Source organism: Actinomadura physcomitrii, from assembly GCF_008923205.2.
Taxonomy (GTDB): domain Bacteria; phylum Actinomycetota; class Actinomycetes; order Streptosporangiales; family Streptosporangiaceae; genus Spirillospora; species Spirillospora physcomitrii.
The window spans coordinates 27,842-79,568 of record NZ_WBMS02000029.1 but is presented as its reverse complement, the minus strand read 5'-3'; the positions used below and the strand labels follow the sequence as shown (position 1 = coordinate 79,568).

Below are 51,727 nucleotides of genomic sequence, written 5' to 3'. Positions count from 1 at the left end.
CCCCCCCACGCTTTTGGGCGGGTCTGTCGTCTAATACCTCTTACAAACAACGACGACTCGCCGCAAGTCGACGCTGGCGGTCAGCCGGCGAGGTGGGCTTCGACCTCGTCGTCGGACATCGCGTCGATCTTCAGGCGGATGGCGGCGGCGGCCTCCAGGCGGCCGGGCGCGTCCTCCAGCTCGGTGAAGCGGCGGGCGATGCGCGCGATCGTCCGCTCGGCGAACAGGACCCGGACCGGCAGCACGGAGGTGTCCAGCGCCTCGCGCAGCCGCGCGACCACGGTCGTGGCGAGGACGGAGTCGCCGCCGAGGGCGAAGAAGTCGGCGTCCGCGCCGACGCGCTCCCTCCCCAGGACCTCGGCGGCGATCCGGGCCAGCACCTTCTCCAGGGACGTCGCGGGCTCGGCGTAGGGGGCGGCGTCCTCGCCGGCCTCGGCGGCGGCGAGCGCGGCGAGCGCCTTGCGGTCCACCTTGCCGTTCGCGGTGAGCGGCAGCTCGGCGACGGGGACGAGCACCTCCGGCACCATGTGCGGCGGCACGAGGCCGCGGGCGTGCGCCAGCACCGCGTCGGCGGGGACGCCGCCGGGGGTGACGGCGGCGCACAGCCGGTTCCCGGCGAGCAGCGCGACGGCGCGCCCGACGGCCGGGTGGTCGGCCAGCGCCGCCTCGACCTCGCCGAGCTCGACGCGGAAGCCGCGGACCTTCACCTGTTGGTCGCGGCGGCCGAGGAACTCCAGCGTGCCGTCCGGGCGGTAGCGGGCGAGGTCGCCGGTCCGGTACCAGCGGACGCCGTCGCGGACGACGAACCGGTCGGCGGTGCGCTCCGGGTCGCCGGTGTAGCCGTCGGCGACGCCCGCGCCGCCGATCCACAGCTCCCCCGCGACCCAGTCGGGGCGGTCGCGGCCCAGGTCGTCGGCGACGCGGCAGGCGACGCCGCCGAGCGGCACCCCGTACGGGACGGCGCGCCAGTCGGCCGGGACCTCGCCCGCGACCTCCTGCACCGTGGAGTGGATCGCGGTCTCGGTGGTGCCGCCGAGCGCGACGAACCGGGCGCCCGGCGCGCGCTCGGCGAGCAGCCCGGGCAGGTGCGTGCCGACCCAGTCGCCGCCGAGCAGCACCAGCCGCAGCGACGGGACGGGCCCGGACCGCAGCAGCATCTCCAGCACGGACGGGACGCTGTTCAGCACCGTCACCGACCACCGGGCGGCGAGGGCGTGCCAGCGGGCGGCGTCGCGCCGCTCGTCCTCGTCCGGGACGACCACGGCGCCGCCCGCCGTCCAGGGGGCGAACAGGTCGAACACCGACAGGTCGAAGTCGAGCGCGGAGACGCCGAGGGCGACGTCGTCCGGGCCGAGGGCGAAGCGCCCGACGAGGTCGCCGATGGTGTTCATCGCGGCGCCGTGCGAGACCTCGACCCCCTTCGGCTCGCCCGTCGAACCGGACGTGAACAGCACGTAGGCGATCTGGCCTGGCTGGACCGCGACCGGTTCCGGCAGCGGCTCGGCGGCGGGCTCGAAGGCCGGGGTGATGGACGCGGCGACGGCGGCGCCCGCGCGGATCCGCTCGCGGCGGGCCGCCGGCTGCTCGGGTCCGATGGGCACGTAGGCGGCGCCCGCGGCGAGGACGCCGAGCGCGGCGGCGGCCTGCCCGTGGCCCTTGGGAAGCTCGATCGACACCCGGTCCCCCGGGCGGACGCCTTGCGCGGCCAGTGCGGCGGCGATGCGCAGCGCCCGGTCGGCGAGTTCGGCATAGGTGAGGGTGCCGCCGTCGCCCCAGTGCAGCGCGGGGGCGTCAGGGGTGCGGCGGGCGTGCTCGAAGAAGCCCCTGGTCAGGGTCGAGGGCGGCGGTGCCTCGGTGGCGTTGAGGCGGCGCCGGACGCGCATCTGCTCCGGCGTCGCGCCGATGCGCAGCGGCACGTCCCAGTCGGCGCCGTCCGCGCCGAGCCGGGCGATCGCGGCGGTGTAGGCGGCGAACATCGCCTCGGCGACGCCGTCGGGGAACGCGGGGCGGCGGACGTCCCAGTTCAGCAGCAGGCCGCCGGACACCTCGGTGACCTGCGCGTCCAGCAGCACCTGCGGGCCCTGCGAGATGATCCAGGCGGGCTCGCCGAACCGCTCGCGGACCGCGTCGCCGAACAGCTCGCCGAGGTTCAGCGCGCTGGTGTAGACGATCGGCGCGAGGACCTGCTCGCCGCGCAGCCGCGACAGGTCGCGCAGCACCTCGAGGCCGGAGTAGTCGCTGTGCGCGCCGGCGGTGTGCAGGTTCGCCTGCAGCGCGCGGGCGCGCGCGGCGAACGGCAGCTCCTCGGTGAGGTCGGCCTCCAGCATGATCGAGCCGGTGAAGTCACCGACGACGGAGTCCACGTCCGGGTGGACGGGCTCGCGGTGGAAGAGCGGCAGGTTCAGCAGGAACCGCGGCGTCGCCGACCACGCGCCGATGACCTCGGCGAACACCGCGGCGAGCGCCATCGCGGGGGTGACGCCCGCGGCGTGCGCGCGGGCGATCAGCCGGGCCCTGCCCTCCGGCGGCAGCCAGTGGTGCAGCCGCTCCACCTCGTCGCCCGGTTCGGGGACGACCGGCAGCTCGGGCGGGCCGGGCAGGTCGGCGAGGCGCTCGGCCCACCACCGCCGGTCCTGCTCGCGGGCGGCGGCGCGCGGGTCGTCGGCGAGGTAGCGGGCGTAGCCGTAGCGGATCGGGGGGAGGGTCTCGCCCGCGTAGAGCGCGGCGAGGTCGGCCAGCATGACGCGGTAGCTCATCGCGTCGGCGGCGACCATGTCGACGTCCAGGTGGAGCCGGGCGGTGCCCTCGGGGAGCAGGCTGAGGCGGGCGTCGAAGACGCGGCCGTCCTCGATGGGCAGCCGCTGCCGCGACATCTCGGCTCGGATCCGGTCCAGTTCGGGGCCCGGGTCGGCGGCGCCGCGCAGGTCGTGGACGGTCACGGCGGGCCCGGGCCGCTCGGGCAGGATCCGCTGCGTCCCGTCGTCGCCGAACGCGGCGCGCAGCATCGGGTGCCGTCCGGCGAGCGCGCGCACGGCCGCCTCGAACCGGTCCGGGTCGATGGCGCGGCCGTCCAGCTCGACGTAGAGGTGCGCGGCGACCGAGCCGAGCGACTGGCCGGAGTCGCGGCCGATCCAGTACGCGTGCTGCATGAGGGCGAGCGGGAACGGGCCGTCGGGTTCGCCCTCGCCGGGTGCGCCCTCGTCGGGCTCGGGCGCGGGTCCGGGCGGGCGGGCCTCCATCTGGCCCCGCTCGGCGAGCAGATCCCACCAGCCGGCGAGGGTGGGCCGTTCGGCCAGCTCGGCGAAGCGCACCTCGACGCCGCGGCGGCGGAGCCGGCCGGTCAGCTGCATGAGCCGGATCGAGTCCATCCCGAGCTCGATGAGGTTGTCGCCCGGTCCCGCCTCCTCGCCCAGCACCTCGGTCAATGCGGCGTGCAGCTCTTCTCGCGTCAGCACGGAACCCCCTCAACTTAGGTAAGGCTAACCTAATTTGATTGCCGGTCCGGCGTCAACGCGGGGCGGTCAGGCGGCCGTCCGGCGCCCGGCCGCGAGCAGCAGCCAGGCCAGGTAGGCGCCGCCGAGCACGCCGGTCACCACCCCGACCGGCATCGCCACCGGCAGGTGCAGCGAGATCAGGTCGCCGCAGGCCAGCAGCGCGGCGCCGGTCAGCCCGGCGGGCAGCGGCTGCACACCGGGACGCCGCGTCAGCCGCCGCGCGAGCTGCGGCGCCGCGAGCGCGACGAACGGGACGGGCCCGGCGGCCGCGGTCGCCGCCGCGACGAGGCCGACGCCCACGACCGTCAGCAGCGCCCGCGTCCGCTGGACGGGCACGCCGAGCGCGCGCGCCGCGTCGTCGCCCATCTCCCCCATGCCGAGCGGGCGGGACAGCAGCAGCGCCGCGGGTACGAGCACCGCGAGCGCGGCGGCGAGCGGCGTCGCCTGCGCCCAGCCGCGCCCGTTCAGGCTCCCGGTCAGCCAGAACGCGGCCTCGTACGCCTCGCGCAGTTCGGCGCGGGTGATGAGGTAGGAGTTCGCCGCCTCCAGCATCGCGGCGGCGGCCACGCCGACCAGCACCAGCCGGACGCCGTGCACGCCGCCGCCCCGCCGGTAGGCGACCAGGTAGACGCCCGCCCCGGTGAGGAAGGCGCCCGCGACCGAGCTGACGGTGATCGCGACCGCGCCGCCGCCGAACACCAGGATCTGCAGCAGCGCGCCGGTCGCCGATCCGGTGGTGAAGCCGATGAGGTCGGGGCTGCCGAGCGGGTTGCGGGACATGCTCTGGAAGATCGCGCCGCTCATGCCGAGCGCCAGCCCGGCCAGCAGCCCGGTGACGGCGCGCGGCAGCCGCAGCGTCCGGACGATGAAGTCGGTCGCCGCGTCGCCCTGCCCGATGAGCGAGCGCACCACGTCGGCGGGCGGGACGGGGAACTCGCCGGAGCCGACGACGAGCACCGCGGCACCCGCCGCGACCAGCGCCACCAGCCCGCACACCAGCGCCGCCCGCGGCTCCCACCGCACCGACACCCCGCCGGCCCGCACCACGCGGCTCACAGCTCACGCGTCCTTCCCCGCCGGACGATCAGCATGAACAGCGGCGCGCCGAGGAACGCGGTGACGATCCCGGTCTGCAGCTCGCCCGGCGCGGCGACGCGTCCGGCGATGTCGGCGGCGAGCAGCACGACGGGCGCGAGCAGCATCGAGTACGGCAGCACCCAGCGCTGGTCGGGCCCGACGAGCGCGCGGACCGCGTACGGGACGGCGAGGCCGAGGAACGTGATCGGCCCGACGGCCGCGGTCGCCGACCCGCACAGCAGCACGACCGCGAGGGCGCCGAGCCCCCGCGTCCGCCCGGGGTGCGCGCCGAGCGCGCGGCCCGCCTCGTCGCCGAGGCCGAGGGCGTTCAGCGGCCGGGCGAGCAGCAGCGCGAGGACCGTCCCGGCGGCGATGAACGGCAGGACGCGGACGAACACCGCGGTGTCCCGCCCGGCGAGGGTGCCGACCTGCCAGAACCGGAAGCCGTTGAAGGCGCGCGGGCTGAGCAGCATCAGGCCGGCCGTCAGCGCGCTGAACACGGCGTTCACGGCGGCGCCGGCGAGCACCAGCCGGGCGGGCGAGGCACCGCCGCGCCCGCGCGCGCCGATCGTGTGGACGAGCACCGCGGCGCCGGCGGCGCCGATGAACGCGGCCCACACGTAGACCAGGACGTCGTCGGCGCGCAGCGCCCCGATGACGATGACGACCGCGAGCGCGGCGCCGCCGTTCACGCCGAGCAGGCCGGGCTCGGCGAGGGGGTTGCGGGTGAGCGCCTGCATCACCGCGCCGGCCAGGCCGAGCGCGACGCCGGCGCCGATCCCGAGCAGGGTGCGCGGGAGCCGCAGCTCGTGCACGATCAGCGCGTCCCGCGACCCGTCCGGCGCGAGCACGGCCGGCGCGACCTTCCCGAGCGGGACGTGCTCGGCGCCGACGGCGAGGCTCGCCGCGGCCGCCAGCAGCAGGAGGACGGCGAGGGCGCCGAGCCCGGCCCAGCGGCCCGCCGGACGCCGGGCGGGAGGCGCGGCGGCCTCCTCCGCCGGGGGTGTGCGGGGGGTTCTCCGCGCGAGGGACAGCACAGTTAATAAGGCTAGCCTAAGCTAACTCACCGCTTCCACCCCTCCCATCTTCCGACCCGGAGCCCGCACCAATACACGCGTATGGTATACATGCGTATTGGAGACTGAACGTTTGTATGGGAGGTGGAGCGTGACGGAGCCGGGCCCCGCGGCGGAGGATCTGACGGCGCGGGCGCGGATCAGGGACGCCGCGCTGGAGATGTTCGCCGAGCACGGCATGAAGGGCGCCACGTTCCGCGGCATCGCCGAGGCCGCCGGCGTCTCGGTCGGGCTCGTCCAGCACCATTTCGGCTCCAAGCAGGAGCTCCGCGAGGCGTGCGACGCCTACGCGCTCGACACGATCCGCCGGCTCAGCGCCGAGAAGATCGACGGGATCGGCGACCCGGGGTTCCTGGCGAAGGCGATGCGGATCGACCTGCCGGTGCGCCGCTACCTCGCCCGCGCGCTCGTCGACGGCTCCCCCGCCGCCGCGCGGGTGTTCGACGACCTGGTCGACACCACCGAGGCCTACTTCGCCGCCGACCTGCCACCCGGGGTGAACGCGCCCGCCACCACCGACGTGCACGCCTACTCCGCCGCCCTCGTCGCGATGACGATCGGGATGGAGGTGCTGCACGAGCACCTGTCGCGGGTGCTCGGCGTCGACACCTTCACCCCCGAGGGCTCGCTGCGGCTGCGCCACGCCCTCTTCGAGATCATCGACGACCGCCTGCTCAGCCGGGACCTCGCGGCGCGCGCCCGCGCCGCGATGCGGGCGTACGAGAGCGAAGGTTTCGGGCGCACCGCCCGCGCCGGGAACGGCGCTCCCACCGAGGAAGGCCCATGAAAGAAGGCTGGGATGACTGACGCTGTACGGGCCGACGGCCTGGTCAAGACGTTCGGCCGGACGCGCGCGCTCGACGGGCTCGACCTGCGCGTGGCGTCCGGGGAGGTGCACGGCTTCCTCGGCCCGAACGGCGCCGGGAAGTCCACCGCCGTCCGCGTCCTGCTCGGGCTGATGCGCGCCGACGCCGGGACCGCCGCGCTGCTCGGCGGGGACCCCTGGCGGGAGGCGACCGCCCTGCACCGGCGCCTCGCCTACGTCCCCGGCGACGTCACGCTGTGGCCGAACCTGTCCGGCGGCGAGGTCATCGACCTGCTCGGGCGGCTGCGCGGCGGGCTGGACGACCGCCGCCGCGCCGACCTCCTCGACCGCTTCGAGCTGGACCCGAGGAAGCGGGGCCGCGCCTACTCCAAGGGCAACCGGCAGAAGGTCGCGCTCGTCGCGGCGTTCGCGTCGGACGCCGAGCTGCTCATCCTCGACGAGCCCACGTCCGGCCTGGACCCGCTCATGGAGGAGGCGTTCCAGGAGTGCGTGCGGGAGGAGCGGCGCGCCGGCCGGACGGTCCTGCTGTCCAGCCACATCCTCAGCGAGGTGGAGGCCCTCTGCGACCGCGTCACCATCATCCGCAAGGGCCGCACGGTGGAGACCGGCACGCTCGCCGAGCTGCGCCACCTGACCCGCACGTCGATCCGCGCGGAGCTCGCCGGGCCGCCCGACGGCGTCCCGCTGCCCGGCGCGCACGACGTGCGCATCGACGGCGACACCATCTCCTTCGAGGTCGAGACGGCCGAGCTGGACGCCGCGCTCCGGCAGCTCACCGAGATCGGCGTCCGGTCCCTCACCAGCCGGCCGCCCACGCTCGAGGAGCTGTTCCTGCGGCACTACGAGGACGACCACGGCGGGCGGGCGCTCCGGGAAGACGGTGCGGCCCTGCAGGAAGGCGGCGTGGCATGACCGCCACGACGCTGCGGCCCCGGGCGCGGGCCGCCCGCGGGGACGGCGGCCTCGCGGGCGCGGGCACGCTGCTGAAGATGTGGCTGCGCCGCGACCGCGTGATGGTGCCGTCCTGGCTCTACCTGCTGACCGCGCTGGTGGCAAGCACCGTCTACAGCTTCAAGAACGGGTACGACACGCCCGCCTCGCTGGAGGGCTTCGCGCGCGGCATCAACGGCAACCCGTCCATGCGGGCGCTGTACGGGCCGGTGCTGAACGGCCACACGGCCGCGGGCGTCAGCGCGTGGCGCGTCGGCACGACCGGCGCCGCGCTCACCGCCGTGATGTGCGTGCTGCTCGTCGTCCGGCACACGCGCGCCGAGGAGGAGACGGGCCGGCTGGAGCTGGTCGGCGCCGCCGCCGTCGGGCGCCGCGCCCCGCTGACCGCCGCGCTCGCCGCCGCCGTGACGGCCGCCGCGACGGCGGCGGCCCTGGCCGCGATCGTCATGCTGCTGTTCGGGCTGCCGGCCGCCGGGTCGGTCGCGTTCGGGCTGTCCTGGTTCGGAGCGGGCCTGGTGTTCGCCGGGGTCGCCGCCGTCACCGCGCAGCTCGGCGAGACGTCCCGGCTGGCCAACGGGCTGGCGTTCGGCGTGCTCGCCGCCGCGTACCTGGTCCGGGGCGTGGCGGACGCCGGTTCCGCGCACTGGCTGTCCTGGCTGTCCCCGATCGGCTGGGCCCAGCGGGTGCGCCCGCACGCCGGCGAGCAGTGGGCCGTGCTGCTGCTCTCGCTCCTGGCGTTCGCGGTCCTGGCCGCCGCCGCGTACGCGCTGGCCGGACGGCGCGACCTCGGCGCCGGGATCATCTCCCCGTCGGCGGGCCCCGCCAGGGCGGCGGCGTCGCTGCGCGGCCCGCTCTCGCTGGCGTGGCGGCTGCAGCGCGGCACGCTGCTCGGCTGGTCCACCGCGTTCCTGGTGTACGGGCTCGCCATCGGCGGCGTCGCCGACGGCGTCGGCGACCTGGTCAACGGCAGCGACGCCGTCCTCGACGACATCCGCGAGATGGGCGGGCAGCAGGACCTCGCCGACGCGTTCCTCGCCACCGCCATGGGCCTGATGGCCCTGTTCGCGTCGGCCTTCACGGTGCAGGGCGTGCTGCGGATGCGGGCGGAGGAGAGCGGCGGGCGCCTCGAGCCGGTGCTCGCGGCCGCCGTCGGCCGGACCCGCTGGGCCGCTGCGAACCTCGCCGTCACCGTCGCGGGCACGGCGGTGCTGCTCGGCCTCAGCGGGCTCGCCGTCGGGCTGGTGCACGGCGCCCGCACGCACGACCTGGGCGGCCAGCTCCCCCGGCAGCTCGGCGCCGCGCTCGTGCAGCTGCCGGCGGTGTGGGTCGTCGCCGCGGTCACCGCGCTGGTCTTCGGCCTGCTCCCCCGCGCGACGGCCGCCGGCTGGGGCGTGCTCGCCGCCTGCCTGCTGCTCGGGCAGGTCGGGCCGCTGCTGAAGCTGCCGCAGGCGGTCATGGACGTCTCGCCGTTCACGCACACGCCGAAGCTGCCCGGCGGCGGGTTCGGCGTCCTGCCGGTCGCCGCCCTGACCGCCGTCGCGGTCGCGGTCGCCGCGGCGGCGCTGCTCGGCTTCCGGCGCCGCGACATCGGCTGAGCCGGGGTACCGGGCCGGTCCCGGTACCCCGGCTTATGAGGCGTCGTGGTCGGGGTGGGACAGCAGCCACGCCCAGATCGCCGCCGGGTCCTCCGCGGTGCGCCGGGCGCCGCAGTGGCAGATGCCGGTGAGCCGGTCCGAGCCCGGCGACCACTCCACCCGCAGGCGGCCCGCGCTCATCGCGCGCCCGTGATCCGCTGCAGGACGCGCCGGGCCGCCAGCCCGCCGGTGTCGATGTTGATGGACAGCTCCTGGTAGCCCTCGGGCTCGGCGGCGATCACCGTCTCCAGGACGTTCAGGGCATCGACGTCCTGGAGGACGACGGTCCGGTTGCTGTCGCGCAGGAACCGCGAGACCTCCGCGTCGTCCAGCGCGAAGTCGCGGGCGACCCACCAGAAGTCGTGGGTGGTCGTGCCGGTCTCCGGGACGATCGCGTACCCGACCTCCACGTGGAAGGCGCGCGGGTCGTCGCCGTCCGGTCCGGGCTCCACGCCGGCCGGCGCGATCCGGCTGTGCAGCAGGTAGAAGCACGGCGGGTGGTACTCGATGTCCTGCCACCGGTCGATGCGGCCCTCGATGCCGGTCGACGTCGCGTAGAACGGCGGGCACTCGACGTCCTTCATGCGGCGGCTCACGTAGACGATCCCGGCCTCGTCGTCGACCTCCGTCGTGATCGGGGTCTGCGCGACCTCGGGCGTGCCGATGTACCCGGCGTGCAGGTACGTCTCGTGGGACAGGTCGAGCAGGTTGTCGACGAGCAGCTCGTACCGCGCGGCGAGCGGCTCCATGCCGCGGACGGTCACATAGTCCGGCGAGGTCAGCCAGGGGGCGCGCGGGATCGCGGCGGCGTCGCCCGTCCCGTCGCCGATCCACACCCAGACCAGGGAGTCCTGCTCGACGACCTGGTAGGCGGGGACGCGGGCGGTGCGCGGGATCCGGGTCTGCCCCGGCACCGCGACGCATGCCCCGTCGGGCGCGTAGGTGAAGCCGTGGTAGCCGCAGACGATCCGGTCGCCGTCGCGGTTGCTCCGCGAGAGCGGGAAGCGCCGGTGCACGCAGCGGTCGGCGAGCGCGACGGCCCGGCCCGCCCCCGTCCGGTACATGACGAGCGGCTCCCCGCAGATCGTCCGGGCGAGCAGTCCCTCGCCCACCTCCTCGCTGTAGGCGGCGACGTACCACTGGTCGCGTGCGACGGCCATGGGCTGCTCCATTTCGGGGTGGGCGAAGGATCGTGGGGACGACCCTCGCCGCCGCCCGTGAGCCCGGGCCACCCCGATTCCGTCCAGCGGAAGAACCCGCGGGCGGGCCGCCCGGACGTGGGTCAGACCTCGCGCATCGCCGATTCCGGCGGCCGCAGGGCGCGCGGCGCGCCGAGCGCGCGGGAGATGCCCCGGGCGCCGGCCCGCACGACCGGGACGAGCGAGCGCGCCTCCCAGCCGGACGCCGGGACGACGACCGCGACGGCCGCCACCACCGCGTCGTCCGGGCCGAACACCGGCGCGCCGACCGACATCGCGAACGTCTCCACCTGCCCGTCGCTGACCGCGGCCCCGGTCCGCCGGACCTCGGCGAGGGCGCGGCGCAGCTCGGGCCCGGTGGCGATGGTCCGTCGCGTGAAGCGGCGCAGCGGCCCGGCGATCGCCCGTTCCTGCAGGTCCCGGTCGGAGTGCGCGAGCATGGCGAGGCCGACGCCGGTCGCGTGCGCGGGCCAGCGGCCCCCGACGCGGGAGAACACGTGCACGGCGTCGCGGGCGGAGATCCGCTCGATGTAGACGACGTCCAGGCCGTCCAGGACGGCGAGGTGGACGTTCTCGTGGGTGGCCTCGTACAGGTCCTCCAGGAACGGCATCGCCGCCTCGCGGAGCGCCGGCCCGCGCGCGAGCGCGCCGACCTCCCACAGCCGCAGCCCGACGCGGTAGAGGCCCGCGTCGTCGCGTTCGAGCGCGCCCCAGGAGGCCAGCTCGCCGACGAGCCGGTGGGCGGTGGACAGCGGCAGCCCGGCGCGGCGCGCGAGCTGCGTGATGGTCAGCGCCGGGCGCTCGGGGGTGAACGCGCCGAGGATGCCGAGGACCCGGCTGGTCACGGTGGGGCGCCGACCGGGCACGGCGCGGCCGGCGGGCACGGCGCCGTGCTCCTGCGACGCCGCGCCGGAGGCGTCGTCGGGCATGCGGGCCGTCCTCTCGGGCATCAGGCCTGAAGTTAGGCGTAGGCTTCACAGCGGTCAAGCTTGTGCCGAACATCGAGGTCCCGGGCCTCCGGGGCCGCGCTGCGCGGCGGGACGACGGGAGCCGGGCGGATGGGACGACAGGGCGACGCGGCGGCGGACGCCCTGGACGGCGAGCAGGCGCCGCCCCGGCTCCGGCCCCGGACGCTGATGCTCACCTACCTCGGCAACTACGTGCTCGGCCGCCGGGTCGCGGTGTTCTCCGGCAGCTTCATCGACGCCTTCGCCCGGCTCGGCGTCGGCGAGCACGCCGTCCGCTCGACGCTGGCCCGCATGGTCGGCCGCGGGCTGCTGGCGCGGCACCGCGCGGGCCGCCGCATGCACTTCGGCCTCACTCCGCGCTGCGAGGCGATCCTGCTCGACGGCGAGGACCGGGTCTGGCGGCGCGGCGTGCTGAACACCGACTGGGACGGAACGTGGACGGTGCTGGCGTTCTCGCTGCCGGAGTCCTGGCGCCGCGTCCGGCACGACCTGCGCGCCCGGCTGGCCTGGGCGGGGTTCGGGTCGCTCGGCAACGGCACCTGGATCGCGCCGTCGGCGGTCGACGTCCCCGCGCTCGTCGGCGGGCTCGGCCTGGACGGGCGCCTCAAGGTGTTCACCGGCCCGGCGCGGCCGCCGACCGACGTCCCGGCGATGCTCCGCGAGGCGTTCGACCTCGGCCCCCTCGCCGCCGGCCACCGGGCCTTCCTGCGCCGCTGGGACCGCCCCGACCCGCTGCCGGACGCGCCCGACGCCCTGGCCCGCTACCTGTGGATGTCGGCCGAGTGGCTGGAGCTCGTCCGCGCCGACCCGCGGCTTCCGGTGGAGCACCTGCCGGAGGGCTGGCCCGCCGTCCGCGGCCAGCGGGTGCTGATGGAGCTGCGCCGCCGCTGGGAGGCGCCGGCCCGCCGCATCGCCGACGCGTCGATGGAGTGCGTCGAGCTCTGACCGCCGCCCCGGCCGCTCAGGCCGGTTCAGACTCGCGCCGTCATCTTCGGCACGGTCTCGCCGATCAGGTGCATGAGCGTCTCTTCGAGCAGCAGGTGCACCTGCGGCCGGGTGAGCCGGCCGTGCCGCAGCCACTCGCGGGTGGCGGCCTCCGCCATCCCGCTGAACCCGCGCAGCGCCGAGCGCACCTCCGGGTGCTCGGCGGCGAGCCGCGCCAGCCCCACCACCTCGGTGATGTGGTCGACCGCGCCCTCCCGCGCCGCGTCCACCAGCCGGGCGAGGTCGTCGTCGCCCGCCGTCCCGGCGGCCATGTCCAGCGCGACGAGCCAGGTGCCGGCGTTGCGCTCCAGCAGCTCCAGCCAGCCGGTGATGCTCTCGGTGACGCGCTCGCGGACGCTCGCGCCGGGCTCGTAGGCGGGCACCGGCACCGGCGGGATGTCCAGCATCCGCTCCACGACCGCGAGGTACAGCTCCCGCTTGGTGCCGAAGTAGTGGTTCAGCAAACCCCGGCTGACGCCCGCCACCGCCGCGATCTCGGTGTTGGAGACCTCCTCGTACGGCCGTTCGCTGAACAGCTCCCGCGCGCACACCAGGATCTGCTCGCGCCGCTCGTCACGGTCCTTGCGCACCCGTACCCGCTCGCCCATGTCTCCCTGTCCGCACCTCTTCGCCCGCCGCCGCCCGGCGGTCCGGGTCGCGGCGGCGCGTTCCAGTGTCCCAGAAGCACGGACCCCCACGTCACGTCCGCGGCGAGGCCGGAGCGGGCGGGCGGCCGCGCCCGCCGGTCACCGGGGCGCCGGGAGGGTGATCCGGACGGTGGTGCCCGCGCCGCGGGGGCTGTCGACGTCGACCCGGCCGCGCAGCGCGCGGACCCGGTCGGTGAGGCCGGCGAGACCGCCGCCGGGGACGGCGCCCGCGCCGCCCGCGCCGTCGTCGCGGACCTCGGCGACCACGCGGCCGTCCTCGTCCCGCACCGCCACCCGGATCTCCGCGGCGCCGGCGTGCTTGGCCGCGTTCGCCAGCGCCTCGCAGAGCGCGAAGTACAGCGTCGACTCGATCTCCGGCGGGTACCGGCGGTCGGGCAGGTCGAGCCGGACGGGCGCCGCGGACCGCGCGGCGACGAGCCGCATCGCGGCGGCCAGCCCCGCGTCGGTGAGGATCGCCGGGTGCACGCCGCGGGCCAGGCCGTCCAGTTCGGCGGCCGCCTCCGCCAACTCCCGGCGGCACACGCGCGCCTGCTCGCGGGCCCGCGGGCCGGCCGCCTCCTCCAGCCCTTCGAGCAGGTCCTCCAGCGCGCGCAGCCGCTGCTGGGCACTGCGCTGCAGCTCGCCGGCGAGGCGCTCGCGCTCCGCCGCCTGGACGCGGACGAGCCGCTCCCGCGCGTCGCGCGCCCGCTCCAGGTTCGCCCGCGCCGCGGCCTGCAGCCGGACGGTCTCCAGCGCCCGCCCGCCCGCGATGAGCGCCGCGTCGACGAGCGGCGCGTGCCGGCGCAGCCGGTCGTCGGCGTCCACCGCCGCGAGCGGCTCCCCCGCGGACGTGCGCACCTCGTGCCGCCACCGGCCCGGCGCCCGCCCGGCACCGCCCGCGACCCGGCGCCCGGCGACGTCGACGTACCCGTCCTCCGCCCACAGCCACAGGTCGAGGGTGCCGTCGCGCAGGACGCGGCGCAGCGCGTCCCGCACCTTCTCCACCGAGACCGGGTCGGTGAGGCGCTGCATCCGCTCGGCGGCGGTCAGCTCGGCCAGCCGGGCGCGCAGCGCCGCGGCGAGGAACGCCAGCGGCAGCACCGTCGCGAACACGCCCTGGACGAGGTACACCTCCATGACGTCGTCCAGGGTCACGTGGCGGCCGATGAGCGAGTTCTGCACCGCGAGCGCCCCGGCGACGCCGACCGTGACGGCGGCGGCGACCGGCACCGTGTACCGGCGGTCGAGCCGGCCTGTCCCCGGCAGCCGCAGCAGCAGGATGATGACGAGCACCCCGGCCAGCACCGCCTCCAGGGTCGTGACGGCCCGGTACGTGCAGTCGAACGCCTCCCGGTGGGGGGTGACGGACGGCCATGCGACCGCGCCGCCGAACCCGTTCCAGGCGGGCCGCGACAGCGCGCACAGCGCGGCCTGGCCGCCGATCATGACGACCGCGGTGGCACCGGTCCACAGCCGGACGACGGCGCCGTCGAGCCGGCCGCCGGGGTAGAGCAGCACGCCCACCCCGATCGCGACGAAGAACACCGACTGCGCGAACACCGACACCACCGGGCCGGCGCCCGCGTTCCAGCTCCCCGTCCAGGTCAGCGCCCACGCCGCCGCGCCGGCGGTGAACGCCGCGCCGGTCCGGCGGCCGAGCGGCCCGGCCGCCAGCAGCCCGCCCGCGACGGCGAACCCGCCGCAGCACGCCAGGGTGACCGCCGCGGCGGCGGGATGACCGCGCCAGTACGGCCAGCCCGCGGCGAGCGCTCCCGCCGCCACCGCCGCGCCCCCCGCGGCGGCGCGGCGCAGCGGGGCGCCGAACCACGACGGCGCCCGCACGCGCACCGACCTCAACAGCCGTCCCTTTCCTCGTCGGGGCCCTGCGGGCCCGCGCCGCGACCGCGCACACGGCGAGCCGGCGGCCGCGATCCGGGAAACCACCGGGCGGGCCTCGGGTTTCCCCGGATGCGCCCGGGGCGCGGCGGCGGGAGGATGGGTACGCCGGACGGCCACGGGCACGGCCCGCGGCGCGGCACGGTGGCGTGCGGGGGCCACCACCGGCATCACGTTCCGCGACCGGACTCGTACGCCGAATTCTCTCCGGCGCGGCGCCGTGCGCGAAAGGCCGTTACCCGATCGATGCGCGGGACGGCCGGGTCACCGGGCCCCCGGGATCACCGGGTCTCGGCGGCGCGCAGCCAGGTGAGCACCGCCAGCACCCGCTTGTTGCTGTCCTGCGGGCCGGGCGGGCCGCCCGACGAGGTGATCTTGAGCTTGGTGAAGATGGCCCGGACGTGGTCCTCCACGGTGCGGGCGGACAGGTGCAGCCGCTTGCCGATCCCGGCGTTGGAGTGCCCCTCGGCCATCAGGCCCAGCACCTCCCGCTCGCGGCCGGACAGCCGGGCCAGCTCCCGCTCCCGGTGCCGGGCCTCGACCAGCCGGCTCACCACGTCCGGGTCGATGACGACCTCGCCGCGCACCACCCGCTCCAGCGCGCCGCGCAGGTTGTCGACGTCGGTGACGTGGTCCTTCAGCAGGTACCCGACGCGGCGCGGCTGGTCGCGGAACAGCTCCATCGCCTGCGGCGTCTCGTTGTAGGCCGACAGGACCAGCACGCCGATCCCCGGGTGGCGCCGCATCAGCTCGCGCGCCGCGACCACGCCCTCGTTGGTGTGCGTCGGCGGCATGTGCAGGTCGACGACCGCGACGTCCGGCGGGTCCTCGGCGACGCGGGCGAGCAGCTCCTCGCCCGAGGCCGCGGACACCGTCACCTCGACGCCGACCGTGGTGAGCAGGGTGACCAGGGCCTGCCGGAAGATCCCGCTGTCCTCCGCCACGGCTACTCGCATGGCAAGACCATCCTTACCGTCGTGCCCCGGGTGGGCTCGCCGTCGATTTCCACGTGTCCGCGCAGCGCCCTGATCCGCCCGGCCAGCCCGCCGGGCACCGCGCCGGACTCCCCGCCCGGGCGTTCCCCGTCGTCGCTGACCTCGGCCACCAGCAGGTGACCGTCCGGGCGCACCCGGACGGTCACGCGGGTCGCACGCGCGCGCTCGACAGCGTACGACAATGCCTCGCAAAGCACCGAGTAAAGCGTGGACTCGATCTCGCGGGAGTAGCGCTCGGCGGTCACGTCCAGCAGCACCCGGGTGCCGAGCCGTTCGGCGACGACCTCCAGCGCCGGGCCGAGGCCGTCCTGGACGAGCAGCGCCGGCTGCACCTCGCGGGCGAGCGCGCGCAGCTCGGCCAGCGCCGCCATCAGCTCCGCGCGGCACGTGCGCGCCCGCTCCTTGACGTCCGGGTCCTCGGCGAGGGCCTCCAGGGTGCCGAGCATCGCGCCGAGCGCGAGCAGCCGCTGCTGCGCGCCGTCGTGCAGGTCGCGGGCCAGCCGCTCGCGCTCCACGGCCTCGGCGCGCACGAGCCGCTCGTACGCCTGGCGCACCTGCTCCAGGCCGGCCTGGACGTTGGACTGCAGCCGCGCCGTCTCCAGCGCCCGGCCGCCGGCCTCCAGCGCCGCCTCGACCAGCGACCCGTGGTCGCGCAGCGCCGCGCCCAGCTCCACGATCGCGAGGGGCTCGCCCGCGGCGGTCTCGACGCGGCGGCGCCACCGGCCCCCGTCCCCCACGGCCGGGTCGCCGGCGTCCTCGCCCGCCGGCACCTCGTCCTCGGCGTCCATCGCGACGGGGCGTCCGGAGATGTCGACGTAGACCTGCTCGGCGGGCGCCCAGAACCACAACTGCAGCGAGGGGTCGTGCAGGACGTCGCGCAGCGCGTCGCGGATCCGCTCCACCGACACCGGGGCGGTCAGCCGCAGCATCCGGCCGGCGACGGCCAGCTCCGCGAGCCGGATCCGCAGCCCCGACGCCAGCAGCGCGAACGGGATGAGGGCGGACACCGCGCCCTGCACCGCGTACACCCGCAGCAGCGCGTCCAGCGAGATGGACTCCTCCATGATGGGCCGCTGCGTCAGCGCCGCGGAGATCCCGACGAACGCCAGCGCCACGGTCACCGGCAGCGTGACCGCCCGCCGCATCCGGCTCATCCTCGGCAGCCGCAGCAGCAGGACGACGGCGAAGGACAGCGCGAGCACGATGTACAGCGCGGCGGCGACCTCCAGGACGGCGCGGAACGCCGCGTGGTCGGGGAACGGCGCCGGCCACCACACGTGCCGGCCCCGGAACGCCGCCCACTCCGGACGCGAGGTGACCCACAGCGCGGTCGGGCAGCCCCACAGGACCGCGCAGGCGAACACCGTCCAGATCCGGTCGGCGAGGTACTCCAGCCGCCCGGCCGGGTACAGCAGCACGCCCACCGCGAGGGCGAGGTAGAAGTCGGCCTGGGCGTACGGGGACAGCACCGGTCCCGGCCCGGCGTCCCAGCTCGCCAGCCAGTTCACCGCCCAGGACAGGGACGCGGCGAGGAACAGCAGGCCCGTCCGCCGGGTGCGGGCGCCGGTCGCCAGCAGCACGCCGACGACCGCGATCCCGCCGGTGCTGGCCAGGGAGAGGGCCGCGGCGGCGGCGTGGTCGCGCCAGTACGGCCACCCCGCTGCCAGGGCGAGCGCGGCCACCGCGAGGCCGGCGGCGAGGGCGCGCCTCGTCTCCGCGCCGAACCACGGTGGCGACCTGCGCCTCCGCGGGGCGGATATCACCACGACCATCCTTTCCATGCTCGGGCCCGGGCCGGTCCGCCGGTACCGGGATCCCACGGGGGCGGGCACCGTGCTTTCCCGGACGCACCGGAAGTGTCCCCGGCCCGGCCCGTCCGGGAGAAGGGCGTTACCCGATCGCGACGCACGCCGCCGGACGCCCGCCGCCGGCGGGGGCCGGACCGCCCGCTGAAACGGGTCGCGCCGGGCTTGCGCGGAAGCCGTGATCCCCGCGCAATGGCACCGGCCTATGTTTGCGCTATCACGATTGCTTACTGGGTATTGACATGGGTCGGCGTTAGCGCAAACATTCAGGACACCCGACCGATGTGGAGCAGATCACAGTGACCACCGCAGCGCCCCCTCCCCCGTCCGGCACCGGCCCGTCCGGTTCCGGCCCGGGCGGCGGGCGGTCCCGCGCGGCGGTCATGGACGACGTCGCGGCGCTCGCGGGCGTGTCGGCGATGACGGTGTCGCGGGTGCTGAACGACCCGGGCAAGGTCGCGCCGCGCACCCGCGAGCGGGTGCTCGCGGCCATGCGCGAGCTGGACTACCGGCCGAACTCGGCGGCGCGCGTCCTCGCGACCGGCCGGTCCGGGGTGCTCGGCGTGGTCAGCTTCGACACGACGCTGTACGGGCCCGCCTCGACCCTGTACGGGATCGAGCGGGCCGCGCGCAGCGCCGACTACATGATCAACATCGCCAGCCTCGGCTCGCTCACCCGGCGCTCCATCGAGGACGGCGTGCAGCGGCTGCGCGCCCAGTCGGTGGACGGGATCGTCATCATCGCGCCGCACCAGTCGGCGGCCGAGGGGCTGCGGCGGCTGCCGCCGGACATGCCGGTGGTGGCGGTCGGCGCGGGCGACGACCTGCCGGTGCCGGTCGCGTCGGTGGACCACCGCGCGGGCGCGGTGCGGGCCGTCCGGCACCTGCTGAGCCTCGGCCACGAGACGGTGTGGCACATGGCCGGCCCGGCGGACTGGATCGACGCCAGCGCCCGCGTGGACGGCTGGCGCTCGGTGCTCGCCGAGGAGGGCCGGGAGGCCCCCGAGCCGCTGTCCGGCGACTGGAGCGCCCGGTCGGGGTACGAGCTCGGCCGGCGGCTGGCCGCCGACCCGGCGGTGACCGCGGTGTTCGCCGCCAACGACCCGATGGCCCTCGGCCTGCTGCGCGCGCTGCGCGAGGCGGGCCGCCGCGTCCCGGAGGAGGTGAGCGTGGTGGGCTTCGACGACGTTCCGGAGGCTCCCTACTTCGCGCCGCCGCTGACCAGCGTCCGGCAGCCGTTCGGCGAGGTCGGGCGGCACGCGTTCCAGCTGCTGCTGGAACGCGTCGACGACCCCGCGGGCGAGGGCGCCGGCCCGCCGGCGCGCCGCACCGTGGAACCGGAGCTGGTGGTGCGGGAGAGCACGGCCGTGCGGCCGGGCGGCCGCTGACGCCGGCCGCGGGAGGGGCCCGTATCGCGCGGCGCGAATGTTAGCGCTAACACAAGCTAGTGCCAGGTTGATTCGAGAGGGGCGGCACACGTTGCGCATCACCGAGATCGGCACCCATGTCCTGGGGACACCGTGGCGGAACCTCACCTTCGTGACCGTCCGCACCGACGAGGGCCTCACCGGCGTCGGCGAGGCCCGGATGCTCGGCCGCACCGACGCCCTGGCCGGCTACCTCGCCGAGGCGGAGCGCCGGCACATCGCCGGCAGCGACCCGTTCGACGTCGAGGACCTCGTCCGCCGGATGAAGTACGGCGACTTCGGCCGCGCGGGCGAGATCGTCATGTCCGGCATCGCGTGCGTCGAGATGGCGTGCTGGGACATCATCGGCAAGGCGCTCGGCCAGCCGGTGTGGCGGCTGCTCGGCGGCAAGGTGCGCGACCGGGTCAAGGCCTACGCGAACGGCTGGTACACCGTCGACCGGACCCCGGACGACTTCCACGCGGCGGCGAGGCGCGTCGTCGACCGCGGTTACCGGGCGCTCAAGCTCGACCCGTTCGGCGCCGGCCGGATGGACCTGGACCACGCCGGGACGGTGCTGGCCATCGACCTGGTCGAGGCGGTGCGGGACGCGGTCGGCCCCGACGTCGAGCTGCTCATCGAGATGCACGGCCGCTTCTCCCCCGCGACCGCGATCCGGCTCGCCGGCCTGCTCGCCCCGTTCGACCCGGCCTGGCTGGAGGAGCCCGTCCCGCCGGAGAACCTCAAGGCGCTCGCCAAGGTGGCGGCGCACACCGGGCTGCCCATCGCGACGGGCGAGCGCGTCCACGACCGCATCGAGTTCCGCGAGCTGCTGGAACTGCAGGCCGCCGACGTGCTGCAACCCGACGTCGGGCACAGCGGCGGCATCGCGGAGGTCCGCAAGCTCGCCGCGACCGCCGAGACCTACTACGTGCAGGTCGCGCCGCACAACGTCGGCGGGCCGGTGCTGACCGCCGCGAGCCTCCAGCTCGGCGTCTGCACCCCCAACTTCAAAATCTTGGAGCACTTCAACGACTTCGCCGACGCCGCCGTCAAGGACGTCGCGAAGGGCGCCCCGCAGGTCGTCGACGGCCACTTCGCCCTGCCGGACGCGCCCGGCCTCGGCGTCGAGCTGGACCTCGACGCGGTCGCCGCCTTCCCCCAGCAGCACGCCGACTTCGACCTGTACGCCGACGGCTGGCACTTCCGCGGGACGCGCCGTTGAGCCGCGCGGTGGTCGTGGAGGCGCCGGGCCGCTGGCGGATCGACGCCGGCGACCCGCCGGAGCCGGGCCGCGGCGAGGCCCGGGTCCGGGTCGCCGCCGCCGGGCTGTGCGGCAGCGACCGCGAGCTGTTCGACGGCGCGCGCCCCGAGGGGTTCGCCGGGTACCCCGTCGTCCCCGGGCACGAGTGGTCCGGCACGGTCGAGGCGGTCGGCCCCGACACCGACCCGTCGCTGGTCGGCGCCGCCGTCGTCGGCGAGGGGTTCCGCGGCTGCATGACGTGCGGGCGTTGCCGGGAGGGCGCCCCGAACCTGTGCGCGAGCCGCTACGACGAGACGGGCTTCACCCGGCCCGGCGCGTTCGCCGACCACCTGCTGGTCCCCGCCCGGCTGCTGCACGTGCTGCCGCCCGGCGCCGACCTGCGCGCGGCGGCGCTGCTGGAGCCGGCCGCGGTCATCGCCGGGGCCGTCCGGCACGCGGCGCCGCGTCCGGGCGAGACCGTCGCGGTCGTCGGCGCCGGCACGCTCGGGATGCTCGCGCTGCAGTTCCTCGCCGCGTCGTCGCCGGCCCGGCTCGCCGCGATCGGCCCGCGGGTGGTGCGCGGCGAGCCGGCGCTGGACGCGGGCGCGACCGCGTTCGGCCGGCCCGGCGAGGTGCCCGAGGGCGCGTTCGACGTGGTCGTCGAGACCGCCGGCGCGCCCGGCACGGCGAGCGCGGCGGTGCGGCTGGCCCGCCGCGGCGGCCGGGTCGTGGTGACCGGCATCCCCGCCGACCCGGCCGACGCCGTCCCGACGTCGCTGCTGGTCACCCGCGCCCTGTCGCTGCACACCGTGTTCGGCTCCGGCCCCGCCGACTGGACGTACGCGGTGCGCGCGTTCGCCGGCGGTGTGCTGCGGCCGGCGTCCCTGATCACCCACGAGCTGCCGCTGACCGAGTTCGCGGCGGCGCTGAAGCTCAGCGGCTCCCCCGACGCCGGGAAGGTGCTGCTGCGCCCCGACCTCGACACGTCCCCGACCGGCGGGAGGACCGATGGACCCCTTCTCTGACGAGCTCGCCGGCCCGGCCGGCGGCCGCGCGCCCGGCGAGGACGCGCTGCGCTCGCTCGGCTGGCCCGACGCCGCGCCGCGCCCGCCCGCGTCCGGCCTGCGGTTCCCCGACGGCGGCGCCTGGCGCACCGAGCTGCCGTCCTGCGAGGGCCCCGCGGTGCTGGCCGCGGTGCTGGAGGAGAGCGAACGGCTCCGCGTCCCGCTGCACCGCATCAGCCAGGGCAGCGGCGTGTGGATGCTCACCGACGCCGAGATCGGCGAGATGGCGGACGCCTGCGACGCGCGCGGCATCGAGCTGTGCCTGTTCCTCGGCCCGCGCGGCACCTGGGAGCCGGGCGCCGGGGGCCGCTCCTACAACGCCTCCGGCCCGCGCGCCCGGGGCCGCGACCAGCTCGCCCAGTGCGTCGAGGACGCCGAGCGCGCCACCGCGCTCGGAGTCCGGTCGCTGCTGGTCGCCGACGAGGGCGTGCTGTGGACGCTGCACCGGCTGCGCGAGGCCGGCCGGCTGCCCGCCGGCACCACGTTCAAGGTGTCCGCGCTGGTCGGCCCGGTGAACCCGGCATCGTTCGCGGTGTGGGAGGGCCTCGGCGCCGACTCGGTCAACGTGCCGAGCGACCTGACGGTCGCGCAGCTCGCCGAGATCCGCGCGGTCAGCGCCGCGCCGATGGACTTCTACGTCGAGGCGCCCGACGACCTCGGCGGGTTCGTCCGCTTCTACGACGCGGCGGAGCTGATCCGCTGCGGCGCCCCCATCTATCTGAAGTTCGGGCTGCGCAACGCGCCCGGCATCTATCCGGTCGGCCACCACCTGCTGCCCGCCGCCGTGGCGAGCGCGCGGGAGCGGGTGCGGCGCGGCCGGCTCGTCCTGGACACCCTCGCCCGGCTCGGGGCGGGCGAGGACATGTCCCCGACCGGGTCCCGTGACCCGGGGCCGCTGCGGCGGTTCCCGGCCCTCCCGGAAGCCCTGCCCACGTCCGCCGTCCGACGCTGATTCGCTCCGCTGCCCTCCCCCACCCCGAAGGAGAACGAGATGAGACTCCGGCGCATCACCACGGCCCTGTCCGCGCTGGTCCTGGCGACCGCCATGACGGCGTGCGGCTCCAGCGAGAAGAGCATCGACAAGAAGGCCAAGTCCGGCGACACCAAGGGCGCGCTGATCGGCGTGACGATGCCGACGAAGTCGTCCGAGCGCTGGATCCGCGACGGCAACACGCTCAAGGCCGACCTGGAGAAGCTCGGCTACAAGGTCGACCTGCAGTACGCCGAGAACGACATCCCGACGCAGGTCAGCCAGATCGAGAACCAGATCACCAAGGGCGCCCGGCTGCTGGTCGTGGCGTCCATCGACGGCACCGCGCTGACCAGCCAGCTGCAGGAGGCGCACCAGAACCACATCCCGGTGATCTCCTACGACCGGCTCATCATGCGCAGCCCGGACGTCGACTACTACGTCACCTTCGACAACTACAAGGTGGGCGTGGAGCAGGCGACCTCGCTGCTCACCGGCCTGAAGATCAAGAACGAGGACGGGTCGGAGGGCAAGGCGAAGGGCCCGTTCAACATCGAGCTGTTCGCCGGCTCCCCCGACGACAACAACGCCCCCTTCTTCTACAACGGCGCGATGTCGGTGCTCAAGCCGTACATCGACAAGGGGACGCTGGTCGTCAAGAGCGGCCAGACCGACTTCAAGACGATGGCGATCCTGCGCTGGGACCCGGCGACGGCGCAGAAGCGGATGGAGGACATCCTCACCAAGACCTACCGGGGCGGCGCCAAGGTCGACGGGGTGCTCTCGCCGTACGACGGCCTGTCGATCGGCATCCTGTCGGCGCTGAAGAGCAACGGCTACGGCACCGCGAGCCAGCCGTACCCGGTGGTGACCGGGCAGGACGCCGAGCGGGCGTCGGTGAAGTCGATCCTGGCCGGCGAGCAGTACTCCACCATCTTCAAGGACGTCCGCAAGCTCGCCGACGAGGCCGCGAAGATGACCGACGCCATCCTCAAGGGCGGCAAGCCGCAGGTCAACAACACGACCGACTACAACAACCAGAAGAAGGTCGTCCCGACGCAGATGCTGCAGCCGGTGATCGTCAACAAGGCCAACGTGCAGACCGAGCTGGTCCAGTCCGGCTACTACACGCAGGCGCAGCTGGGATGACGCCGTGACCACCGACGACATCACCGAAGCGGCGGCGGCCGGCGGCCCGGGAGGCGGCGACATCCTGCGGATGCGCGGCATCACCAAGACGTTCCCCGGGGTGAACGCGCTCGCCGACGTCGACCTGACCGTGCGCCGCGGCGAGATCCACGCGATCTGCGGCGAGAACGGGGCCGGCAAGTCCACGCTGATGAAGGTGCTGTCCGGGGTCTACCCGCACGGCTCGTACGACGGGGAGATCCTCTTCGACGGCGAGCCGTGCCGGTTCTCCGGGATCCGCGACAGCGAGGAGCGCGGGATCGTCATCATCCACCAGGAGCTGGCGCTGTGCCCGCAGCTGTCGATCGCCGAGAACATCTTCCTCGGCAACGAGCGGCCGGCGCGCGGGCTCCTCGGCGGCCGGCTCCTCGGGCGGGGGCTGGTCGACTGGAACCGCACCAACCACGAGGCGGGCCTGCTGCTGGAGCGGGTCGGGCTGCCGGAGAACCCGGTGACCCCGATCGCCGACCTCGGCGTCGGCAAGCAGCAGCTGGTGGAGATCGCCAAGGCGCTGTCCAAGCGGGTGCGGCTGCTGATCCTGGACGAGCCGACCGCCGCGCTCAACGACGAGGACTCCGCGCACCTGCTGAACCTGATGCGCGGGCTCCGCGACGACGGCATCACCTGCGTGATCATCTCGCACAAGCTGAACGAGGTCCTCGCCATCGCCGACACCGTCAGCGTGCTGCGCGACGGCCGGATGATCGAGACGCTCGACCCGTCCGGCGGCGGGGTCACCGAGGACCGGATCATCTCCGGGATGGTGGGCCGGGACCTGGAGCACCGCTTCCCGCCCCGCGAGCCGGAGATCGGCGGGGAGGCGCTGCGGATCGAGGACTGGACGGTGCACAGCCCGGCGCAGCGCGACCGCGCGGTGGTGTCGGGCGCCGCCCTGACGCTGCGGCGCGGCGAGATCGTGGGCCTCGCCGGGCTGATGGGCGCGGGCCGCACCGAGCTGGCGATGAGCGTGTTCGGGCGGTCCTACGGGGTGGACATCTCCGGCCGCGTCTACAAGGACGGCGAGCAGGTCCGGCTGCGGACCGTGCGGGACGCGATCCGGCACGGCATCGCCTACGCCACCGAGGACCGCAAGCGCTACGGGCTGAACCTCATCCAGGACATCAAGCGCAACGTGTCGGCGGCGCGGCTCGGGAAGCTGTCCCGCGCCGGGTGGGTGAACGAGTACGACGAGTACCGGGTCGCCGAGGAGTTCCGCGGCGGGATGAACATCAAGGCGCCGAGCGTGTCGGCGGTGGCCGGGCAGCTGAGCGGCGGCAACCAGCAGAAGGTCGTGCTGTCCAAGTGGATCTTCACGGATCCGGACGTGCTGATCCTGGACGAGCCGACCCGCGGCATCGACGTCGGCGCCAAGTACGAGATCTACACGATCATCAACCGGCTCGCCGCGGAGGGCCGGGCGATCCTGCTGATCTCCTCGGAGCTGCCCGAGCTGCTCGGCATGTGCGACCGGATCTACACGATGGCGGCCGGCCGGATCACCGGCGAGGTGCCGCGGGCGGAGGCCACGCAGGAGCGCCTCATGTCCTACATGACCATGGGAAGGGAGCAGGCCGGATGAGCCGTACCGCACCTGCGAAGACCGGCGCCGCGGCCACCGGGAAGGACGCCGTGGCCGAGCCGGGCGGGGCGGCGGCGCCCGCCGCCCGGCCGCGGCTGACCGTGAACGTGCGGCAGAGCGGCATCTACATCGCGTTCGCGCTGATCGTCGTGCTGTTCGCGGTGCTGACCGGCGGCGATCTGCTGCAGCCGCAGAACATCTCCAACATCATCGTGCAGAACTCCTACATCCTGATCCTGGCGATCGGGATGATCCTCATCATCATCTCCGGGCACATCGACCTGTCGGTGGGCTCGCTGGTCGGCGTGACCGGCGCGATCGCGGCCTGGCTGATGGTGAGCCACGACGTGGCGTGGCCGGTCGCGCTGCTGCTGACGCTGGTGGCGGGCGCCGCGATCGGCGCGTGGCAGGGGTACTGGACCGCCTTCTTCGGCATCCCTTCGTTCATCGTCACGCTGGCCGGGATGCTGCTGTTCCGGGCGCTGACGATGACGGTGCTCGGCAACCAGGGCCTCGGCCCGTTCCCCGACCAGGTCCGGACGCTGTCGAACGGGTTCACCTCCGGCTACCTCGGCAACGTCGGGCTCGGCCCGCTGGGCGGCGCGGACCTGTTCAGCCTGCTCGTCGGCATCGCGGTGGTGGCGGGGCTCGCGGTCTCCCGGTGGCGGACCCGCGCGACGCGGCTCGGCTACGGGCAGACCGTCGACCCGGTGCCGGTGTTCCTGCTGAAGATCGTCGCGGCGGGCGCGCTGATCATGGCGGTCACCGTGCAGCTGGCCCGGTTCCACAACCTGCCGTGGGTGCTGGTGCTGCTGGCGGTGCTGGTGCTGGCGTACTCGCTGCTGACGGCCCGGTCGGTGTTCGGGCGGCACGTGTACGCCGTCGGCGGGAACCTGCAGGCGGCCGTGCTGTCCGGCGTGCGGGCCAAGTCGGTGGTGTTCTGGCTGTTCGTCAACATGGGCGTGCTGTCGGCGCTGGCCGGGATCATCTTCGCCGGGCGGCTCAACCAGGCCGGGCCCACCGCCGGCAACACCTTCGAGCTCGACGCGATCGCGGCGGCGTTCATCGGCGGCGCCGCGGTGCAGGGCGGCGTCGGCAAGGTGGTCGGCGCGATCACCGGGGGCCTGATCATGGGCGTGATCAACAACGGGATGTCGCTGATGGGCGCGCCCAGCGAGCGGGTGATGCTCGTCAAGGGCCTGGTCCTGCTGGCGGCCGTCGCGTTCGACGTCTGGACCAAGCGGCGCGCCGGGTCGCCGCTGCTGCGCTGACCGGGGCGAGCGCTCGCCCCGCCCACCCGGCCGTACGATCCACGGGGCCCGCGGCGATCCGCCGGTCCCCCGACCAGAAGTGCACGCCAGTCCGTCTCCTCCCTCCCCCCAAGCGAGAGGAAACACCGATGAAGCGCGTCCCACCCCTCACCGTCCCGCTCGCCGCCGCCCTCCTCGCGGGCGGCCTGCTCGCCGGCCCGGCCGGCGCCGCGCCGGCCACCGCCGCGCCGTCCGCGCCGACCGTCACCAAGGAGCCGTTCGGCGCGCTGCCGGACGGCACGAAGATCGACCGGTACACGCTCGGCAGCGGCCACGGCATGAAGGTCCGCATCCTCACCTACGGCGGCATCGTCCAGTCCCTCGACGTCCCGGACCGGCACGGCCGCTCCGGTGACGTCGCGCTCGGGTTCCGCACGCTGGACGGCTACCTCAGCGACACCTACAAGGACGAGAACCCGTACTTCGGGGCGCTGATCGGCCGCTACGGCAACCGGATCGGGGGCGCTCGGTTCACCCTCGACGGCACGACCTACAAGGTCCCCGCCAACGACGGGCCGAACAGCCTGCACGGCGGCACGACCGGCTTCGACAAGCGGGTGTGGACGGCCCAGCCGGCCAAGGACCGCAACGGGGCCTCGCTGCGGCTCTCGTACGTCAGCCCCGACGGCGAGGAGGGCTACCCCGGCACGCTCCGCACGACCGTCACCTACACCGTCACCCGCGCGAACGAACTGCGCATCCACTACCAGGCCACCACCGACAAGCCGACGGTCGTCAACCTGACCAACCACACCTACTTCAACCTGGCGGGTGAGGGGTCCGGCGAGGTCTACGACCACAGGGTGCAGATCAACGCGTCCCGCTTCACACCGGTCGACTCCACCCTCATCCCGACCGGGCGGCTGGCCCCGGTGCGCGGCACGCCGCTGGACTTCACCCGTCCGCACACCATCGGCGAACGCGTCCGCGACGGCGACCAGCAGATGGTGTACGGGCGCGGCTACGACCACAACTTCGTGCTCGACGGCACCGGCATGAAGCTCGCCGCCCGCGTCACCGAGCCGACCACCGGCCGGGTGATGGAGATCCGCACCGACCAGCCCGGCCTGCAGTTCTACTCCGGCAACTTCCTCGACGGCCGGCTCGTCGGCACCGGCGGGACGATGTACCGGCAGGGCGACGGGTTCGCCATGGAGACCCAGCACTTCCCCGACTCGCCCAACAAGCCGCAGTTCCCGAGCACCACGCTGCGGCCCGGCCAGACCTACGACTCCACCAGCGTCTACTCCTTCGCCACGTCCTGACCCGCGCCGGGGCGGGCACCGGCCGGCGTGGCGCCGGTGCCCGCCCCGGCCGCCCGGGCCGACCGAGGATCCCCCATGGAACACCGCATCGAGATCGCCCTGCCGTCCCGCGTCCGGCTCGGTGAGGGGCCCGGCTGGCACGCCGCCGCCGGAGTGCTGCTCTGGGTCGACATCCTCGGCAACGAGGTGCACGCCTACGACCCGGCCACCGGCGCCGACACCGTCCGCCACACGGCCCAGCACGTGGGCGCGGCCAGGCCCCGCGCGGGCGGCGGGCTGGTCGTCAACCTCCGCGACGGCGTCGGGCTGTACGACGCCGACGGCGCGTTCCGCTGGCTGGCCGAGCATCCCGTCCCCGGCTGCCGCGGCAACGACGCCGCCGTCGGCCCGGACGGCGCGCTCTGGGCCGGGACCATGCGCTACGACGAGGCGCCGGGCGGCGGCCGGCTGCGCCGCGTCACCCCGGACGGCGGGACGACCACGGTGCTCGACGACGTAACCGTCAGCAACGGGATCGCCTGGAGCCCCGACGGACGCCTGATGTACTACGCGGACACGCCCACGCGCCGCATCGACGTCTTCGACTTCAGCCCCGAGGAGGGCGCCGCCCGCCGCCGCGCGTTCGTCTCCGTCCCCGGCCTGCCCGACGGGCTGACCGCCGACGCCGAGGGCCGGATCTGGGTGGCGCTGTGGGGCGGCGGGCGCGTCCTGTGCTACACGCCCGGCGGCGACCTCGACCGGACCGTCGAGGTGCCCGCCGCGCAGACCACCGCCTGCGCGTTCGGCGGCCCGGACCTCCGCGACCTCTACATCACGACCGCGACCGTGGGCGCGCCGAAGGACGACCCCCACGGCGGATCCCTGTTCGTCGTGCCCGGCGCGGGACAGGGCCTGCCCTCGCCCGCGTTCGCCGCCTGACCCCGCCCCGCGGGCCGCGGGTCAGGTGCGGCGGCGGCCGACGCCCGCGAGCGTGAACGTCCGCTCGGGGTGCGCGACGTCCTCGGCCCCGGGGTCGGGCCGCCACAGCGGGGTGTAGGTGAGGCCCGGGTCGAGCAGGTCGAACACCTCGACGATCGACTCGATCTCGGCGCGGGTGCGGCCCCAGAAGTGCCCGCTGGTCGGCTTGAACACCTGCCCGACCTCGCCGCTCGACTCCGGCTGCGGGTCCTGGGTGATGTGCGTGAACACGACGTGCCCGCCGGGCGGCAGCGCGTCGTGCAGCCGCGCGGCGGACCGGCGGGCGTCGGCGGCGTCGCCGATGAAGTGCAGGACGCGGTCGAGCACGATCGCCACCGGCTCGGTGAAGTCGATGTGCTCGCGGACGTCCGGGTCGTCGGCGAGCGACTCGGGACGCGCGAGGTCGCACCGCACGACCGCCGTCCGGTCCGTGCCGGCCAGCAGCGCCCGCGCGTGCACCAGCACGACGGGGTCGGCGTCGGCGAACACGACGGTCGCGTCCGGGGCGACCCGGGCCGCGACCTCGTGCACGTTGCCGGCGGCGGGCAGCTTGCTGCCGACGTCGATGAACTGCCGGACGCCCTGCCGGGCGAGGTGCCGGACGGCGCGCCCGATGAAGGCGTGGTTCGCCCTGGCCGCCGCGCGCGCCTCCGGGATGACGGCCAGCAGCTGCTCGGCCACCTCCCGGTCGGCGGCGTAGTTGTCCTTGCCGCCGAGCAGGTAGTCGTAGATCCGTGCGGTGTTGGGCGTCGTCAGATCGACGTCCGCGGGGGACCACCTCTCCTCGGCCATCGCACACTCCGCTTCGTCCCGGGGAGAACGATCGTCTCATGGGACGCGCCGTGCTCGTACAGGGACGCACCGCGTCCGTGCAGCGGAGCTTCCGAAGCCCGCTAGATCGTTGATGGGAGTTTCGGGACTGCGGTCAGTGGTCGTAGGCGATCAGTGACCGTTTGACCGGGGCGTCGGTCAGCCAGTTGTGCCAGATGGCGGCGTTGAGCGCGCAGATGCGCTGGCACAGGCGCGTCCACAAGCCCTCGGTGGTGCGGGCGGCATGGCGTTCCAGCCCGAGCTGATTCTTCAGCGTCCAGATGACCGCTTCGATGCGCTGGCGCAGCCAGGCGGGGAAGACCGCGACCTGCGGGTCGGGCTCGTCTTGGCGGACGGGGCGGATCAGGACATGGCCCAGGTCGGCGGCGGCCTTCTCCACCCCGGCCCCGGCGGATCCCTTGTCGCACACGATCGGGCACGGTCCCGGCGCGGGCGGCCGGACGTGCAGCAGGTGCACCGCCTGCTTGCGTTCGTCCAGTTCCTTGGGGTGGGCCAGGCTGAAGGCGCACACCGCCCCCTCGGCGGTGGTGATCAGCATCAGCTTGGCGCCCCAGTAGAAGGCGTGGTGGGACTTGTCCATGCCGTAGCCGGCGATCTCGCCCAGGGCCGAGCGGTTCACGGTGGTGCGCGAGGCGCCGCAGCGCAGCGGGGTGCCGTCCATCAGCCGCAGCCGGTCCTGCCAGGACGGAACCCGGCGCACGAGCCACATCGCGGCGGCGAACAACGCCGGGGCCGCATCGCGCAGGTGCCGGTTGTACTCCGATTGGCCGGGCAGCCGCGGGAACAGGTGCCCGACCCTGCCGGGCGCCGTCCGCAGCCACCGCCGCTCGGAATCGCAGCCGAGCAGGACCTGGGCCACGGCGACACACACCAGCTCGGCGTCATTGAGCACCCGCTGCGGCCCGCGTCGCCGCGGCCGGTCCGCCGACGGCAGGACATGGTCGTCCAGATGGACATAGAGTGCGGTCAGAAGGGCGTCCAGGTTTGTCTTCACACACTGATCATGGGCGCCCTTCGTCACGCCCGCCCCCGGTTCAGCAAACCCCCATCAACGATCTAGCCGGACGGCTCGTCGGGCAGCGTCGGCACCGCGATGCCGGGGTCGCGGCCGAGCAGCACCGCGCGGGTGATCGCGGACGACCCGAACCGGCCGCGGACGCCGTCGACGGCGGCGTCCGCGGCCTCGCCGGCGTCGAACGGGAGCGCGAGCTGCACGACCCGGTCGTCGTGCAGGGAGCCGAACGACACCCCGATCAGGGTCAGCCCCCGCTCGGCGATCAGCGGGGCGGCACCGCCGAGCAGCCTGCGCGCCGCGTCCAGCAGCGCGGACGTCTCGGCCGTCGCCTGCGGCAGCGTGTGCGAGCGGGAGGCGCGCGCGTAGTCGCCGAACCGCAGCCGCAGCGTGACCGTCCGGCACACCCGGTGCGCGCCGCGCAGCCGTCCCGCGAGCCGGTCGACGAGGCCGACGAGGACGGCGTCCAGTTCCTCGGGCGGCCGGGGCCGGCGGCCGAGCGCGCGCTGCGCGCCCATCGACCGGCGGCGGACCCCGGTGCGGACGGGCCGCGGGTCCCGGTTGCGGGCCAGCGCGTGCAGGTGCCGCCCGGGGCCGGGGCCGAGCAGGGACACCAGCGCGGCCTCCGGCATGTCGGCGACGTCGCCGACCGTGGCGACGCCGTAGCCGGCGAGCTTGGCGGCGGTCGCCGGGCCGACGCCCCAGAGCCGCCGCACCGGCAGCGGGCGCAGGAAGTCCAGCTCGCCGTCGGGCGGGACGACGAGCAGCCCGTCGGGCTTGGCGACGCCGCTGGCCACCTTCGCCAGGAACTTGGTGCGCGCCACGCCGATGGTGATCGGCAGCCCGATCTCCTCGGCGACCCGGCGCCGCAGCCCGGCCGCGATCGCGGCGGGGGTGCCGGAGATGCGGCGCAGCCCGTCCACGTCGAGGAACGCCTCGTCGATCGACAGGCCCTCGACGAGCGGCGTCGTGGCGCGGAACAGCGCGAACACCGCCCTGCTCGCCGCGGCGTAGGCGTCCATCCGGGGCCGGACGACGACGGCGCCCGGGCACAGCCGCCGCGCCTGCCCGCCGCTCATCGCGGTGCGGACGCCGTGCGCCTTGGCCTCGTAGCTGGCCGCCAGCACCACGCCCCCGCCGACGATCACCGGCCGCCCGCGCAGCGCGGGGTCGTCGCGCTGCTCGACCGACGCGTAGAAGGCGTCCAGGTCGGCGTGCAGGATCGTGGCGGCACGGGACACGAACATATGTTCGCATATCGGTTCCCGACCTGGGCAGGTACGCTCCCCCGCGTGACCGAGACCGGTTTCGCCGAGTCCAGGGACGGGACGATCGTCGGGTACGAGACGGCCGGGGCGGGCCCGCCGCTGGTCCTCGTGCACGGCGCGGCCGCCGACCGCCGCTGCTGGGCCCCCGTGCTGCCGCGGCTCGCCGAGCGGTTCACCGTCCACGCGCTGGACCGCCGGGGCCGCGGCCTCAGCGCCCGGGAGGGCGGCCCGTACGCCATCGAGCGCGAAGGCGAGGACATCGCGGCCGTCGCCGAGGCGGCCGGAGGCGACGTGTTCCTCGTCGGCCACTCCTACGGCGCGCTGTGCTCCCTGCACGCGGCCGCGGCGACGGACGCGATCGCGCGGCTCGTCCTGTACGAGCCGCCGATCACGACGCCCTGGCACGAGGCCGCCTCCCCCGAGGCACTGGCGCGGCTCCGCGAGATCGCGGACGAGGGCGACCACGACCGGCTTCTCGCGGCGGTCTTCCGCGACCTGATGGGCCTGTCGCGGCGGCAGGTCGACGCGCTGCGCGGCGCGCGCCGGTTCTGGGCGGCCTGCCTGGGCAACGCGCCGCCGCTCGTCCGGGAGAGCGGGAGCGTGCCGCGGATCGAGGGCTGCTCCCGGTTCGCGGGGATCGGCGTGCCGGTGCGGCTGCTGGTCGGCGAGACGAGCCCGCCGTACCAGCGGGCGACGGCGGACGCGCTCGCCCGGATCGTCCCCGGCGCCGAGGTCGTCGAGCTGCCCGGGCAGGGGCACATGGCGATGGCGGACGACCCCGGCCTGTTCGCCAAGGCGCTGGCGACCTTCGCGGAGTGAGCCGGGCGATCGGTCACCCCTTCGTCGCGCCGGCGGTCAGCCCGCCGATCAGCTGCCGCTCTGCGACGGAGTAGAACGCGATCGCGGGGATCATCGCTGCCGAGCGCGGGCCGCGCCATCGGCAGCAGGATCCGCCAGAAGAACCCGGACCGGCCGCAGCCGTCGATGACGGCGGCCTCCTCCAGCTCGCCGGGGATCGTCCGGAAGAACGACCGCAGGATGATGAGCGTCATCGGCAGCGCGAACGCGGCCTGCGGCAGGATCACCCCGAGCGGGTTGTCGAGCAGCCCGAACGAGCGCAGCAGGACGAACAGCGGCAGCACCGCCACCGCGGGCGGGAACATCAGGCGCGTCGCCGCCCGCACCCTGCTGCAGCTGCTGAACGGCCGCCCGCCGCTGACCCCGCGCGTGGAGCCGGCCACCGACCTGCGCGTCCGCGCGTCCACCGCCCCGCCGGCCCACACGGAGGAACGATGACCGAAGCCGCCCCGGCCGCGCGCGCGGCCCGCGAACCGTGGCGGGACCGCGCGCTGCCGGCCGCCGCGCGGGTCGCCGACCTGCCGGCCCGCATGACGCCGGAGGAGAAGGCGGGGCAGCTCGCCGGCTTCTGGGCGATGCCCGCCGAGCCCGGCGCGCCCGTCGCCCCGATGGAGGACGACTCGCACGAGACCGCGCCGTCCCTGGACGAGGTGGTCGGCCACGGCATCGGGCAGCTCACCCGCGTGTTCGGGACGGCGCCCGTCCCGGCGGCCGAGGGCGCGGCGCGACCTGCAGCGCCGCGTCGCCGCCGGCAACCGGTTCGGCATCCCGGCTATCGCGCACGAGGAGTGCCTCAACGGCTTCATGACGTGGGGCGCGACCATCTTCCCGAGCCCGCCCGCGTGGGGCGCGACGTTCGACCCCGGGCTGGTCGAGGAGATGGCCGCCGCGATCGGCTCGGCCATGCGGGCGTCGGGCGTCCACCAGGGCCTCGCGCCGGTGCTGGACGTCGTCCGCGACCCGCGCTGGGGCCGGACGGAGGAGTGCGCCGGCGTGGACATGGAGCTGCCGACCGTCCGCTGCTACGGCGCGCCGCTGATCGAGGAGGTGCGGCGCGGCGCCGTCCCCGAGGAGCTGCTCGACCGCGCCGCCGCCCGCGTCCTGGTTTCGAGGCCCACGGCCGCTGGTACCGGGCGTCGTACGCCCCGCGTCCGGGGCATTGGGAGCCGCTGGGCGACCCCATCGACGGCGACTTCCTGACCAGCCAGGTCGCGGGCGGTTTCACCGGTGTCCTCGTCGGCCTTTACGCCACGTCCAACGGCCGGCCGAGCACGAACCACGCCGACTTCGGCTGGTTCGGGTACGTCCCGCTCTAGAGCAGCAGCGCCGGGTCGGCGATCACCCGCTCGATCACCAGGCCCGCCGCGCCGAGCACCGCCGCGCCCTCCGCCAGCCCGGACACCTCGATGTGCGGGACGCCGCGGCGCAGCGACCCGGTCCCCGCGGCGAGGACCCCTTCGAGCGGCGGCCGGATCCACTCGGCGAGCGACGAGAAGGCGCCGCCGAGGACGATCGCGTCCGGGTCGATGAGGTTGACGGCGGAGGCGAGCGCGCCGCCGAGCGCGCGGCCCGCGCGGTCCACCGCGGCGAGCGCGGCGGCGTCGCCGGCGTTCAGCCGGTCGAGGAGCGCGTTCACCGAGCCGTCCGGGCCGGTGACCGCGCGCGCCTGCGGGATCCCGGCGGCGCGCAGCATCGCCTCCTGGCCGGCGATCTGCTCCAGGCAGCCGCGCCCGCCGCACGAGCACGGCGGCCCGGACGGGTCGGCGACCAGATGGCCGAGCTCGCCGGCGAAGCCGTGCGCGCCGCGGAAGACCCGGCCGTCCACGACGATGCCGGCGCCGATCCCGATCTCGCCCGAGACGTGCACGAAGTCGCCGAGCCGCGCGCCGCCGCCGAACCACAGCTCGCCGAGCGCGGCGAGGTTCGCCTCGTTGTCGTACTCGGGCGGCAGCGGCGCGGCGCCGGCCGGCAGCGCGACGGGGACGTCCGCCCAGCCGAGGTTCGGGGCGTGCCGGACGACGCCGTGCTCGCGGTCGAGCAGGCCGGGCAGCGCGACGGCGGCGCCGGCGACCGCGAGGCCCTGGCCCGCGACGGCGGTGACGGCCTCCCCGGCGAGCGCCGCCAGCGCGGCGAGGACGTCGGCGGGCGCGCGGCCCCGGTTGTCGGCGCTGACGACGTGCCGGTACCGGACCTGCTTGCCGAGGTCCAGCACGCAGGCGGCGAGGTAGTCGACGTTGACCTCCAGGCCGAGCCCGGCGGCGCCGTCCCCGGCGATCGAGACGCCGACGCCGGGCCGGCCGCGCTCCCCCTCGTGCACGGGCGCGCCGTCGCGGACGAGGCCCGCGCCCTCCAGCAGGCCGACGAGGTTGGAGACGGTGGTCTTGGTGAAGCCGGTCAGCTCGGCGAGCCGGGCCCGGGTCACGGGCTGGTGCCGGGCGACGTGCTCCAGCACGACGGCGAGGTTGCGCCCGCGCATCGTCGCGTGCCGGACGGGCGCGTTCCCGGACTTCGTCATGAACCCACCCTAATTCAATCCGGTGTCTGGGCGGGTCCCGGGCCATCTGCTAGGTTTTTTAGTCCAAAGTCTTTACGAAAGAGGAGCGATGGCCGAGACCCTGGTGGCGGGCGTCGACTCGTCGACGCAGTCGGCGAAGGTCGTGCTGTGCCGCGCCGAGGACGGCGCCGTCGTCGGGCAGGCGTCGGCGCCGCACCCGGACGGCACCGAATGCCATCCCCGGCACTGGTGGGACGCGCTGGCCGGGATGCGCGACCTGCTGGAACGGGCCGACGCGGTCGCCGTCGCCGCGCAGCAGCACGGCATGGTCGCGGTCGACGGCGGCGGGGAGGTCGTGCGGCCCGCGCTGCTATGGAACGACACCCGCTCCGCGCCGCAGGCCCGCGCGCTGGTCGCCGAGTTCGGCGGCCCGAAGACGTGGGCGGAGCGGACCGGAAGCGTGCCGCTCGCCTCGTTCACCGTCGGCAAGCTGCGCTGGATGGCCGAGCACGAGCCGGGCAACGCCCGCCGCACCGAGCGGGTGATGCTCCCGCACGACTGGCTGACGTGGCGGCTCGGCGCGGCCGAACCGGTCACCGACCGGGGCGACGCGTCCGGCACCGGCTACTGGTCCCCCGCCACCGGCTCCTACCTGCCCGACCTCCTGCGCGCCGCGCTCGGGCACGACGCCGCGCCGCCGCGCGTCGCCGCCCCCGGCGAGGCGGTCGGCGAGACGTCCTGGGGCGCGGTGCTCGGCCCCGGCACCGGCGACAACATGGCCGCCGCGCTCGGCCTCGGCCTGGAGCCCGGCGACGTCGTGGTGTCGATCGGCACGTCCGGAACCGTGTTCGCGGTCGCGGACGTCCCCGCCGCCGACCCGTCCGGCCTGGTCGCCGGGTTCGCCGACGCGACCGGGCGGTTCCTGCCCCTGGTCTGCACGCTGAACGCGGCCCGGATCCTGACGGCCGCCGCGTCCATGACCGGCGCGGGCCTGGACGAGCTGTCGGCGCTCGCGCTCGCCGCCGAACCGGGCGCCGGCGGCCTCACGCTGCTGCCCTACCTCGACGGCGAACGCACCCCCGACCGTCCCGGCGCCACCGGCGTGCTCGCCGGGCTGACCACGTCCAACGCCACCCGCGAGAACATCGCCCGGGCCGCCGTCGAGGCGCTGCTGTGCTCCCTCGCCGACGCCGCCGGCCACCTCGCGGCGCAGGGCGTGACGCCCCGCCGCACCCTGCTCATCGGCGGCGGCGCGCGCTCGGCCGCCGTCCGCGCGCTGGCCCCCGCGATCCTGGGTACGCCGGTCACCGTGCCGGAACCCGCCGAGTACGTCGCGCTCGGCGCCGCCCGCCAGGCGGCCTGGGCGCTGGCCGGGACGCCGGGACCACCGCGCTGGCCCGCGCCGCCCGCCACCGAGCACACCACCGACCGCGCGGCGGACGCGGAGCGGATCCGCGCGCGCTACGCCGCGCTGCGCGACGCCGCCCCGCAGATCTGAGAGGAAGACCCATGAGCGACTACACGCCCGTACCGCAGGACCGGTTCTCGTTCGGCATCTGGACGGTCGGCTGGCAGGGCGTCGACGTGTTCGGCCCCGGCACCCGCCCGCCGATGGCCGCCGACCGCGCCGTCCGCGAGCTCGCAAAGATCGGCGCCTACGGCGTCAACTTCCACGACAACGACGTGTTCGACTTCGACGCCTCGCCCGCCGAGCGCCAGGAGAGGATCGACGCGTTCAAGAAGGCCCTGGACGAGACGGGCCTGGTCGTCACGACCGCGACCACCAACCTGTTCTCCCACCCGATCTTCAAGGACGGCGCGTTCACCGCCAACGACCGCGACGTCCGCCGGTTCGCGCTGCGCAAGGTCATGGACAACCTCGACCTCGCCGCCGAGCTGGGCGCGAAGACCTACGTGTGCTGGGGCGGCCGGGAGGGCGCCGAGTCCGGCGCCGCCAAGGACGTCCGCGCCGCCTTGGACCGTTACAAGGAGGCGTTCGACGTCCTCGGCGACTACGTCGCCGACCAGGGCCACGACCTGCGCTTCGCCATCGAGCCCAAGCCGAACGAGCCCCGCGGCGACATCCTGCTCCCCACCATCGGCCACGCCCTCGCCTTCATCCAGACCCTCGAGCGCTCCGAGAACGTCGGCCTCAACCCCGAGGTCGGCCACGAGGAGATGGCGGGCCTCAACTACGCGCACGGCCTCGCCCAGGCCCTGTGGCAGGGCAAGCTGTTCCACATCGACCTGAACGGCCAGCACGGGCCCCGCTACGACCAGGACCTGCGCTTCGGCGCCGGCAACGCGCGCGGCGCGTTCTGGGTGGTGGACCTCATCGAGCAGTCCGACTACGACGGCCCGATCCACTTCGACTTCAAGCCGCCGCGCACCGAGGACGACGCCGGCGTCTGGGAGTCGGCGAAGGCCTGCATGCGCAACTGGCTGATCCTGCGCGAGAAGGCCCGCGCCTTCCGCGCCGACCCCGAGGTGCAGGAGGCCCTGCGCGCCGCGAAGCTCGACGAGCTGGCCGTCCCCACCCTCGCCGACGGCGAGGACTGGCGCTCCGTCCGCGACGCCTCCCCCGACATCGAAACCCTCGCCGCCCGCGGCGCCGCCTTCGAACGCCTCGACCAACTCGCCCTCGAACACCTCTACGGCGTCCGCTGAGACCCCCGCCCCCGCCCGTGACGGGGAGAGAGTCCCAGGGGGTCGCCCCCCTGGGCAGAGACGGGCGGGCACGCGGAGCGAGTGCAGCGAGCGCAGCGGGCACGCCCGCCGACCGAGAGGCTGTTTCGCCGCGGAGCGCCAGCGGAGCGGGGAAACAGCCTCTCGGTCGTGACGCGGGTTCCAGGGGGTCGCCCCCCTGGATCTACACAGCCCCCAGGGCTTCGGTCGGGGGTAGGCGGGCGGCGCGGATCGCCGGGTAGAGGCCGGCGACGGCGCCGATGAGGAGCGTGGCGAGCACGCCTCCCGCCATCGCCCAGATCGGGACGACCGTCGGCCAGCCCTGCGCCACCGCGAACACGGCGGTGACCGCGGCGCCCAGCGCGACGCCGCCGACGCCGCCGAGCCCGGCGAGCAGCTGCGACTCGGTGAGGAACTGCAGCCGGACCTGGCCGCGGGTCGCGCCGAGTGAGCGGCGCAGCCCGATCTCGGCGCGGCGCTCCAGCACGGAGATCACCATGGTGTTGGCGACGCCGACGCCGCCGACCAGCAGCGCGACGCCGCCGAGGCCGAGCAGCAGCGCGGTGAACGTCGCGTCGGCGGCGTTCTGCGCGGCGAGCGCGTCGGAGGGGCGGCTGACCTCGACCTCGGTGGGCGACTGCGGGTTGGCGGTCGCGGCGAGCAGGTTCTGCGCCTTCTCCACCGCGTCCTTGCGGGCGCGGGCGTAGACGGTGGTGGGGTGGCCGTCGAAGCCGAGGTGGGTCGCGGCGGCGTCCCAGCCGACCAGGGCGGCGCTGTCGAGCTCCGGGGCGAGCTGGTTCGGGTTCAGGATCCCGACGACGGTGAACCACTGCGCGCCGAGCCAGACCTGGACGCCGGGCGCGGAGACGCCGAGCGCCTGCGCCGCGTCGGCGCCGATGACGACGGCCGGGTAGCGGGCGGTGCCCGCGTTCAGCCAGGTTCCCGCGGCCATGGTGAGGCCGATGGTGCGGGGCAGGTCCAGCCGCGCGGCGAGCACCGAGATGCCGCCGGTCTGGCCTTCGGGTATGTGGTCGTTGCGGTAGACGTCGGTGTCCTCGAGCTTGCCGGTGGCGGACGCCGACTCGACGTCGGCCATCCGCCCGACCATGCCGGTGGACTCCTCGGGCAGCTCGCTGTTGCCGCCGAACAGGTCCTTGCCGGGCGCCACGGTCAGCAGGTTCGTGCCGAGGCGGTCCAGGGTGGCCTGGAGCTGCGCGCGGCTGGAGGTGGAGATCCCGACCACCGCGATCATGGCGGCGATGCCGATCGCGATGCCGAGGGCCGACAGGAACACCCGCAGCGGGCGGGCGCGGAGCCCGGCGGCGCCGACGCGCAGGACGTCGGGCGGGGTGAGCCGGGCGGGGGTGTAGCCGCTCCTGGCGTGCGGTGCGGCGGGCGTCATCGCGCGGCCTCCAGTCCGGCGTCGTCGTGGACGATCCGCCCGTCGCGCATCCGCACCTGCCGGGGCAGTGACGCGGCGATGTCGCGGTCGTGGGTGATGACGACGACGGTGGTGCCGCCGCCCGCCAGCTCGCGCAGCAGGCCGAGGACGCCGGCGCCGGACGCCGAGTCCAGCGCGCCGGTCGGCTCGTCGGCCAGCAGGATCGCCGGTTCGCCGACGACGGCGCGGGCGATGGCGACGCGCTGCCGCTCGCCGCCGGACAGCTGGTGCGGCCGGTGGTCGAGGCGGTGCCCGAGGCCGACGCGTTCGAGTGCGAGCCGGGCCCGCCGGCGCCGCTGCGCGAGCGGCACGCCCCCGTAGAGCAGGCCGTCGGCGACGTTGTCGAGCGCGGCGACGCCGGCCGCGAGGTGGAAGTGCTGGAAGACGAACCCGATGCGGCGGGCCCGCAGCGCCGACAGCCGGCGGTCGGTCATCGCGGACGCGTCGCGCCCCTCGACGAGCACGGTGCCGGCGCTCGGCCGGTCGAGCGTGCCGAGCAGGTGCAGCATGGTGGACTTGCCGGAGCCGGACGGCCCCGCGATCGCGACGAGCTCGCCCGCCCCGACGGTGACCGACACCCGGTCCAGCGCGGTGACGCCGCCAGGGTAGGTCTTGGTGACCTCGCGCAGTTCGACGACGGGTGTCACGAGGGGACCCCCACCTTCATGCCCTCGGCCAGCCCGGATCCGGAGACCTCGACCTTCCCGCCGGCGAACACGCCGGTCTCGACGGAGACCGTGCGGACCGCGCCGTTCTGGACGACCTGCACCGCGTAGCCGCCGTCGCCCTGCGCGAGGAGCGCGGCGACGGGCACGGCGAGGACGCCGGGGTGCCGGCCGGCGATCAGGTTCACACTGACGGGCGCCTTGTCGTAGGAGCCGAGCGACTGCCGGCCGCTGACGGCGATGGTCAGGTGGACGGTGGTCGGGTCGTCGCCGTGCCCCTGCTCGGCGACCTTCCCGACGGAGGTGATGACGCCCTGCGCGGTGCGGTCGTCGGGCAGGACGATCTCGACCTTGGCGCCGGTCTTGGCGAGCCGCTGGTACTGGACGTCCAGGTCGACGCCGACCACGCGGGTGGTGCCGGTGCGGGTGAGGACGGGGCCGCCGAGCTTGTCGCCGACCTGCGCCTTGTGGTCGGCGACGCGGATCCTGCCGGGCGCGACCACCACGGACCCCGGTTCGACCTTGCCGGTCTCGTCGACGCCGAGGTCGTCCTGCCAGCGCTCGACGGCGTCGGCGGTGGCGGAGCTGTAGGTCTTGTCGACGGTGAACCCGGTGTAGCCGAGGGCGGCGAGGTTCTTCTCGAACTGCAGGACGTCGGTGCCCTTCGTGCCGTCGGAGAGGGTCCGGTAGAGGGGCAGCTTCCCGTACAGCAGCGGCACGGGCTTGTTGTCGACCTTGTACACCGGGCGCCCGCGGGTGATCACGGCGCCTTCCCCGGCCAGCCAGGTGAGCGTGCCGCGCCCCTGGGCGGACACGGTGCGGGACGTGCCGTAGCCGAGCGTCCCGTCGACCTTCTGGGTCTCGACGAGCGTGGTGCGCTCGACCGGCGCCGTCGCGGGCGGCAGCGCGCCGTGCCGGGCGGACGGCCCGTCGCCGCCGCCCAGCCCGGCGGCGGCGAGCCCGGCGCCGCCGACGACCACCACGCCGGCCGCGCCGAGCACGGCCGTGCGCCTCCGGCTCACTCTCCGCCCCCGGCGGAGAACCTCGTGTCGCCCTTGCCGCCGCCCGGCTGGTACTTCTGGCACGCCTTCTCGGCGGCCTTGAAGGTCTGGCTCTGCGGGTCGATCCCCGTGCCCTTGCCGGCCTGCAGCAGCATGCCGCCGTCCGGCTTCGGGTCCGGGAAGGCGGTGATGCCGTGGTCGCGCATGCACTTGGAGAAGGCGCGCAACTTGGCCAGGTCCGCCGCGGACGGCTTGCTGGGCTTCCCGCCGTTCGGCATGAGGTGGGCGCACTTCTTCTGCGCCGCCTGGACGGTGGAGTCGGTGGTCCCCGGGCCGCCGCCGGACGGTTTGGCGCTCACCTTGATCGAGACCCGGCCGTCCTTCGGGTCCTCCATGTCGACGCCGTTGTCGCGCATGCACTGCGCGAACTTGCGCATCTTGGCCTCGTCGCTCGCCTTCTGGGAGGCGGCGCCGGTCCCGCCGCCGTCCTTCCCGCCGCAGCCCTGGAGGCCCAGGGCGAGGGCGGGGAGCAGGGCCAGCATCGCGAGCTTGTTCCGTTTCATCGGTCGGTCTCCTCCGGACCGCCGGGCGGACGCCGGCGGTGCCCGCAAGTCCACCGGCCGCCGGGTAACCCCGCCGTAACCGGATCTCGTTACGCCGGCGTTACGCCCGATGCCGGAGGCTGGGCGCCGGACAGGTCACGGGCTGGGCGGAGGACTGCACGGTGCGCGTATTGGTCGCCGAGGACGAGCGGATGCTCGCCGACTCGATCGCCGAGGGCCTGCGGGCGGAGGCGCTGGCGGTGGACGTGGTGTACGACGGGGACGCGGCGCTGGAGCGGCTCGGCGTCAACGACTACGACGTCCTGGTCCTGGACCGGGACCTGCCGGTGGTGCACGGCGACGATGTGTGCCGCGCGGTCGTGGACTCGGGGGCGCTGGTGCGGGTGCTGATGCTGACGGCCGCCGCGGCCGTTCCGGCGCGGGTCGACGGGCTGCGGATCGGCGCGGACGACTACCTGACCAAGCCGTTCGCGTTCGAGGAGCTGGTGGCGCGGATCCTCGCGCTCGGCCGGCGGGCCCGCCCGGCGGCGCCGCCCGCGCTGGAGCGCGCGGGCATCCGGCTCGACCCGTCCCGCCAGGAGGTCGTGCGGGACGGCCGGTACGTGCGGCTGGCGCGCAAGGAGTTCGGGCTGCTCGCCGAGCTGATGCGCGCCGACGGGACGATCGTGTCGGCGGAGCGGCTGCTGGAGAAGGTGTGGGACGAGCACACCGACCCGTTCACCAACACGGTGCGGGTGACGCTGATGAAGCTGCGCCGCAAGCTCGGTGAGCCGCAGGTCATCGAGACCGTGCCGGGAGCGGGGTACCGGATCCCGTGACGAGTCTCGCCGAACGCGTCCGCCCCACCATCCGGATGCGCCTCACCCTGCTGTACACCGGCCTGTTCCTCGGCGCCGGCATCGTCCTGCTCGGGCTGACGTACCTGCTGGTGGAGAACAACCTCGCCCAGCACTCCGGCGCCATGGAGCTCAGCAGGTCCGGGCCGAGCGGGGCCGAGGACCGGGTGTTCGCGCAGGCGCCCGTCGGCGCCGCCGCCCCCGGCACCACCGAGTCGCTGACGCCGAACCAGGTGCAGGGCGTGCTGGTGAAGGCCAAGCGCGACTACAAGGACGACACGCTGAACGCGCTGCTGACGCAGGGCGGGATCGCGCTCGGGCTGGTCGGCGCGGCCGGGCTCGGGTTCGGCTGGCTGCTGGCGGACCGGGCGCTGCGGCCCGTCCACAAGATCACCGAGACGGCGGGGCGGGTGGCGCGCAGCCACGACCTCACCGAGCGGATCGGCTACGAGGGGCCCCGCGACGACGTCAAGGAGCTGGCGGACGCGTTCGACACCATGCTCGGCCGGCTCGCCCGCGCGTTCGACGGGCAGCGGCGGTTCGTCGCGAACGCCTCGCACGAGCTGCGCACGCCGCTCGCGATCAACCGGACGCTGGTGGACGTCGCGGTCCGCCGCCCGGACGCGACCGACGACGTCAAGCGGCTCGGCGAGTCGCTGCTGGTCGTCAACACCCGGCACGAGCGGCTGATCGACGGGCTGCTCACGCTCGCCGGGACGGAGAACACCGAGGCCGGCACCGACCCGCTGGACCTGGCGGACGTCGCCGGGCACGTCCTGGACCAGGCGGCGGCGGAGGCCCGCGCGCGCGGCGTCACCCCGGACCGGCGGCTCGGCCCCGCGCCCACCTCCGGCGACCCGGTCCTGGTGGAGCGGCTCGTGCAGAACCTCGTGGAGAACGCGATCCGGCACAACCACGAGGGCGGCGAGCTGTGGGTGTCGACGCGCGGCCGGGACGGCCGGGCGGAGGTGCGGGTCGCCAACACCGGGCCCGCGGTGCCGGCCTACGAGATCGAGACGATCTTCGAGCCGTTCCGCCGGCTCGGCAACGACCGGGTGCGCTCGGACCGGGGGTCGGGCCTCGGCCTGTCGATCGTCCGCGCGATCGCGGGCGCGCACGGCGGGACGGTGACGGCCGAGCCGCGTCCCGGCGGGGGCCTGGTCGTCACCGTCCGGCTGCCGTCCCGCGTCCCGGCCGCGTTGGCGGCGCACAGCGACGGGCGGCCGCTCCAGCCGGCCCGTCCCGTCCGCGGGGACGAGGCGGCGCATCACCCGCGCGAGTGAGGCGCGCCACGGGTGGCGCGGGGCCGCTCCAACGCGGAGATCGCCGAGGCGATGGTCATCAGCGAGCACACCGTCAAGACGCACGTCAGCCACGTGCTGGACAAGCTCGGGCTGCGGGACCGGGTGCAGGCGGTCGTGTTCGCCTACGAGTCGGGGCTGGTCGTCCCCGGCGGCCCGGCCGACTGAGGCGCGGCGGGCGCCCGCCGCCGCGCCGACCGAGGCGGCCCGGGCCCAGGGAGTGAGGCGCGAGCTCCCTCGTCCGGGCGACGCGGCGGCGGGCCCGCGGGGCCGACGCTCGGTCCATGACCGTCATCGTCTCGACGCTGCTGTCGTCCGTCCTGCTGCTGTTCGGCACCGGGCTGCATCCCGTGGTCGCGCTCACCTGGCTCGGGCCGCTGCCCGTCCTGTGGCTCGCGCCGCGGTGGCGGCGCCGCACGGCGCGTGGCTGAGCCTGGCCTACACGCAGGCGGACGTCCCGCCGGTCGTGCAGCTCGCGTCGCTGACCGGGCCGTGGGGGATCACGTTCCTCGTCATGGGCGTCCCGGCCGCCCTGGCGGCGGCCGGCGCGCCCGGCGCCGCGGGGCGGTTCGCCCGGCTCTGCGCGCTGCTCGTCGCCGGGCCGTCCGCGGCGAGCCTCATGTACCGCAGGCGCACGGCGGACGCGACCGCTGACCCGGTCGCGGCTTAGCCCGCGCTACTCCTGCGGGAAGCGCAGCACCCAGCGCCGCTGCCAGGGCGTTTCGACCGCCTTGCGGTGGTAGTTCGCGCGCGTCCAGGCGACGGCGCGGTCGGCCGGCACCCCGGACAGCACGGCCAGGCAGGCGATCACCGTGCCCGTGCGGCCGACACCGCCGCCGCAGGCGACCTCGACCCGCTCGCCGGCGGCGGCCCGCGCGTGCAGGTCGCGGATCAGCGCGACGGCGCCCTCCCGGTCGCGGGGCAGCAGGAAGTCCGGCCAGTCGATCCAGGCGTGCGGCCAGTCCAGCGACGCGTCGTGGCGGGAGCGGAGCCGGCCCGAACCGAGGTACAGGCCGTAGCCGGGCGCGGGGCCGCCCGGCGCGGGCCGCCGCAGCCCCCGGCCCCTGACGAGCAGGCCGCCCGGCAGTTCGGTCGCGTCTTCGAGGCGTGTGCTCACCATCGCCCCATCCTGGCGCGGTCCCGCCGCGCCCCATCCGCCCCTCCGCTTTGAGCGGACACCTTCCGCCACAAGCGGACGCGCGCGGGGTAGCGTCGGAGAAATGACCAGTGCGGAACTGCTCACCGATGCCTTCGACCGGATCCAGGAGGTCGTCCGCGACGCCGTCGACGGCCTCACCCCGGACCAGCTCTCCCTGCGCCCCGACGCCGAGGCCAATCCCATCGCCTGGCTCGTCTGGCATCTCACCCGCGTGCAGGACGACCACATCGCCGACGCCGCGGGCAGCGAGCAGGTGTGGACGTCCGCCGGCTGGGCGGACCGGTTCGCGCTGCCGCTCGCCCCGTCCGAGACCGGCTACGGCCACGACCCCGACCAGGTCGCGGCCGTCCGCGTCGGCTCCGCGGACCTGCTCACCGGCTACCACGACGCCGTGCACGACCGGACCGTCGAGTACGTCGGCACGCTCACCGGCAAGGACTTCGAACGGATCGTCGACACGGCCTGGGATCCGCCCGTCACGCTCGCGGTGCGGCTGATCAGCGTGATCTCCGACGACCTCCAGCACGCCGGGCAGGCCGCCTACGTCCGGGGCCTGATCGAGCGCGCCTGAGACGCGGGGCGGCGCCCGGAAAGCGCGGGCGGCGCCCCCTTGACGGGGAGCGCCGCCTCGGCGCGTCGCGCGCGGGCCGTCAGCCGGTGGTGACGGTGCGGTCCAGGGCGCTGCCCTTCACCCACTTCTTCCAGGACATCTGGTAGTAGCCCCAGCCGTTGTCCGGCTCCAGCTTGCGGCTGGTGCCGGTGATGATCACCGGGTCGCCGCGGTAGGAGAAGTGGTAGAACCAGCGGGCGGCGGCGGGCGGGGAGTTCACGCAACCGTGGCTGACGTTCTGGTGGCCCTGCGCCCACACCGTCGAGGCCATCGAGTGGATGTACTCGCCGCTGTTGGAGATCCGCACCGCGAACGGGATGACCTCCTTGTAGCCGCCCGGCTCGTCCGGCTTCACGCCCATCCACTCCGACGTCATGATCGCCGGATTCTCCTTGCCCATGGTCAGGTGGATGCCGCTGGTGGTGGCGTAGGTGTCCACCCCGTTGACCACGCGGCCGCCGCGGCCCGCGCTGATCGGCCAGCTCTTCACCTTCTTGCCGTTCTTGGTGACGGTCAGGTGGTGGGTCTTGGTGCTCGCCTTGATGATGTGCGCGTCGCCGATGCTGAACTTGCGGGTGAAGTCGCTCGTCCCGTAGGTCTTCTTGCCCGACTTCACGCCCGCCAGCTTCGCGGTGAAGGTGACCTTCTGGTTGGGCTCCCAGTAGTGGCCGTTCTCCGTCCGGAAGATGACCTGCGTGTCGCCGACCCAGCGCCAGGCGCCGGTCGCGGGCTTGGTCGACTTCACCTCCAGCGCGCGCTCGACCGCCTTCTTGTCGCCGACCGCCCGGTTGAAGGTGACGATGATCGGCATCCCAACGCCGACCTTCTCCCCCTTGGTCGGCGAGACGTCGCTGATGTCCAGCTCGTTGGCCGCCTTCAGCGTCGTGAACGTGGAGGTGACGGTGGCCGACTTGCCCTTGGGGCTGACGGCGACCGCGGACACCTGGTACTTCGAGCCGGGGACCAGCGTGCGCGACTTCCAGCTCTTCTTGTCGGCCGCCATCGCGCCGTCCACCGGCTTGCCCTTGCGGGTGACGGTGACCTGCTGCAGCGTGCCGCCGGCCGCCGTGACGGTGACGCCGTGCTCCGGCGCGGCCTTCCCGTTGCCGTTGCCGGGGTCGATCGTCACCTGCGGGACGGCGGCGTCGCCCTTCTCGCCGACCGGGACGCCGTGCTCCTTCTCGCCGCCCGAGCAGGCGGTCGTGAGGAGCAGTACGGCCCCCGCCATCCCCGCACCGGCCCGGACACCCGCGGACACCCTCCGCTGCACCTCAAACCTCCAGAACCCCGCCGTCTATCCCAGTGACATTAGCGACAAAATCCGGCGATCACGCCATGACCCGCGGTTTTGGCGGCAGTCCGAGATCAAAGCGTTGCAAGTGGACACGGTCCGTAGCGCGCGGTCAGGCAAGGGCGCTGCCCTCCTTCCACTTCGCGAACGGCAGCTGCCAGAAGCTCCAGCCGTTGTCCCACTCGACCGCGCGGTCGGAGCCGGTGAGATCGAGCACGTCGCCGCGCTGGGCGATGCCGTAGAACCACTGGGCGTCGGACGGGCTGACGTTCAGGCAGCCGTGGCTGACGTTCGCCGACCCCTGCGACCCCACCGACCAGGGCGCCGAGTGGACGTACTCGCCGCTGTCGGAGAAGCGCACCGCGAAGTCGACGACCTCCTGGTAGTAGCCCGGGTCGCCGGGCTGCCGGCCGGGCGAGGTCATCGTGACCGGGTTGCCCTTGTCCATCAGCAGGTGGACGCCGCTGGTGGTGGTGAACTCCCGCGTCTGGCCGTTGCCTGCGCTGAACGGGACCGTCCGCAGCTTGCGGCCGTCCCGCGTCACCGTCATGTGGTGGCCGCCGATGTCGCCGGTGGTGACCTGCGCGGCCCCGATGGTGATCGTCTCGGCGGCGTCCGCGGCCCCGTAGACGCCGCCTCCGGCGTTAACGCCCGCGAGGTCGGCGCGGAACCGGACGTTCTGGTGCGGCTGCCAGTACGTCTTCGTGCGGTAGACGACCTGGTCGGACCCGATCCACCGCCAGGCGCCCTCGACCGGCTTGTCCGCGGTGACGTGCAGGGCCTTCTCCACCGCGGCCTTGTCTGCGACCGGGCGGTCGAAGTGCAGGATGATCGGCATCCCGACGCCGACCTTCTCGCCCGGCAGGCTCGGCGTGACGTCGCTGATCGACAGGGTCCGGGCCGGCGTCAGCACGGTGAACGAGCTGGTCACGGTGCGGAGCTTCCCTCCGCTCTTCGCCTGCGCGGTGACGGTGTAGGACGCGCCGGGCGTCATGGTCCGGGTGGACGACCAGGACTTGCGGTTCCCGGCGAGCTCGCCGGTGACGGCCGAGCCCTTGTTCCCCTGGACGGTCACCTTCGCCAGCTTTCCGCCGGACGCCTTCACCCGGATCGGCGCGTCCGGCGCGACCCGCTGGGTCCCGCTCGCCGGCGTGATCGTCACCGTGGTGTCGGACTCGCCCGCCGACAGCACCCCCGTGCCGCCGATGCCGCACCCGGCCGCGAGCAGCGCCACCGCGCCCGCTCCCCCGAACGCCGCCGCTGCCGACCGCCCCTTGATCGCCACGAAACTCCCCCAAGTCCCAAGACTCACCCGTCTTCGGTGAATGCCCGTACAAAGGGAGATGGCCCAGGGGCCGGAAAAGTTCGCGCCGGAGTGGGGGAATCGCAGCTCAGGGCGTGCGGAGAGCGGCCGGGACGCCGGTCAGGGCAGGGCGCCGGTCAGGCCGCGGCGGCGGGCTCGCGGTTCACGTGCCGCAGGAGCCGCTTGAAGCCCAGCACCGAGACGGCGACGCCCAGCGCGCCGAGCCCGGCGACCATGCCGGTGCGCAGCCACAGGTAGGTGCCGAGCGACTCGTTGAACAGCATCCAGAGGCTGAGCGCGACGTTGACGAACAGCACCATCGACCACAGCAGCGAGATGCGCAGGAAGAACTGGTGCACCTTGTCGTGCCGGAAGAACGCCTCGGGGATCGGCACCATGTCGCGGGCGAGCTTCATCGCCAGCGGCCGGCCGAGCGGGACGGAGGCGAGGAAGGCCATGCTGACCATCAGCGTGCCGAGCGTCGGCTGCAGGAAGTAGACGACGGCGCTGTGCGTGGCCGCCGCCAGGGCCGCCCGCACGGTCACGCCGACCGCGGCCAGCAGCAGCATCCCGGAGACGGGGTGCCCGCGCAGGTAGCGGAAGATGATGCCCCCGTACACCCAGGCGACCGCCGCGGCGAGCGCGCCGTTCAGCCCCAGCATCGCCAGCGCGGCGTAGAACACCGCGACAGGCGCGACCACCCCCTCGGCGAAGCGCGGGAGCGCGTGCAGCAGCAGCGCCCGGATCCGCGGCAGTTCGAAGTGGTGGTGCCCGCCGCCCTCGGCGACCACGGCCAGGGCCGTCGCGCCGGAGGGCCCGGCCGCCATGACGGCCGGCGTCGTCGCTGGTGGTTCCATCGAGTGCAGCGCTCCCCGATCGGTGTGCAAGGACTGGTGCACGGCCCGTTGTACGGCCCTGTGCACGGTTTGGGTGTGCATGCTCTGGGTGTGCATGGCCTGGGTCGGCGTCGCGATTCGCACCACCGTACGTGATGATCCGCTCGCGTCCGTCCGTTTTGACGAACCTGGAGGGGTCCGTGTTCCGACCCGTCCGCCGGTCTGCTGTCTCATCTGCGACTTCCCGCCAGAGAGCGATCTATTGAGCCGTTTTGTCTGTTAGTTCGGATTTATCCGGCTCTTGGTGCGGGCCGTGCGCGGAACCGGCCGGATGCGGCCACGCCCGCGATCACCCCCGCGATCACGCCGGCGGGGCCGCGGGCTGGGCGTCGCGGGCCGCCGCGTAGATCGCGCGCAGCGTCACCGCCACCGACGGGCGCCGCACGCTCGCCCGCCGCGTCACCGCGTACACCTCCCTGGCCAGCGTGCATTCGGGGATCCGGCGCACCGCCACGCCCTGGTCGCCGGCGGCCAGCGCCAGCGCGGGCACGGCGGTGATGCCGATCCCCCGCGCCACCAGGCTGAGGATCGTGTGCAGGCCCTCGAACTCCCAGGGCACGGGCCGGGCGCCGCCGACGGTGTCCAGCAGCCGCTCGACGGCCTGCCGGGACGGCTCGCCCGGCGGCGCCGCCATCCACGGCTCCTCCCGCAGCTGCTGCAGGTCCACCGGGCGGTCCGGGTCCGACATCGGGTGCCCGGCCGGGACGACCAGGACGAGCGGGTCGCGGCGCAGGTGGAAGAACTCCAGCACCGCCGGGGACTGGTCGGGGACCTTGCCCGTCCAGTCGTCGATCAGCGCGATGTCGACCTCGCCGTTCTGCACCTGGCGGACGCCGTCGCCCGGGCGGGTCTGCCGCAGCACGAAGGTCAGGCCGGGGTGGGCGCCCAGGCTGTGCGCCAGCGCGGGGGCGAACGCGACGGCCGCGGTCGGGAACGCCGTGACCACCACCCGGCCCGTGGGGGTGTCGGCCTGCGCGGACAGCTCCGCCTCCGCGGTCTCCACCAGGCTCAGGATCTCCTCGGCCCGGGCGGCGAGGCGCCGCCCGGCGTCGGTCAGCTCCGCGCTGCGGGCCGTCCGGTCGAGCAGCGGGACGTGCGCCTCCCGCTCCAGCGCGGCCAGCTGCTGGGACACGGCCGACGGCGTGTAGCCGAGGGCGGCGGCGGTCGCGGCGATGCTGCCGCGGCGGGCGAATTCGGCGAGCAGCCGCAGGCGGCGCACTTCCAGCATCAGTCCAGCTTACGGTCACCATCGCCGAGACTCGCTTGTGATGATGCTGAAAGCGGGAAAGCATGAAACGAGCCCGGCCGGGTCACTCAGGGGGATCCTTCCGCCACCCACCGTTATGCAGTCATGCCCTCATGCCTTTCTTGGAGCGTCGATGCATGCCCAGAACCCGCCCGCGCACGACCGCCCGGCCGGCCGCCCGTCCCTTCCCTCCGACACCTCCGATCCCTCCGATCCGCGCGCGGCGTCCGGCCCGGCCCGGCCGGTGTCGTTCGCGCCGCGCGCCGTCCCGCTGTCGCCGACCCTCGCGGTGAACGAGGCGCTCGCCCGCAAGCGCCGCGAAGGCGTACGGGTGCTGCCGCTCGGGTTCGGCGAGGCCGGCATCCCGATCCACCCCGCGCTGACCCGCGAGCTCGCCGCCGCCGCTCCGCGCGGCGGTTACGGGCCGGTCGCCGGGTCGGCCGCCCTGCACGCCGCGGCCGCCGGGTACTGGGCGCGGCGGGGGCTGCCCACCGACCCGTCCGCCGTGGTGTGCGGGCCCGGCAGCAAGCCGCTGCTGTTCGCGCTGCTGATGGCGATCGGCGGTGACGCGGTGGTGCCCGCGCCGAGCTGGGTGAGCTACGCCGCGCAGGCGCCGCTGGCCGGGGTGCGGCCGATCCGGGTGGCGACGCCGCCGGGCGAGGGCGGGGTGCCGAGACCCGCGCTGCTCGCCGACGCGGTGGTGCGCGCGCGGGCCGCCGGGCGGACCGTCCGGACCGTGATCGTGACGCTGCCGGACAACCCGACCGGCACGCTCGCCTCCGAGCGGACCGTCCGGCGGCTCTGCGCCGCCGCGCGCGACCTCGACCTCGTGATCGTCTCCGACGAGATCTACCGCGACCTGGTGCACGACCGGGACCGCGCCGTGCCGAGCCCCGCCCGCTTCGCGCCCGAGCGGACCGTGGTGACGACCGCGCTGAGCAAGAGCCTGGCAGCCGGCGGCTGGCGGCTCGGGGTGGCGCGGCTGCCGGACGGCCCGTTCGGCGCCGCGCTGCGCTCCGCCGTGCTCGGCATCGCCAGCGAGATCTGGTCGAGCGCGCCCGCCCCGGTGCAGCACGCCGCCGCGTACGCCTTCGCCGAGCCGCCGGAGCTGGTCGAGCACGTCGACCGCAGCCGGCGGCTGCACGCGGCGGTCACGCGGGCGGTCGCGGCCCGGTTCGCCGCCGCGGGCGCCCGGGTGCCGGCCCCGCAGGGCGCGTTCTACGTCTACCCCGACCTCGGCCCGCTCCGGGACGCGCTGCGCTCCGGGCACGGGGTGCGGACGTCGGCGGACCTGTCGGGGCTGCTCCTCGAGCGGTACGGGGTGGGGGTGCTGCCCGGAAGCTCGTTCGGCGAGCCGGCCGAGGCGCTGCGCCTGCGGGTCGCGCCGAGCCTGCTGTACGGGGAGACCGACGAGCAGCGGCTCGCCGCGCTCGCCTCCCCCGACCCGGCGGCGCTGCCCTGGATCGCCGCCGGCCTGGACCGCCTCTCCGAGGTGCTCGCCGATCTCCGGGAGAGCGCGCGGGCGGGGCAGGCGGCGCTCGCCTGACGCGCTCCGCGTCCGCGCCGCGGAAAGGGACGCGGCCCTCTCCTAAGCGCTGGGAGGACGGCGCATGGGAGTGGGCGGCGCGAGAACAGGCGCGGGAACGCGGCGCAAGGAGGCGGCGGGGGGGGGGGGGGGGGGCCCCCCCCCCCCCCCCCCCCCCACCGGGGGGGGGGGCGGGGTGGGGGGGGGG

General features: G+C 75.0%; 47 protein-coding genes and 2 pseudogenes. 25 read left to right on the top strand and 24 right to left on the bottom strand.

The genetic code is table 11. The features are described from left to right. Positions 1 to 80: 80 nt before the first annotated feature. From F8568_RS30790 to F8568_RS30780, 3 genes are all read right to left on the bottom strand, one after another. On the bottom strand, positions 81 to 3,455 hold the full coding sequence (locus F8568_RS30790; RefSeq protein ID WP_151597192.1) for a non-ribosomal peptide synthetase: 3,375 nt from the start codon (positions 3,453 to 3,455) through the stop codon (positions 81 to 83). A 66-nt stretch (positions 3,456 to 3,521) separates the two neighbouring features. Further along, positions 3,522 to 4,550, bottom strand: a complete 1,029-nt coding sequence (locus tag F8568_RS30785) for a FecCD family ABC transporter permease (protein WP_151597191.1) — start codon at positions 4,548 to 4,550, stop codon at positions 3,522 to 3,524. Continuing rightward, on the bottom strand, positions 4,547 to 5,608 hold the full coding sequence (locus F8568_RS30780) for a FecCD family ABC transporter permease (protein WP_328601101.1): 1,062 nt from the start codon (positions 5,606 to 5,608) through the stop codon (positions 4,547 to 4,549). Before F8568_RS30780 ends, F8568_RS30785 begins: the two co-directional genes overlap by 4 nt. A 130-nt stretch (positions 5,609 to 5,738) precedes the next feature. On the opposite strand from F8568_RS30780, the gene F8568_RS30775 reads away from it, so the two are divergent. Genes F8568_RS30775 through F8568_RS30765 form a run of 3 tightly spaced genes read left to right on the top strand, consistent with a single transcriptional unit; the run spans position 5,739 to position 9,019 of the window. Then, complete coding sequence (locus F8568_RS30775; RefSeq protein ID WP_328601100.1) at positions 5,739 to 6,434, top strand: TetR/AcrR family transcriptional regulator; 696 nt, start codon at positions 5,739 to 5,741, stop codon at positions 6,432 to 6,434. A 12-nt stretch (positions 6,435 to 6,446) separates the two neighbouring features. Continuing rightward, positions 6,447 to 7,385 carry an ABC transporter ATP-binding protein gene (locus F8568_RS30770; RefSeq protein ID WP_151597190.1) on the top strand — a complete coding sequence of 313 codons (939 nt, stop codon included), beginning with the start codon at positions 6,447 to 6,449 and terminating at the stop codon, positions 7,383 to 7,385. Further along, entirely contained in the window at positions 7,382 to 9,019 is a 1,638-nt protein-coding gene (locus F8568_RS30765) for an ABC transporter permease (RefSeq protein WP_151597189.1), read from the top strand. Before F8568_RS30770 ends, F8568_RS30765 begins: the two co-directional genes overlap by 4 nt. 33 nt (positions 9,020 to 9,052) lie before the next feature. Here F8568_RS30765 and F8568_RS47105 read toward each other — a convergent pair whose 3' ends face one another. The 3 genes from F8568_RS47105 to F8568_RS30755 all read right to left on the bottom strand — a co-directional run bounded on the left by F8568_RS47105 (position 9,053) and on the right by F8568_RS30755 (position 11,207). Then, complete coding sequence (locus F8568_RS47105; protein WP_202125554.1) at positions 9,053 to 9,199, bottom strand: hypothetical protein; 147 nt, start codon at positions 9,197 to 9,199, stop codon at positions 9,053 to 9,055. After that, positions 9,196 to 10,218 (bottom strand): aromatic ring-hydroxylating dioxygenase subunit alpha, encoded by a 1,023-nt coding sequence (locus F8568_RS30760; RefSeq protein WP_151597188.1) that lies wholly within the window; start codon positions 10,216 to 10,218, stop codon positions 9,196 to 9,198. Before F8568_RS30760 ends, F8568_RS47105 begins: the two co-directional genes overlap by 4 nt. Positions 10,219 to 10,340: 122 nt before the next feature. Then, a complete protein-coding gene (locus F8568_RS30755) occupies positions 10,341 to 11,207 on the bottom strand; it encodes an IclR family transcriptional regulator (protein WP_202125553.1) in 867 nt (288 codons plus the stop codon). A 108-nt stretch (positions 11,208 to 11,315) separates the two neighbouring features. On the opposite strand from F8568_RS30755, the gene F8568_RS30750 reads away from it, so the two are divergent. Beyond that, on the top strand, positions 11,316 to 12,170 hold the full coding sequence (locus tag F8568_RS30750; RefSeq protein ID WP_202125552.1) for a PaaX family transcriptional regulator: 855 nt from the start codon (positions 11,316 to 11,318) through the stop codon (positions 12,168 to 12,170). Between the two features lie 26 nt (positions 12,171 to 12,196). Here the strand turns inward: F8568_RS30750 and F8568_RS30745 are convergent, their stop codons facing one another. The 4 genes from F8568_RS30745 to F8568_RS30730 all read right to left on the bottom strand — a co-directional run bounded on the left by F8568_RS30745 (position 12,197) and on the right by F8568_RS30730 (position 17,519). After that, a complete protein-coding gene (locus F8568_RS30745; protein WP_151597187.1) occupies positions 12,197 to 12,817 on the bottom strand; it encodes a TetR/AcrR family transcriptional regulator in 621 nt (206 codons plus the stop codon). A 138-nt stretch (positions 12,818 to 12,955) separates the two neighbouring features. Beyond that, positions 12,956 to 14,704 (bottom strand): ATP-binding protein, encoded by a 1,749-nt coding sequence (locus tag F8568_RS30740; protein ID WP_328601104.1) that lies wholly within the window; start codon positions 14,702 to 14,704, stop codon positions 12,956 to 12,958. Positions 14,705 to 15,033: 329 nt separating this feature from the next. Continuing rightward, positions 15,034 to 15,708 carry a response regulator transcription factor gene (locus tag F8568_RS30735; protein ID WP_151597185.1) on the bottom strand — a complete coding sequence of 225 codons (675 nt, stop codon included), beginning with the start codon at positions 15,706 to 15,708 and terminating at the stop codon, positions 15,034 to 15,036. Further along, a complete protein-coding gene (locus tag F8568_RS30730) occupies positions 15,699 to 17,519 on the bottom strand; it encodes a sensor histidine kinase (RefSeq protein WP_151597184.1) in 1,821 nt (606 codons plus the stop codon). The genes F8568_RS30735 and F8568_RS30730 overlap by 10 nt, the downstream gene beginning before the upstream one ends. 332 nt (positions 17,520 to 17,851) lie before the next feature. Here F8568_RS30730 and F8568_RS30725 point away from each other — a divergent pair, with 332 nt between their 5' ends. The 9 genes from F8568_RS30725 (at position 17,852) to F8568_RS30685 (ending at position 28,495) form a co-directional block, all read left to right on the top strand. Continuing rightward, complete coding sequence (locus F8568_RS30725) at positions 17,852 to 18,940, top strand: LacI family DNA-binding transcriptional regulator (RefSeq protein WP_328601099.1); 1,089 nt, start codon at positions 17,852 to 17,854, stop codon at positions 18,938 to 18,940. Positions 18,941 to 19,031: 91 nt separating this feature from the next. Then, positions 19,032 to 20,183 (top strand): mandelate racemase/muconate lactonizing enzyme family protein, encoded by a 1,152-nt coding sequence (locus tag F8568_RS30720; RefSeq protein WP_151597183.1) that lies wholly within the window; start codon positions 19,032 to 19,034, stop codon positions 20,181 to 20,183. Beyond that, positions 20,180 to 21,226: a zinc-dependent alcohol dehydrogenase gene (locus F8568_RS30715; RefSeq protein ID WP_151597182.1), complete on the top strand. Its 1,047-nt coding sequence runs from the start codon at positions 20,180 to 20,182 to the stop codon at positions 21,224 to 21,226. The genes F8568_RS30720 and F8568_RS30715 overlap by 4 nt, the downstream gene beginning before the upstream one ends. Further along, a complete protein-coding gene (locus tag F8568_RS30710) occupies positions 21,210 to 22,217 on the top strand; it encodes a hypothetical protein (protein ID WP_151597181.1) in 1,008 nt (335 codons plus the stop codon). The genes F8568_RS30715 and F8568_RS30710 overlap by 17 nt, the downstream gene beginning before the upstream one ends. 39 nt (positions 22,218 to 22,256) lie before the next feature. Then, positions 22,257 to 23,384, top strand: a complete 1,128-nt coding sequence (gene chvE, locus F8568_RS30705) for a multiple monosaccharide ABC transporter substrate-binding protein (protein WP_151597180.1) — start codon at positions 22,257 to 22,259, stop codon at positions 23,382 to 23,384. Between the two features lie 4 nt (positions 23,385 to 23,388). Further along, positions 23,389 to 25,002 (top strand): multiple monosaccharide ABC transporter ATP-binding protein, encoded by a 1,614-nt coding sequence (gene mmsA, locus F8568_RS30700; RefSeq protein ID WP_407924498.1) that lies wholly within the window; start codon positions 23,389 to 23,391, stop codon positions 25,000 to 25,002. Further along, positions 24,999 to 26,273, top strand: a complete 1,275-nt coding sequence (gene mmsB / locus F8568_RS30695) for a multiple monosaccharide ABC transporter permease (RefSeq protein ID WP_151597179.1) — start codon at positions 24,999 to 25,001, stop codon at positions 26,271 to 26,273. Before mmsA ends, mmsB begins: the two co-directional genes overlap by 4 nt. A 128-nt stretch (positions 26,274 to 26,401) precedes the next feature. Further along, positions 26,402 to 27,577, top strand: a complete 1,176-nt coding sequence (locus F8568_RS30690) for an aldose epimerase family protein (protein WP_151597178.1) — start codon at positions 26,402 to 26,404, stop codon at positions 27,575 to 27,577. Positions 27,578 to 27,652: 75 nt separating this feature from the next. Next, positions 27,653 to 28,495, top strand: a complete 843-nt coding sequence (locus tag F8568_RS30685) for an SMP-30/gluconolactonase/LRE family protein (protein ID WP_151597177.1) — start codon at positions 27,653 to 27,655, stop codon at positions 28,493 to 28,495. Positions 28,496 to 28,516: 21 nt separating this feature from the next. Here F8568_RS30685 and F8568_RS30680 read toward each other — a convergent pair whose 3' ends face one another. The 3 genes from F8568_RS30680 to dinB all read right to left on the bottom strand — a co-directional run bounded on the left by F8568_RS30680 (position 28,517) and on the right by dinB (position 31,618). Then, complete coding sequence (locus F8568_RS30680; RefSeq protein WP_151597176.1) at positions 28,517 to 29,326, bottom strand: SAM-dependent methyltransferase; 810 nt, start codon at positions 29,324 to 29,326, stop codon at positions 28,517 to 28,519. Positions 29,327 to 29,459: 133 nt separating this feature from the next. Continuing rightward, positions 29,460 to 30,359: a transposase gene (locus F8568_RS30675; protein WP_151597175.1), complete on the bottom strand. Its 900-nt coding sequence runs from the start codon at positions 30,357 to 30,359 to the stop codon at positions 29,460 to 29,462. A 62-nt stretch (positions 30,360 to 30,421) separates the two neighbouring features. Next, a complete protein-coding gene (dinB, locus tag F8568_RS30670) occupies positions 30,422 to 31,618 on the bottom strand; it encodes a DNA polymerase IV (protein ID WP_328601098.1) in 1,197 nt (398 codons plus the stop codon). 51 nt (positions 31,619 to 31,669) lie between these two features. On the opposite strand from dinB, the gene F8568_RS30665 reads away from it, so the two are divergent. Further along, entirely contained in the window at positions 31,670 to 32,464 is a 795-nt protein-coding gene (locus F8568_RS30665; protein WP_202125551.1) for an alpha/beta fold hydrolase, read from the top strand. 164 nt (positions 32,465 to 32,628) lie between these two features. Here F8568_RS30665 and F8568_RS48795 read toward each other — a convergent pair. Continuing rightward, positions 32,629 to 32,808 (bottom strand): annotated as a pseudogene (locus tag F8568_RS48795) (carbohydrate ABC transporter permease); the annotation flags it as partial. Between the two features lie 424 nt (positions 32,809 to 33,232). On the opposite strand from F8568_RS48795, the gene F8568_RS50695 reads away from it, so the two are divergent. Continuing rightward, on the top strand, positions 33,233 to 33,703 hold the full coding sequence (locus F8568_RS50695; protein WP_328601103.1) for a glycoside hydrolase family 3 N-terminal domain-containing protein: 471 nt from the start codon (positions 33,233 to 33,235) through the stop codon (positions 33,701 to 33,703). Continuing rightward, positions 33,673 to 33,819 (top strand): beta-xylosidase family glycoside hydrolase, encoded by a 147-nt coding sequence (locus F8568_RS51180; RefSeq protein ID WP_407924500.1) that lies wholly within the window; start codon positions 33,673 to 33,675, stop codon positions 33,817 to 33,819. Before F8568_RS50695 ends, F8568_RS51180 begins: the two co-directional genes overlap by 31 nt. On the opposite strand, the gene F8568_RS30645 is transcribed toward F8568_RS51180, so the two are convergent. Then, a complete protein-coding gene (locus F8568_RS30645; protein WP_151597172.1) occupies positions 33,816 to 35,018 on the bottom strand; it encodes an ROK family transcriptional regulator in 1,203 nt (400 codons plus the stop codon). The genes F8568_RS51180 and F8568_RS30645 overlap by 4 nt on opposite strands. 88 nt (positions 35,019 to 35,106) lie before the next feature. On the opposite strand from F8568_RS30645, the gene xylB reads away from it, so the two are divergent. Together xylB and xylA are read left to right on the top strand one after the other, a co-directional pair. Beyond that, positions 35,107 to 36,495 (top strand): xylulokinase, encoded by a 1,389-nt coding sequence (gene xylB, locus F8568_RS30640; RefSeq protein WP_151597171.1) that lies wholly within the window; start codon positions 35,107 to 35,109, stop codon positions 36,493 to 36,495. Between the two features lie 11 nt (positions 36,496 to 36,506). After that, complete coding sequence (xylA, locus tag F8568_RS30635) at positions 36,507 to 37,664, top strand: xylose isomerase (RefSeq protein WP_151597170.1); 1,158 nt, start codon at positions 36,507 to 36,509, stop codon at positions 37,662 to 37,664. A gap of 202 nt (positions 37,665 to 37,866) precedes the next feature. On the opposite strand, the gene F8568_RS30630 is transcribed toward xylA, so the two are convergent. From F8568_RS30630 to F8568_RS30615, 4 genes are read right to left on the bottom strand one after another with little or no spacing between them, the layout of a single operon-like run. Beyond that, on the bottom strand, positions 37,867 to 39,084 hold the full coding sequence (locus F8568_RS30630) for an ABC transporter permease (RefSeq protein ID WP_151597169.1): 1,218 nt from the start codon (positions 39,082 to 39,084) through the stop codon (positions 37,867 to 37,869). Continuing rightward, positions 39,081 to 39,770: an ABC transporter ATP-binding protein gene (locus F8568_RS30625; protein ID WP_151597168.1), complete on the bottom strand. Its 690-nt coding sequence runs from the start codon at positions 39,768 to 39,770 to the stop codon at positions 39,081 to 39,083. Before F8568_RS30625 ends, F8568_RS30630 begins: the two co-directional genes overlap by 4 nt. Continuing rightward, positions 39,767 to 40,810 carry a peptidoglycan-binding protein gene (locus tag F8568_RS50690; protein WP_151597167.1) on the bottom strand — a complete coding sequence of 348 codons (1,044 nt, stop codon included), beginning with the start codon at positions 40,808 to 40,810 and terminating at the stop codon, positions 39,767 to 39,769. Before F8568_RS50690 ends, F8568_RS30625 begins: the two co-directional genes overlap by 4 nt. Next, on the bottom strand, positions 40,807 to 41,352 hold the full coding sequence (locus F8568_RS30615) for a hypothetical protein (RefSeq protein WP_202125550.1): 546 nt from the start codon (positions 41,350 to 41,352) through the stop codon (positions 40,807 to 40,809). The genes F8568_RS50690 and F8568_RS30615 overlap by 4 nt, the downstream gene beginning before the upstream one ends. A 161-nt stretch (positions 41,353 to 41,513) precedes the next feature. Between F8568_RS30615 and F8568_RS30610 the strand changes: the two genes are divergently transcribed. From F8568_RS30610 to F8568_RS30590, 5 genes and pseudogenes are all read left to right on the top strand, one after another. Continuing rightward, positions 41,514 to 42,170, top strand: coding sequence for a response regulator transcription factor (locus F8568_RS30610; RefSeq protein ID WP_151544884.1), 657 nt, complete (start codon positions 41,514 to 41,516; stop codon positions 42,168 to 42,170). Continuing rightward, positions 42,167 to 43,471: a sensor histidine kinase gene (locus F8568_RS30605; protein ID WP_328601097.1), complete on the top strand. Its 1,305-nt coding sequence runs from the start codon at positions 42,167 to 42,169 to the stop codon at positions 43,469 to 43,471. The genes F8568_RS30610 and F8568_RS30605 overlap by 4 nt, the downstream gene beginning before the upstream one ends. 12 nt (positions 43,472 to 43,483) lie before the next feature. Beyond that, positions 43,484 to 43,657 (top strand): annotated as a pseudogene (locus F8568_RS30600) (response regulator transcription factor); the annotation flags it as partial. 116 nt (positions 43,658 to 43,773) lie between these two features. Continuing rightward, a complete protein-coding gene (locus F8568_RS30595) occupies positions 43,774 to 43,920 on the top strand; it encodes a hypothetical protein (protein WP_160573811.1) in 147 nt (48 codons plus the stop codon). Further along, the gene (locus F8568_RS30590; RefSeq protein WP_151597166.1) at positions 43,893 to 44,159 is read left to right on the top strand and encodes a hypothetical protein; all 267 of its coding nucleotides are present in this window, start codon (positions 43,893 to 43,895) and stop codon (positions 44,157 to 44,159) included. The genes F8568_RS30595 and F8568_RS30590 overlap by 28 nt, the downstream gene beginning before the upstream one ends. A 6-nt stretch (positions 44,160 to 44,165) precedes the next feature. On the opposite strand, the gene F8568_RS30585 is transcribed toward F8568_RS30590, so the two are convergent. Beyond that, positions 44,166 to 44,609, bottom strand: coding sequence for a protein-tyrosine phosphatase family protein (locus F8568_RS30585; RefSeq protein WP_151597165.1), 444 nt, complete (start codon positions 44,607 to 44,609; stop codon positions 44,166 to 44,168). 100 nt (positions 44,610 to 44,709) lie between these two features. On the opposite strand from F8568_RS30585, the gene F8568_RS30580 reads away from it, so the two are divergent. After that, positions 44,710 to 45,219 carry a mycothiol transferase gene (locus tag F8568_RS30580; RefSeq protein WP_151597164.1) on the top strand — a complete coding sequence of 170 codons (510 nt, stop codon included), beginning with the start codon at positions 44,710 to 44,712 and terminating at the stop codon, positions 45,217 to 45,219. 79 nt (positions 45,220 to 45,298) lie between these two features. Here the strand turns inward: F8568_RS30580 and F8568_RS30575 are convergent, their stop codons facing one another. From F8568_RS30575 to F8568_RS30560, 4 genes are all read right to left on the bottom strand, one after another. Further along, entirely contained in the window at positions 45,299 to 46,516 is a 1,218-nt protein-coding gene (locus tag F8568_RS30575) for a L,D-transpeptidase (RefSeq protein WP_328601096.1), read from the bottom strand. 145 nt (positions 46,517 to 46,661) lie between these two features. After that, the gene (locus tag F8568_RS30570; protein ID WP_151597162.1) at positions 46,662 to 47,834 is read right to left on the bottom strand and encodes a L,D-transpeptidase; all 1,173 of its coding nucleotides are present in this window, start codon (positions 47,832 to 47,834) and stop codon (positions 46,662 to 46,664) included. Between the two features lie 155 nt (positions 47,835 to 47,989). After that, complete coding sequence (locus tag F8568_RS30565) at positions 47,990 to 48,709, bottom strand: VC0807 family protein (RefSeq protein ID WP_236009465.1); 720 nt, start codon at positions 48,707 to 48,709, stop codon at positions 47,990 to 47,992. A gap of 340 nt (positions 48,710 to 49,049) precedes the next feature. Beyond that, positions 49,050 to 49,976, bottom strand: coding sequence for a LysR family transcriptional regulator (locus F8568_RS30560; protein WP_151597161.1), 927 nt, complete (start codon positions 49,974 to 49,976; stop codon positions 49,050 to 49,052). Between the two features lie 151 nt (positions 49,977 to 50,127). Between F8568_RS30560 and F8568_RS30555 the strand changes: the two genes are divergently transcribed. Next, positions 50,128 to 51,540 (top strand): pyridoxal phosphate-dependent aminotransferase, encoded by a 1,413-nt coding sequence (locus tag F8568_RS30555; protein WP_151597160.1) that lies wholly within the window; start codon positions 50,128 to 50,130, stop codon positions 51,538 to 51,540. The last annotated feature ends 187 nt before the right edge of the window (positions 51,541 to 51,727 follow it).

Excerpts from the sequence above, each read along its gene's own strand:
- F8568_RS30770 (WP_151597190.1), top strand. The coding sequence starts at position 6,447 with ATGACTGACGCTGTACGGGCCGACGGCCTGGTCAAGACGTTCGGCCGG.
- F8568_RS30765 (WP_151597189.1), top strand. The coding sequence starts at position 7,382 with ATGACCGCCACGACGCTGCGGCCCCGGGCGCGGGCCGCCCGCGGGGAC.
- F8568_RS47105 (WP_202125554.1), bottom strand. The coding sequence starts at position 9,199 with ATGAGCGCGGGCCGCCTGCGGGTGGAGTGGTCGCCGGGCTCGGACCGG.
- F8568_RS30760 (WP_151597188.1), bottom strand. The coding sequence starts at position 10,218 with ATGGCCGTCGCACGCGACCAGTGGTACGTCGCCGCCTACAGCGAGGAG.
- F8568_RS30755 (WP_202125553.1), bottom strand. The coding sequence starts at position 11,207 with ATGCCCGAGAGGACGGCCCGCATGCCCGACGACGCCTCCGGCGCGGCG.
- F8568_RS30750 (WP_202125552.1), top strand. The coding sequence starts at position 11,316 with ATGGGACGACAGGGCGACGCGGCGGCGGACGCCCTGGACGGCGAGCAG.
- F8568_RS30745 (WP_151597187.1), bottom strand. The coding sequence starts at position 12,817 with ATGGGCGAGCGGGTACGGGTGCGCAAGGACCGTGACGAGCGGCGCGAG.
- F8568_RS30735 (WP_151597185.1), bottom strand. The coding sequence starts at position 15,708 with ATGCGAGTAGCCGTGGCGGAGGACAGCGGGATCTTCCGGCAGGCCCTG.
- F8568_RS30730 (WP_151597184.1), bottom strand. The coding sequence starts at position 17,519 with ATGGTCGTGGTGATATCCGCCCCGCGGAGGCGCAGGTCGCCACCGTGG.
- F8568_RS30710 (WP_151597181.1), top strand. The coding sequence starts at position 21,210 with ATGGACCCCTTCTCTGACGAGCTCGCCGGCCCGGCCGGCGGCCGCGCG.
- chvE (WP_151597180.1), top strand. The coding sequence starts at position 22,257 with ATGAGACTCCGGCGCATCACCACGGCCCTGTCCGCGCTGGTCCTGGCG.
- mmsB (WP_151597179.1), top strand. The coding sequence starts at position 24,999 with ATGAGCCGTACCGCACCTGCGAAGACCGGCGCCGCGGCCACCGGGAAG.
- F8568_RS30690 (WP_151597178.1), top strand. The coding sequence starts at position 26,402 with ATGAAGCGCGTCCCACCCCTCACCGTCCCGCTCGCCGCCGCCCTCCTC.
- F8568_RS30685 (WP_151597177.1), top strand. The coding sequence starts at position 27,653 with ATGGAACACCGCATCGAGATCGCCCTGCCGTCCCGCGTCCGGCTCGGT.
- F8568_RS30680 (WP_151597176.1), bottom strand. The coding sequence starts at position 29,326 with ATGGCCGAGGAGAGGTGGTCCCCCGCGGACGTCGATCTGACGACGCCC.
- F8568_RS30645 (WP_151597172.1), bottom strand. The coding sequence starts at position 35,018 with ATGACGAAGTCCGGGAACGCGCCCGTCCGGCACGCGACGATGCGCGGG.
- xylB (WP_151597171.1), top strand. The coding sequence starts at position 35,107 with ATGGCCGAGACCCTGGTGGCGGGCGTCGACTCGTCGACGCAGTCGGCG.
- xylA (WP_151597170.1), top strand. The coding sequence starts at position 36,507 with ATGAGCGACTACACGCCCGTACCGCAGGACCGGTTCTCGTTCGGCATC.
- F8568_RS30630 (WP_151597169.1), bottom strand. The coding sequence starts at position 39,084 with ATGACGCCCGCCGCACCGCACGCCAGGAGCGGCTACACCCCCGCCCGG.
- F8568_RS30615 (WP_202125550.1), bottom strand. The coding sequence starts at position 41,352 with ATGAAACGGAACAAGCTCGCGATGCTGGCCCTGCTCCCCGCCCTCGCC.
- F8568_RS30595 (WP_160573811.1), top strand. The coding sequence starts at position 43,774 with ATGACCGTCATCGTCTCGACGCTGCTGTCGTCCGTCCTGCTGCTGTTC.
- F8568_RS30585 (WP_151597165.1), bottom strand. The coding sequence starts at position 44,609 with ATGGTGAGCACACGCCTCGAAGACGCGACCGAACTGCCGGGCGGCCTG.
- F8568_RS30580 (WP_151597164.1), top strand. The coding sequence starts at position 44,710 with ATGACCAGTGCGGAACTGCTCACCGATGCCTTCGACCGGATCCAGGAG.
- F8568_RS30565 (WP_236009465.1), bottom strand. The coding sequence starts at position 48,709 with ATGGAACCACCAGCGACGACGCCGGCCGTCATGGCGGCCGGGCCCTCC.
- F8568_RS30560 (WP_151597161.1), bottom strand. The coding sequence starts at position 49,976 with ATGCTGGAAGTGCGCCGCCTGCGGCTGCTCGCCGAATTCGCCCGCCGC.
- F8568_RS30555 (WP_151597160.1), top strand. The coding sequence starts at position 50,128 with ATGCATGCCCAGAACCCGCCCGCGCACGACCGCCCGGCCGGCCGCCCG.